General features: G+C 67.0%; 49 protein-coding genes and 3 tRNA genes (2 of these 52 running past the window's edge). 33 read left to right on the top strand and 19 right to left on the bottom strand.

Going from position 1 to position 57,671, the window contains the following annotated elements:
- From dnaA to LQ566_RS09215, 7 genes are all read left to right on the top strand, one after another.
- A protein-coding gene (gene dnaA / locus LQ566_RS09245) for a chromosomal replication initiator protein DnaA (protein WP_231091323.1) crosses the window boundary here: on the top strand, positions 1-372 show its end. 1,032 nt of this gene lie to the left of the window's left edge; the window shows 372 of its 1,404 coding nt (coding positions 1,033-1,404); its start codon lies off the left edge, out of view; it ends in the stop codon at positions 370-372.
- 605 nt (positions 373-977) lie between these two features.
- Positions 978-2,120 carry a DNA polymerase III subunit beta gene (gene dnaN, locus LQ566_RS09240; protein WP_231091322.1) on the top strand — a complete coding sequence of 381 codons (1,143 nt, stop codon included), beginning with the start codon at positions 978-980 and terminating at the stop codon, positions 2,118-2,120.
- Between the two features lie 84 nt (positions 2,121-2,204).
- A complete protein-coding gene (gene recF, locus LQ566_RS09235; protein WP_231091321.1) occupies positions 2,205-3,380 on the top strand; it encodes a DNA replication/repair protein RecF in 1,176 nt (391 codons plus the stop codon).
- Entirely contained in the window at positions 3,373-3,855 is a 483-nt protein-coding gene (locus tag LQ566_RS09230) for a DciA family protein (RefSeq protein WP_231091320.1), read from the top strand. The genes recF and LQ566_RS09230 overlap by 8 nt, the downstream gene beginning before the upstream one ends.
- A gap of 119 nt (positions 3,856-3,974) precedes the next feature.
- Positions 3,975-6,026 (top strand): DNA topoisomerase (ATP-hydrolyzing) subunit B, encoded by a 2,052-nt coding sequence (gene gyrB, locus LQ566_RS09225; RefSeq protein ID WP_231091319.1) that lies wholly within the window; start codon positions 3,975-3,977, stop codon positions 6,024-6,026.
- Positions 6,027-6,084: 58 nt separating this feature from the next.
- The gene (gene gyrA, locus LQ566_RS09220) at positions 6,085-8,625 is read left to right on the top strand and encodes a DNA gyrase subunit A (RefSeq protein ID WP_231091318.1); all 2,541 of its coding nucleotides are present in this window, start codon (positions 6,085-6,087) and stop codon (positions 8,623-8,625) included.
- On the top strand, positions 8,622-9,023 hold the full coding sequence (locus LQ566_RS09215; protein WP_231091317.1) for a DUF3566 domain-containing protein: 402 nt from the start codon (positions 8,622-8,624) through the stop codon (positions 9,021-9,023). Before gyrA ends, LQ566_RS09215 begins: the two co-directional genes overlap by 4 nt.
- Before the next feature lie 68 nt (positions 9,024-9,091).
- Here the strand turns inward: LQ566_RS09215 and LQ566_RS09210 are convergent, their stop codons facing one another.
- Entirely contained in the window at positions 9,092-9,811 is a 720-nt protein-coding gene (locus LQ566_RS09210; protein ID WP_231091316.1) for a VIT1/CCC1 transporter family protein, read from the bottom strand.
- 119 nt (positions 9,812-9,930) lie between these two features.
- Between LQ566_RS09210 and LQ566_RS09205 the strand changes: the two genes are divergently transcribed.
- Positions 9,931-10,004: transfer RNA gene (locus LQ566_RS09205), tRNA-Ile, on the top strand.
- 12 nt (positions 10,005-10,016) lie between these two features.
- Positions 10,017-10,089, top strand: a tRNA-Ala gene (locus LQ566_RS09200).
- Positions 10,090-10,204: 115 nt separating this feature from the next.
- On the opposite strand, the gene LQ566_RS09195 is transcribed toward LQ566_RS09200, so the two are convergent.
- Positions 10,205-11,131: an NAD-dependent epimerase/dehydratase family protein gene (locus LQ566_RS09195; protein ID WP_231091315.1), complete on the bottom strand. Its 927-nt coding sequence runs from the start codon at positions 11,129-11,131 to the stop codon at positions 10,205-10,207.
- 58 nt (positions 11,132-11,189) lie between these two features.
- Between LQ566_RS09195 and LQ566_RS09190 the strand changes: the two genes are divergently transcribed.
- From LQ566_RS09190 to LQ566_RS17655, 4 genes are all read left to right on the top strand, one after another.
- Positions 11,190-11,753 carry a TetR/AcrR family transcriptional regulator gene (locus LQ566_RS09190; RefSeq protein WP_231091314.1) on the top strand — a complete coding sequence of 188 codons (564 nt, stop codon included), beginning with the start codon at positions 11,190-11,192 and terminating at the stop codon, positions 11,751-11,753.
- Between the two features lie 33 nt (positions 11,754-11,786).
- Positions 11,787-12,470, top strand: coding sequence for a type 1 glutamine amidotransferase domain-containing protein (locus LQ566_RS09185; protein ID WP_231091313.1), 684 nt, complete (start codon positions 11,787-11,789; stop codon positions 12,468-12,470).
- 78 nt (positions 12,471-12,548) lie between these two features.
- A complete protein-coding gene (locus LQ566_RS09180; protein ID WP_231091312.1) occupies positions 12,549-13,220 on the top strand; it encodes a HEAT repeat domain-containing protein in 672 nt (223 codons plus the stop codon).
- The gene (locus LQ566_RS17655; RefSeq protein WP_231091311.1) at positions 13,217-14,233 is read left to right on the top strand and encodes a HEAT repeat domain-containing protein; all 1,017 of its coding nucleotides are present in this window, start codon (positions 13,217-13,219) and stop codon (positions 14,231-14,233) included. The genes LQ566_RS09180 and LQ566_RS17655 overlap by 4 nt, the downstream gene beginning before the upstream one ends.
- Before the next feature lie 2 nt (positions 14,234-14,235).
- On the opposite strand, the gene LQ566_RS09170 is transcribed toward LQ566_RS17655, so the two are convergent.
- Entirely contained in the window at positions 14,236-15,480 is a 1,245-nt protein-coding gene (locus tag LQ566_RS09170; RefSeq protein ID WP_231091310.1) for an ROK family transcriptional regulator, read from the bottom strand.
- A gap of 179 nt (positions 15,481-15,659) precedes the next feature.
- On the opposite strand from LQ566_RS09170, the gene LQ566_RS09165 reads away from it, so the two are divergent.
- The 6 genes from LQ566_RS09165 to LQ566_RS09140 all read left to right on the top strand — a co-directional run bounded on the left by LQ566_RS09165 (position 15,660) and on the right by LQ566_RS09140 (position 27,924).
- Entirely contained in the window at positions 15,660-18,956 is a 3,297-nt protein-coding gene (locus LQ566_RS09165) for a DOMON domain-containing protein (RefSeq protein ID WP_231091309.1), read from the top strand.
- Between the two features lie 114 nt (positions 18,957-19,070).
- A complete protein-coding gene (locus LQ566_RS09160) occupies positions 19,071-21,293 on the top strand; it encodes an FAD-dependent oxidoreductase (protein ID WP_231091308.1) in 2,223 nt (740 codons plus the stop codon).
- Positions 21,294-21,421: 128 nt separating this feature from the next.
- Complete coding sequence (locus LQ566_RS09155) at positions 21,422-24,475, top strand: alpha-mannosidase (RefSeq protein ID WP_231091307.1); 3,054 nt, start codon at positions 21,422-21,424, stop codon at positions 24,473-24,475.
- 64 nt (positions 24,476-24,539) lie between these two features.
- Complete coding sequence (locus LQ566_RS09150; RefSeq protein WP_231091306.1) at positions 24,540-25,928, top strand: ABC transporter substrate-binding protein; 1,389 nt, start codon at positions 24,540-24,542, stop codon at positions 25,926-25,928.
- 80 nt (positions 25,929-26,008) lie between these two features.
- A complete protein-coding gene (locus LQ566_RS09145) occupies positions 26,009-26,944 on the top strand; it encodes a carbohydrate ABC transporter permease (RefSeq protein ID WP_231091305.1) in 936 nt (311 codons plus the stop codon).
- Complete coding sequence (locus LQ566_RS09140) at positions 26,941-27,924, top strand: carbohydrate ABC transporter permease (protein WP_231091304.1); 984 nt, start codon at positions 26,941-26,943, stop codon at positions 27,922-27,924. Before LQ566_RS09145 ends, LQ566_RS09140 begins: the two co-directional genes overlap by 4 nt.
- 58 nt (positions 27,925-27,982) lie before the next feature.
- Here the strand turns inward: LQ566_RS09140 and LQ566_RS09135 are convergent, their stop codons facing one another.
- From LQ566_RS09135 to LQ566_RS09120, 4 genes are read right to left on the bottom strand one after another with little or no spacing between them, the layout of a single operon-like run.
- Complete coding sequence (locus LQ566_RS09135) at positions 27,983-28,945, bottom strand: acetylxylan esterase (protein WP_231091303.1); 963 nt, start codon at positions 28,943-28,945, stop codon at positions 27,983-27,985.
- A 51-nt stretch (positions 28,946-28,996) separates the two neighbouring features.
- Complete coding sequence (locus LQ566_RS09130) at positions 28,997-30,859, bottom strand: DUF8769 domain-containing protein (RefSeq protein WP_231091302.1); 1,863 nt, start codon at positions 30,857-30,859, stop codon at positions 28,997-28,999.
- Positions 30,856-31,563 carry a polysaccharide deacetylase family protein gene (locus LQ566_RS09125; protein ID WP_231091301.1) on the bottom strand — a complete coding sequence of 236 codons (708 nt, stop codon included), beginning with the start codon at positions 31,561-31,563 and terminating at the stop codon, positions 30,856-30,858. The genes LQ566_RS09130 and LQ566_RS09125 overlap by 4 nt, the downstream gene beginning before the upstream one ends.
- Positions 31,563-32,597, bottom strand: a complete 1,035-nt coding sequence (locus LQ566_RS09120; protein WP_231091300.1) for a beta-propeller domain-containing protein — start codon at positions 32,595-32,597, stop codon at positions 31,563-31,565. The genes LQ566_RS09125 and LQ566_RS09120 overlap by 1 nt, the downstream gene beginning before the upstream one ends.
- Before the next feature lie 99 nt (positions 32,598-32,696).
- Between LQ566_RS09120 and LQ566_RS09115 the strand changes: the two genes are divergently transcribed.
- The gene (locus LQ566_RS09115; protein ID WP_231091299.1) at positions 32,697-33,539 is read left to right on the top strand and encodes a hypothetical protein; all 843 of its coding nucleotides are present in this window, start codon (positions 32,697-32,699) and stop codon (positions 33,537-33,539) included.
- A gap of 59 nt (positions 33,540-33,598) precedes the next feature.
- Positions 33,599-33,934: a hypothetical protein gene (locus LQ566_RS09110; protein WP_231091298.1), complete on the top strand. Its 336-nt coding sequence runs from the start codon at positions 33,599-33,601 to the stop codon at positions 33,932-33,934.
- Between the two features lies 1 nt (position 33,935).
- On the opposite strand, the gene LQ566_RS09105 is transcribed toward LQ566_RS09110, so the two are convergent.
- Both LQ566_RS09105 and LQ566_RS09100 read right to left on the bottom strand, forming a co-directional pair.
- Entirely contained in the window at positions 33,936-34,418 is a 483-nt protein-coding gene (locus LQ566_RS09105) for an aminoacyl-tRNA deacylase (protein WP_231091297.1), read from the bottom strand.
- Positions 34,415-34,939: a DNA helicase gene (locus tag LQ566_RS09100; protein ID WP_231091296.1), complete on the bottom strand. Its 525-nt coding sequence runs from the start codon at positions 34,937-34,939 to the stop codon at positions 34,415-34,417. Before LQ566_RS09100 ends, LQ566_RS09105 begins: the two co-directional genes overlap by 4 nt.
- A gap of 114 nt (positions 34,940-35,053) precedes the next feature.
- Between LQ566_RS09100 and LQ566_RS09095 the strand changes: the two genes are divergently transcribed.
- The 8 genes from LQ566_RS09095 to LQ566_RS09060 all read left to right on the top strand — a co-directional run bounded on the left by LQ566_RS09095 (position 35,054) and on the right by LQ566_RS09060 (position 42,756).
- Positions 35,054-35,611, top strand: a complete 558-nt coding sequence (locus tag LQ566_RS09095) for a peptidylprolyl isomerase (protein WP_231091295.1) — start codon at positions 35,054-35,056, stop codon at positions 35,609-35,611.
- Positions 35,612-35,616: 5 nt separating this feature from the next.
- A complete protein-coding gene (locus LQ566_RS09090) occupies positions 35,617-36,516 on the top strand; it encodes a rhomboid family intramembrane serine protease (RefSeq protein WP_231091294.1) in 900 nt (299 codons plus the stop codon).
- A 160-nt stretch (positions 36,517-36,676) separates the two neighbouring features.
- Positions 36,677-36,910: a cell division protein CrgA gene (locus LQ566_RS09085; protein WP_231091293.1), complete on the top strand. Its 234-nt coding sequence runs from the start codon at positions 36,677-36,679 to the stop codon at positions 36,908-36,910.
- A gap of 48 nt (positions 36,911-36,958) precedes the next feature.
- Positions 36,959-37,741 (top strand): class E sortase, encoded by a 783-nt coding sequence (locus LQ566_RS09080; protein ID WP_231091292.1) that lies wholly within the window; start codon positions 36,959-36,961, stop codon positions 37,739-37,741.
- A complete protein-coding gene (locus LQ566_RS09075) occupies positions 37,741-37,905 on the top strand; it encodes a hypothetical protein (protein ID WP_231091291.1) in 165 nt (54 codons plus the stop codon). Before LQ566_RS09080 ends, LQ566_RS09075 begins: the two co-directional genes overlap by 1 nt.
- Positions 37,883-38,527, top strand: a complete 645-nt coding sequence (locus tag LQ566_RS09070; RefSeq protein WP_231091290.1) for an anthranilate synthase component II — start codon at positions 37,883-37,885, stop codon at positions 38,525-38,527. Before LQ566_RS09075 ends, LQ566_RS09070 begins: the two co-directional genes overlap by 23 nt.
- A 72-nt stretch (positions 38,528-38,599) precedes the next feature.
- Positions 38,600-39,883: an MFS transporter gene (locus LQ566_RS09065; protein ID WP_231091289.1), complete on the top strand. Its 1,284-nt coding sequence runs from the start codon at positions 38,600-38,602 to the stop codon at positions 39,881-39,883.
- A complete protein-coding gene (locus LQ566_RS09060) occupies positions 39,880-42,756 on the top strand; it encodes an alpha-L-rhamnosidase (protein WP_231091288.1) in 2,877 nt (958 codons plus the stop codon). The genes LQ566_RS09065 and LQ566_RS09060 overlap by 4 nt, the downstream gene beginning before the upstream one ends.
- Here LQ566_RS09060 and LQ566_RS09055 read toward each other — a convergent pair.
- Genes LQ566_RS09055 through LQ566_RS09020 form a run of 8 tightly spaced genes read right to left on the bottom strand, consistent with a single transcriptional unit; the run spans position 42,657 to position 52,197 of the window.
- Positions 42,657-43,259 carry a MarR family winged helix-turn-helix transcriptional regulator gene (locus tag LQ566_RS09055; RefSeq protein ID WP_231091287.1) on the bottom strand — a complete coding sequence of 201 codons (603 nt, stop codon included), beginning with the start codon at positions 43,257-43,259 and terminating at the stop codon, positions 42,657-42,659. The genes LQ566_RS09060 and LQ566_RS09055 overlap by 100 nt on opposite strands.
- A gap of 36 nt (positions 43,260-43,295) precedes the next feature.
- Positions 43,296-44,963 (bottom strand): Stk1 family PASTA domain-containing Ser/Thr kinase, encoded by a 1,668-nt coding sequence (gene pknB, locus LQ566_RS09050; protein WP_308070730.1) that lies wholly within the window; start codon positions 44,961-44,963, stop codon positions 43,296-43,298.
- 33 nt (positions 44,964-44,996) lie between these two features.
- Positions 44,997-46,793, bottom strand: coding sequence for a protein kinase domain-containing protein (locus LQ566_RS09045; RefSeq protein ID WP_231091286.1), 1,797 nt, complete (start codon positions 46,791-46,793; stop codon positions 44,997-44,999).
- Positions 46,790-48,247, bottom strand: a complete 1,458-nt coding sequence (locus LQ566_RS09040; protein ID WP_231091285.1) for a peptidoglycan D,D-transpeptidase FtsI family protein — start codon at positions 48,245-48,247, stop codon at positions 46,790-46,792. Before LQ566_RS09040 ends, LQ566_RS09045 begins: the two co-directional genes overlap by 4 nt.
- Positions 48,244-49,659: an FtsW/RodA/SpoVE family cell cycle protein gene (locus tag LQ566_RS09035; protein WP_231091284.1), complete on the bottom strand. Its 1,416-nt coding sequence runs from the start codon at positions 49,657-49,659 to the stop codon at positions 48,244-48,246. The genes LQ566_RS09040 and LQ566_RS09035 overlap by 4 nt, the downstream gene beginning before the upstream one ends.
- Positions 49,659-50,894: a Stp1/IreP family PP2C-type Ser/Thr phosphatase gene (locus LQ566_RS09030; RefSeq protein ID WP_231091283.1), complete on the bottom strand. Its 1,236-nt coding sequence runs from the start codon at positions 50,892-50,894 to the stop codon at positions 49,659-49,661. The genes LQ566_RS09035 and LQ566_RS09030 overlap by 1 nt, the downstream gene beginning before the upstream one ends.
- Before the next feature lie 5 nt (positions 50,895-50,899).
- Entirely contained in the window at positions 50,900-51,463 is a 564-nt protein-coding gene (locus LQ566_RS09025; RefSeq protein WP_231091282.1) for an FHA domain-containing protein FhaB/FipA, read from the bottom strand.
- Positions 51,463-52,197, bottom strand: coding sequence for an FHA domain-containing protein (locus tag LQ566_RS09020; RefSeq protein ID WP_231091281.1), 735 nt, complete (start codon positions 52,195-52,197; stop codon positions 51,463-51,465). Before LQ566_RS09020 ends, LQ566_RS09025 begins: the two co-directional genes overlap by 1 nt.
- A 152-nt stretch (positions 52,198-52,349) precedes the next feature.
- On the opposite strand from LQ566_RS09020, the gene LQ566_RS09015 reads away from it, so the two are divergent.
- Positions 52,350-52,433 (top strand) — tRNA-Leu (locus LQ566_RS09015).
- A gap of 581 nt (positions 52,434-53,014) precedes the next feature.
- Here LQ566_RS09015 and LQ566_RS17780 read toward each other — a convergent pair.
- Positions 53,015-53,299, bottom strand: coding sequence for a helix-turn-helix domain-containing protein (locus tag LQ566_RS17780; RefSeq protein WP_372459784.1), 285 nt, complete (start codon positions 53,297-53,299; stop codon positions 53,015-53,017).
- Between the two features lie 145 nt (positions 53,300-53,444).
- Here LQ566_RS17780 and LQ566_RS09010 point away from each other — a divergent pair, with 145 nt between their 5' ends.
- Genes LQ566_RS09010 through LQ566_RS09000 form a run of 3 tightly spaced genes read left to right on the top strand, consistent with a single transcriptional unit; the run spans position 53,445 to position 55,586 of the window.
- Entirely contained in the window at positions 53,445-53,855 is a 411-nt protein-coding gene (locus tag LQ566_RS09010; RefSeq protein ID WP_231091280.1) for a hypothetical protein, read from the top strand.
- Positions 53,855-54,535: a hypothetical protein gene (locus tag LQ566_RS09005; protein ID WP_231091279.1), complete on the top strand. Its 681-nt coding sequence runs from the start codon at positions 53,855-53,857 to the stop codon at positions 54,533-54,535. Before LQ566_RS09010 ends, LQ566_RS09005 begins: the two co-directional genes overlap by 1 nt.
- Positions 54,536-54,539: 4 nt before the next feature.
- Positions 54,540-55,586: a hypothetical protein gene (locus LQ566_RS09000; RefSeq protein ID WP_231091278.1), complete on the top strand. Its 1,047-nt coding sequence runs from the start codon at positions 54,540-54,542 to the stop codon at positions 55,584-55,586.
- 70 nt (positions 55,587-55,656) lie between these two features.
- Here LQ566_RS09000 and LQ566_RS08995 read toward each other — a convergent pair whose 3' ends face one another.
- Positions 55,657-57,671 carry the final stretch of a bifunctional RecB family nuclease/DEAD/DEAH box helicase gene (locus LQ566_RS08995; RefSeq protein WP_231091277.1) on the bottom strand. 2,197 nt of this gene lie beyond the right edge of the window, so the window shows 2,015 of its 4,212 coding nt (coding positions 2,198-4,212); its start codon lies beyond the right edge, outside the window — the gene reads right to left on this strand; its stop codon occupies positions 55,657-55,659.

Here is a 57,671-nt window from a genome sequence, read left to right as displayed (position 1 = left end):
GCGAGCCTCAACCGTTCCAGCCTGGACATTACGCTCGCCCAGACGGTGCTGCGTGACATCATCGATCAGACCGAGACCAATGTGATCTCGCCGACCGACATCATCAACGCGACGGCGGCGTACTTCAAGCTCAGCGTCGATGACCTCTACGGCTCGAGCCGCTCGCAGGCCGTTGCCACGGCGCGGCAGATCGCGATGTACCTGTGCCGTGAGCGGACCAGCCTCTCGCTGCCCAAGATCGGCCAGCTCTTCGGCGGCCGCGACCACACGACGGTGATGTACGCGTACAAGAAGATCAGCGACCTGATGAAGGAGCGCCGTTCGATCTTCAACCAGGTGAGCGAGATCACCACCCAGCTCGGACGCCGCTGAAACGACGCTCACCCAGCACGCGACTCCGCCACGGGGCGACTGGGTTAACCGCGACGCAGTTAACCGCTGAGTTAACAGGTCCATCCACAGCGCTCACCCCCTCTCACCCCTCACCAACGGGCACACGCGGACGCTCAGCGCCCCCTCGTTCGCGACCTCGAAAACCGCGCCAGGGTGCGAGAAACCGCGGCACGCGGACACCTCGGGCCGCGACGACACGCCTGCGACACGCCATGAAATCCCCATGTGGATAACCTGTGGACAACTCGAACGATACGGTGGGTGATTGTGAGCGATTCGGAGCAGCCTGTGGACAACTTCCGCGTTAACGCGTTCGCGCCGATCGTTGATTTCTCGGGGCTTTCCACCGCTCTCAACAGGAGTCCCGCGTCGCAATCCCTTGTCTCGACTGGAAAGCACTGAGTTATCCACAGTCTCCACAAGCGTTAACACTGTTAACCAGATCTCTCTCAATGAAGCCCGGTTCGATCACCTTGGGGATGGAGGGGGAGGGTGCGTGGCCGGGTCGAGGTCGGTCATGGACTCCGCAGACACGGGCACTACCATGGGAAACCCGGGAACCGGGATGAGCAGAGGGAGCGGTCGTGAAGTTCCACGTCAATCGTGATGTCTTCAGCGAAGCTGTGTCGTTCGTGGTGAAGCTGCTGCCGCAGCGCAACCCGCAGCCGATCCTTGCGGGCGTGCTGATCGAGGCCACCGAGTCGGGTCTGTCGCTGTCGGCGTTCGACTACGAGGCTTCCGCACGCACCACGATCGAGGCCACGGTGGACGAGCCCGGCACGATCCTCGTGCACGGTCGCCTGCTCTCGGACATCGCCAGCCGTCTCCCGAACGCCCCGATCCAGATCGCGGTGGAGGACGACGGGACCATCGTGCTCACGTGCGGTTCGGCTCGGTTCACCCTGGCTGCGATGCCCGTCGCCGAGTACCCCGCGATCCCCGAGGTCACCGGCGAGTCCGGTCTGGTCCCTGCGGAGGACTTCGCCACCGCCATCGCACAGGTCGGTTTCGCCGCATCGCGTGATGACGTCACCCCGGTCCTCACCGGTGTGCTGCTCGAGGTGAGCGGCACACAGCTCAGCCTGGTCGCCACCGACCGCTATCGCGTCGCCGTCCGTGACATCGCGTGGGACGGACAGGCCGCCGACACCAGCGCTCTCGTCCCGGCTCGGACACTGCAGGAGGTCGGTAAGACCTTCTCCCACGGCGACACCATCTCGGTCGCCTTCTCCGGATCGTCGGACCGCGAGATCATCGCCTTCACCGCCGGCAACAAGACCGTCACCTCGCTGCTCATCAAGGGCAACTTCCCGCCGGTTCGTCGCCTGTTCCCCGAGCAGACCGAGCACTACGCGGTGGTCAACACCGCCGACCTCATGGAGGCCGTGCGTCGCGTGGCGCTGGTGCTCGACCGCTCCGCCCCGCTGCGCTTCACGTTCTCCGCCGACGGCGTCACGATGGACGCCTCCGGCAATGAGCAGGCTCGCGCATCCGAGACCGTCGACGCGACCCTCACCGGCGGCGACGACGTCACTCTCGGCCTCAACCCGCAGTACCTGCAGGACGCCCTGTCGGCGGTGCGCAGCGAGTTCACCCGCATCACGTTCACCTCCAGCGACAACGCGAACAAGCTGAGCCCCGTGCTCATCACCGCGCAGACGTCGGTGGAGGGCGCGAGCGGCGACAACTTCAAGTACCTGCTGCAGCCGAACCTGCTGCTGCGCTGAGCCGCGATGCTGACGCGCCGGCTCGCAGCGAACGGCGTGAGCTGCTCACGCCGTTCTGCGATGGCGCACGGAGATCGTTGACGTATGTTCGTGGAGCACCTCAGCCTCACCGACTTCCGCAACTATGAGCACGCGGATGTCCCGCTGGCTCCCGGCTCGAACGTCTTCGTCGGCCGCAACGGCCAGGGAAAGACGAATCTCGCCGAGTCGATCGCCTATCTGGCCACCCTCGGCTCACATCGCGTCTCCGCCGACGCCCCGATGGTGCGAAACGGCAAGGACGCGGCGTTTGTGCGCGCCCGCCTCGCGCACGGTGAGCGTCGCGTGCAGCTCGAGCTGCAGCTGAACAAACAGGGATCCAACCGCGCGCGGATCAATGGCTCGCCGGTCAAGCCGGCTGAACTGCCGAGATACGCGCACGTCGTGCTCTTCGCGCCGGAGGATCTGCAGATCGTCCGGGGGGAGCCGTCATCGCGTCGGCGCTTCACCGATCAGCTCCTCATCCAGCGCCGCCCGCGGATGGCCTCGATCATCGCCGACTACGAGCGGGTCGTCCGTCAGCGCAATGCTCTGCTGAAGTCGGCGCGTGCACGTGGTGTCCGGGGCGAAGGGCTGTCGACACTGGATGTCTGGGACGAGAAGCTGGTGACACTCGGCTCGCAGCTGATCGACGCGCGCACGGCGCTGGCACAGGAGCTGGCCGCTCCGCTCGCCGCGGCGTACACGGCCATTGCCGGTGAGGATCATCATCCCGGCCTCGGGTGGGCGCTCTCGGTGACCGGTGCTCAGCCCGAGGACGACGAGACCACCGCCGAATCGGCGGCCGACGGCAGCACCGCCGATCTCTTCCGCACCGCTCTCGCCGCGAAACGACCGGCCGAGCTCGAACGCGGACTCACGCTCGTGGGCCCGCACCGGGACGATCTTCTTCTTCAGGTTCGCGGACTGCCCGTGAAGGGATACGCGTCGCACGGCGAGTCCTGGTCGGTGGCGCTCGCTCTCCGTCTCGCCTCGGCCGAGCTCCTGCGCGAGGAGACCGGAGTGGGCGACCCCGTCCTGATCCTCGATGACGTCTTCGCCGAGCTGGACGCCGACCGCCGCCGCCGGCTGGCCGACCTCGTCGCCGACTACGAACAGGTGATCATCACCTCAGCCGTGGAGGAGGACGTGCCGATCGGGCTGCGCGCCCGGACGGTGCGGGTGCAGCACGGCACCATCATCGGCATCGATGAATCGGCACCGGAAGACGCCGATGAGTGACGACGAGGTCCCGGAGACGCTGGCCACCTATCTGCGGTTGCGCGGACTGAAGGCCCCGCAGCGGCGCAAGCGCCGCACCCGCGTGGATCCGGATGATGCGAATGCGCCGTTCATGCCCGGGCGCGATCCGCAGGGACTGGGCGATGCCCTGGCCGCGCTCACCAAGCAGGCGGGCTGGAACCCGCAACTGGCCCAGGAGGACCTCCTCCTGCAGTGGCCGGAGGTGGCCGGTCCCGACACCGCCGCCCACACGGAGGCGGTGTCGTACGTCAACGGCGTCCTCACCGTCCGCTGCGACACCACGGCATGGACGAAGCAGCTCCAGCTGATGCGCTCGCACATCCTGACGCAGATCCAGTTGCGTCACCCGGAGGCCGGCGTGCAGAGCATCCGTTTTCTCGGACCGGACGTCCCCTCGTGGAATTGGGGCCCCAGAACGGCTCCAGGGCGGGGCCCGCGCGATACCTACGGCTGACCCACGTACGATCCCCTGCGCAACGATTCTGTGCGCGTACAGGCGCGTTCAGGGCGCTGGCGGACCGCTTTCTTGATAGGATGGAGGTTGCCTTTGGAAGATCTGGAGCAACCTGAGCGATGACGTCTGACACCCCTGAAAACCAGCCGGAGAACACGACCGACGCACAGGGGACGAACTCAACCCCCCGCGGCGACTACGGGGCCGACGCGATCCAGATCCTCGAGGGCCTGGAGGCGGTCCGCAAGCGCCCCGGCATGTACATCGGCTCCACGGGCCCGCGCGGTCTGCACCACCTGGTCTACGAGATCGTGGACAACTCGGTGGACGAGGCGCTCGCCGGCTACGCCGACAACATCGATGTGACGATCCTGGCAGACGGCGGCATCCGCGTCATCGACAACGGCCGTGGCATCCCGGTGGATCCGCATGCGTCGGATCCCACGAAGTCCACCGTCGAGGTGGTCCTCACCATCCTGCACGCCGGAGGCAAGTTCGGCGGCGGCGGGTACGCCGTCTCGGGCGGTCTGCACGGCGTCGGCTCGTCCGTGGTGAACGCGCTGTCGACGCGCTTCGAGGTGGAGGTGCGCCGGCAGGGGTACGCGTGGCGTCAGACCTTCAGCAAGGGCGGGGTGCCCGAGGGGCCGCTGGAGCAGGGTGAAGAGACCGAGGACACCGGAACGCACATCACGTTCTGGCCGGACGCGGAGATCTTCACGGAGACTACGGACTTCGATTACGACACGCTGCGCACCCGCTTCCAGCAGATGGCCTTCCTCAACAAGGGCCTGCGCATCGCGCTGCGCGACGAGCGCGAGGCGAGCGCCTACGAGAAGGACCTCGGCGAGGGCAAGATCGAGATCGTCCAGCCGAGCGACGTCTTCCACTACGAGCGCGGGCTCACCGACTACGTCGAGTACCTCAACCGGGTGCGCAAGGCCGATGTCGTCAACGACGAGATCATCGACTTCGAGTCGGAGAACAGCGAACGGAAGATCTCGCTCGAGGTGGCCATGCAGTGGACCACCTCCTACACCGAGAACGTCTTCACCTACGCGAACACCATCAACACGCACGAGGGCGGGACGCACGAGGAGGGCTTCCGCGCTGCGCTCACCACGCTGGTGAACCGGTACGCGCGCGCGAACAACCTCCTCAAGGAGAAGGACGACAACCTCACCGGTGAGGACATCCGCGAAGGACTCACCGCGGTCATCTCGGTGAAGCTCTCGGAGCCCCAGTTCGAGGGACAGACCAAGACCAAGCTCGGCAACACCGAGGCCAAGGCGTTCGTGCAGAAGGTTGTCGGCGACGAGCTGGGCGACTGGTTCGAGCGCAACCCGGTGCAGGCGAAGAACGTGGTCCGCAAGGCCATCGACGCCGCATCCGCCCGCATGGCGGCGCGTCGGGCCCGCGAGACCGCGCGCCGCAAGAGCGTGTTCGAGTCGGCCGCGATGCCCGACAAGCTCAAGGACTGCACCAGCAAGGATCCCTCGATCTCCGAGATCTTCCTCGTAGAGGGTGACTCCGCAGGCGGTTCCGCGGTGCAGGGGCGCGACCCGCACACGCAGGCGATCCTCTCCCTACGCGGGAAGATCCTCAACGTGGAGCGCGCGCGTCTCGACAAGGCGCTCGCCAACCGCGAGGTCCAGGCGATGATCCAGGCGTTTGGCACGGGCATCGGCGAAGAGTTCGACATCGACAAGGCCCGGTACCACAAGATCGTGCTGATGGCGGATGCCGACGTCGACGGCCAGCACATCACCACCCTGCTGCTGACCATGCTGTTCCGCTTCATGCGCGGACTCATCGAGGCCGGCTTCGTGTACCTCGCGATGCCGCCGCTGTACCGCCTGAAGTGGACCCAGGGCGAGCACGAGTACGTGTTCAGCGACGAGGAGCGCGACGCGCGCATGGCCGCGGGCCAGGCGGATGGTCGCAAGCTCCCGAAGGACGCCGGCATCCAGCGCTACAAGGGTCTGGGCGAGATGAACCCCAGTGAGCTGTGGGACACCACGATGAACCACGCCACCCGTACGCTCCGCCAGGTGACCATCGAGGATGCGGCTGCCGCCGACGAGATCTTCTCGGTGCTGATGGGCGAGGACGTCGAGTCCCGCCGAGACTTCATCCAGCGAAACGCCAAGGACGTCCGCTTCCTGGACATCTGATCCGGAAGCCCACGACGCCCTGCCCACGACGCAGAACTGACGAACGAAGAGAACGAACATGACGGACGAGAACGGCGAGAACATCGTCGACGGGCACGACCACGGCAAGATCGACCAGGTCGACCTGCAGCTGGAGATGCAGCGCAGCTACCTGGACTACGCGATGGCGGTCATCATCGGCCGAGCGCTGCCGGATGTCCGTGACGGCCTGAAGCCGGTGCACCGCCGCGTCATCTACGCGATGTACGACGGCGGCTACCGTCCCGACAAGAAGTTCTCCAAGTGCGCCCGCGTCGTCGGCGAGGTGATGGGTCAGTACCACCCGCACGGTGACTCGGCGATCTATGACACCCTCGTGCGCCTCGTCCAGCCGTGGTCGTTGCGCTACCCGCTGGCACTCGGCCAGGGCAACTTCGGCTCACCCGGAAACATGGGGGCGGCTGCTCCGCGATACACCGAGACCAAGATGGCGCCTCTCGCGCTGGAGATGGTCCGGGACATCGAGGAAGACACCGTCGACTTCACCGACAACTACGACGGTGAGACCCAGGAGCCCACGGTCCTGCCGGCGCGGTTCCCGAACCTGCTGGTCAACGGATCCGTCGGAATCGCGGTCGGCATGGCCACGAACATCCCGCCGCACAACCTCCGCGAGGTCGCGGCCGGTGCGCAGTGGGTGCTCGCCAATCCGACGGCCAGCCGTGAGGAGACTCTGGACGCGCTCATGGAGCGCATCCCCGGCCCGGACTTCCCCACCGGCGCGCAGATTCTGGGCACGAAGGGGATCCGGGAGGCGTACCGCACCGGTCGCGGCTCGATCACGATGCGAGCGGTGGTCAACATCGAGGAGATCCAGGGTCGCACCTGCCTCGTGATCACCGAGCTGCCGTACCAGGTGAACCCCGACAACCTCGCGGTGAAGATCGGCGATCTGGCTCGTGAAGGCAAGATCACCGGCATCGCGGACATCCGCGACGAGACCTCGGACCGCACCGGTCAGCGCCTCGTGATCGTGCTGAAGCGCGATGCCGTGGCGAAGGTCGTGCTGAACAACCTCTACAAGCACACCTCGCTGCAGGAGAACTTCGGCGCCAACATGCTGGCGATCGTCGACGGTGTACCGCGCACGCTGCCGCTGGACGGCTTCATCACGCTGTGGGTGGCGCACCAGGTCGACGTGATCCGTCGTCGTACGGCCTTCCGCCTGGCTCAGGCCGAGAAGCGCATGCACATCCTCGACGGCCTTCTCAAGGCGCTGGACGCCCTGGACGAGGTCATCGCGCTCATCCGCCGTTCGTCCACCACCGCCGAGGCCAATGAAGGACTCCAGGCGCTCCTGGACATCGACGAGCTCCAGGCCGACGCCATCCTGCAGCTGCAGCTGCGTCGTCTCGCCGCTCTCGAGCGCCAGAAGATCATCGATGAGGCCAACGAGCTGCGTGCGAAGATCGCGGACTACAAGGACATCCTCGCCTCCGACGCCCGCCAGCGCACGATCGTCTCGGAAGAGCTGTCCGGAATCGTCGACAAGTTCGGCGACGAGCGACGCACCCACATCCTCCACGGATACGACGGCGACATGAGCGTCGAGGACCTCATCCCCGAGGAGGAGATGGTCATCACCGTCACCCGCGGTGGATACATCAAGCGCACGCGGAGCGACAACTACCGTCAGCAGCACCGCGGTGGCAAGGGTGTGAAGGGTGCGCAGCTGCGCGCTGACGATGTCGTGGAGCACTTCTTCGTCACCACCACGCACCACTGGCTGCTCATCTTCACCGACAAGGGCCGGGTCTACCGCACCAAGGCGTACGAGATCCCCGAGGCCGGGCGCGATGCGAAGGGCTCGCACATCGCGAACCTCCTCGCGATGCAGCCGGACGAGCAGATCCGTCAGATCCTCGATCTGCGTGACTACACCTCCGCGGAGTACCTGGTGCTGGCCACTCGTCAGGGTCGCATCAAGAAGACGGCGCTCAGCGACTACGACACCAACCGTCAGGCCGGCGTCATCGCCATCCGCTTGCGTGAGGATGATGAGGTGGTCTCCGCGCTCGCGGTCAACGGCGATGACGACATCCTGCTGATCTCGCGGCACGGCATGTCGGTCCGCTTCACCGCGGATGATGACACGCTGCGCCCCATGGGCCGCACCACCGAAGGCGTCGGCGGAATGAAGTTCCGCGGCGATGACAGCCTGCTGTCGGCATCCGTCGTGGCGCCGGAGAGCTTCGTGTTCGTGGTCACCGAGGGCGGCTACGCCAAGCGCACGGCGGTGAGCGAGTACCGGGTCCAGGGACGCAACGGTCTGGGCATCAAGGTGGCCAAGCTGAACGATGACCGTGGAGATCTTGCGGGCGGCCTGATCGTGGCCGAGGACGACGAGGTTCTCGTGGTTCTTGCCAGTGGCAAGGTGGTACGCTCTGCCGTGGCCGAGGTCCCGGCGAAGGGCCGTGACACCATGGGTGTGGTCTTCGCCCGGCTGGGCAAGGACGATCGGATTCTCGCCATCGCTCGCAACAGTGAGCGGGGTCTCGGCGATGAAGAGGACGAGTCGAACACCGAGTCGTCCGAGACGTCCGGAGAGGGTGCTGAATGAGCACGGTAGCTGACAAGCTCGCCAAGAAGTCGAGCAACAAGTCCAGCACGAAGCAGGTGCGCCTGCGGCTGGTCTACATCGACTTCTGGTCTGCGGTGAAGCTGTCTTTCCTGGCAGCCGTCGCTGTCGCGGTCGTCACTGTCGTGATGTTCTTCCTCATCTACACGGTGGTCTCCACCACCGGTGTGGTGGACACGGTCTCCTCGCTGATCTCGAGCCTGAGCCCGTCGTTCGTCCTGAAGAGCTACCTGGGCCTGCCGCAGGTGATGGCCTTCGGTGCGGTCGTGGCGATCATCAACCTGATCGTGGTGACAGTGCTGGGCGCGATCGCCGCCGCTGTCTACAACCTCGCGGTCAAGGTGACCGGCGGCCTGCTGGTCGGCTTCACCTCCAACTGACCGAAAGAAGCGCCCCTTCCGCCGATGCGGAAGGGGCGCTTCTTCGTTTCCGGACCAGTCGGTCGTCCTCAGAACAGCCCCGTCGTCCCCAGCAGGGTGCCGATGAGCCATGTTGCGAGCAGTGCCAGCGCTCCACCGAAAACCAGTCGCAGCACGGACCGTCCAGGCGAGCTGCCGCCGATGCGCGCCGCGATGGTCCCCGTACTCGCGAGCGCGAGAAGCACCACGGCGAATGTCACCGGGATGCGCCACCCGATCGGGGTCAGCAGGATGGCGAGCAGCGGCAATAGTGCGCCGATGGTGAAGGCCAAGGCGGACGAGAGTGCCGCGTGCCACGGATTGACCAGATCATCCTGATCGATGTGCAGTTCCACCTCGAGGTGTGCAGCGAGCGCATCGTGCGCGGTCAGCTCCGTGGCCACCTGGTGCGCGGTCTGCTCCGTGAGCCCCCGGTCGCGGTAGAGCTGAACCAGCTCCGCGAATTCCTCGTCGGGCATGGTGGCCAGCTCCCGGCGTTCTTTCGCGATGAGAGCTCGCTCGCTGTCGCGCTGGCTGCTGACCGAGACGTATTCGCCGAGCGCCATGGAGATCGCACCGCCGACGAGACCGGCGACACCGGCCGTGACCAATGCGCCCACCTCCGCCGTCGCCCCAGCGACGCCCACCACGAGGGTGGCAACCGAGACGATGCCGTCATTGGCGCCGAGGACGCCGGCGCGCAGCCAGTTCAATCGCTGGCTGAGGCGGGTGTCGTGGGCTTCTCCGGGATGGGATGTAGGGGTGCTCATGTGTTCAGTGAACCGCACTGCGCCACGCCCGGGCAACGCGAAACAGCCGTGCAAACCCGACCGATTTCGCGTTGCGTCGATCTGTGGGCTAAACTCGTATGGTTGCCGAGCGCAAGCTCGGGGGTATAGCTCAGGCGGTTAGAGCGCTTCACTGATAATGAAGAGGTCCCAGGTTCAAGTCCTGGTACCCCCACTCCCTCATCTCGGGGCCTTAGCTCAGTTGGTAGAGCGCTTGCTTTGCAAGCAAGATGTCAGGAGTTCGAATCTCCTAGGCTCCACAGTTACAGACAGAAGCCGAACCCCTCAGGGTTCGGCTTCTGTCGTTTCCCGCGGGAAGGATCGAGAACACACCCCCGATCCGCTTCAGAAGTGCGCTCCTATCTTTCGCGCGGCTCAGGCGACGGCCGCTCGGATGATCTCGAGTCCGGATCGGTGATCGGTGACGGCGAAGTTGGCGAAGCGGGTACGGAACTTTGCCGAGTCGAAGAGGTTGTCCTGGGCGTAGCGGGGGAGCAGCTCGCGGATCTCCCGCGCCCCGAGGGAGAACGCCCCGACAGCGCTCAGCGCCCAGCGAGGCACCACCGTGTGCCTCGGGGGGCGGCCGAAGACGCTCGCGGCGCGGGCGACGAACTCCCGATAGGTGGGGTGTTCCTCCGGCGTGGGAAGGTGCCAGGTCTGGCCGAAAGCGTCGGCGGTGTTGCCCAGGAGCGCCAGCGCGCGACTGGCATCGGGAGTCCAGATGAGCGTGCGGCGACGGTCGTCGCGCACGGGTACGAGTGCCCTCTTGCCGGCCGCGATCCGGTCGATGACGAGCGTGTTCGTGAAGCTCTGGGTGCGCCCCGGTCCGTAGAACTCCGGCGCGCGGGCGATGAGGACGGGAATGTCGCCGCGGTTCATCTCCTCCAGGACCATCTCCGCCATGTCGGCGCGGACTCGGCCCTTCGGCCCGACGGGGGCGAAGGAGGTGTCCTCCGTCTGCACCCGTGCGTCCTGCGGATACATGTAGGTGTTGTCGAAGTACACGAAACCGGCCCCGGCCGCGCGCGCTGCGTCGAGCGCGCTACGCAGCATCGTGGGGAACTGGCGTTGCCAGAGTTCGGTGTCGGCGGGCAGCCCCGCAGTGAAGTACACGATGTCGCTGCCCCGAACGGCCTGCGCCGTACGGGCGGGATCGAGCAGATCGGCGCTCACGAGATGGTCGGTGGGATTGACCGCGCGCGGGTTGCGGCTCACGAGCCGGATGTCGTCCGTTGCCCGGTGATGCAGTTCCCGAGCGAGCTCGATGGCGATCTGCCCGTTCGCTCCGAGTATGGTCTGCACGATTCCCCTTCATGCGGTATGTTAACGGTGTTCACATCATAAGGAGGGGAAGTTAGCGGTGTCAACATCATCAGCGGGTCCGTACCACCACGGGGATCTTCGCGCCGCGCTGGTGGCGGCGGCGCGCCGGTCACTGGAGTCCGGTGAGGCATTCTCGCTGCGTGCTGTGGCGCGAGAGGTCGGTGTCTCATCGACCGCGCCGTATCGGCACTTCCCCCATCGCGACGCCCTGGAGTCCGCCGTGGCTGCGGAGGGATTCCGGGACCTGTGGGACCTCCTCGCCCCGGACGGTGCTCTGCCGGAGTCGCCGCAGGAGTTCCTGGAGTTCGCGGTCGTGTACGTCGACTTCGCCGCCGATCATCCCGCACTGTTCCGCGTGATGTTCGGCAAGGAGTGCGATGACGCCAACGATGAGCGCGTGCTGGCTGCGGAACGGCTGCACGACCTTCTGGCGCGCGCGACCGCGGCGCTCTTCCCCGATCGAGACCCGGTCGCGCTCGCCACCGGGCTGTGGGGCGCGGCACACGGCCTGGCGTTCCTCTTCCTTGACGGCAAACTGCGCGCCGCCTCACGTGAGGAGCGCGCTGACCGGGTGCGCGCCGCCCTCGCGGCACTCATCTGACAACAGCCCTTACTCGCAGAAGGAAGGTGCACCATGACCCGACGCATCCTGAACGTCGTGACGAACGTCGGACACTACGACGATCCATCACACCCAACGGGACTCTGGCTCTCCGAGCTCACTCACGCCCGGCAGGTGTTCGAGGAGCGAGGCTTCGAACAGACGATCGTGAGTCCTGCCGGCGGTGCGGTGCCGCTGGAGCCGAGGTCGCTCACGTTTCCCAATAATGATCGCTCCGCGCGGGCATGGCGGGAGGATCCCGCTCGCATGGCACTCCTGGAGGACACGCTCGCGCCTGCCGACGTGAACGCCGGCGACTACGACGCGATCTTCTTCACCGGAGGTCACGCGGTCATGTACGACTTCCCCGACAGTGCAGGGCTGCAACGGATCACCCGCGAGATCTGGCAGGGCGGCGGCATCGTTTCCGCCGTCTGTCACGGATATTGCGGTCTGCTGAACACCCGGCTCTCGGATGGGTCGCTGCTCGTCGCGGGGCGCAGACTCACCGGGTTCGCCTGGCGTGAGGAGGTGCTGGCGCGCGTGGACAAGCTCGTGCCATACAACGCCGAAGAGGAGATGATCGCCCGCGGTGCGCAGTACGAGAAGGGCCTGCTGCCGTTCGCTTCTCACACCGTCGTGGACGGTCGTCTGGTCACCGGACAGAACCCGGGATCCGCGAAAGCCACGGCACGGCTCGTCGCCGGGATGCTCTGACGACCTCGAACCGATGTCATCTGCTGGCTTGACCTTGTCACGGTGACAAGGTGGATGGTGGTGAGCGGAGGTCAGAAGATGACAGAGAACACAAACGTGAGCCCCGGGGAACGGCTCCGGGAGGCGCTGTGGGGACCGGACGCATCCGCCCGGCTTCAGGCGGCTCTCGCCGCGGGCACCAGCCCGCATCCCGCGTACGTCGCGGTGCTCGTGGAACGTTGCCAGCACGAGGCGGACTTCTTCGTCCGTGACATGCTCACCTGGGCGTTGACCCGCCAGGATCGCGACCTGACCGTGACGCGACTGCTGCCGGAACTCTCCTCGCCATCCGCCCGGGCGCGGAGCCAGGCTCTGCACACGATGTCGAAGATCGGTGACCGGCGAACCTGGCCGGCCCTCCGGGACGACCTGCTGACGGACGCGGACGTCGAGGTGGCCCGTGCCGCGTGGCGCACCGCGGCGGGACTCGTACCGTCGGGGGAGGAAGCGGATCTCGCCCGGAAGCTGGTCACCCAGCTCGGCCGGGGTGATGCCGACACCCAGCGAAGCCTTAGCCGCGCCTTCGCCGTGCTCGGTGACCTCGTCGAGCCGATCGTTGAGGCGGAGATCGAGAACGCCGATCCAGCCGTGGGCGCGCACGCCGCTGCCACGCTGGCCATCATGGCCGATCCCGAAACCGGGTTCGAGTCCGCGATCGCCGAGGCGAAACGCGTCGTGGCGCTTCGGTCGGCTCCGGCTCCGGGGGAGTGAGCGTCGTGCTCATCGGCGACGTGGCGCGGCATTCGGGCATCTCCGCTCGTATGCTGCGCCACTACGACCGAATCGGGCTGGTCTCTGCGTCTGGTCGCACGACGGGCGGTTACCGGGAGTACTCCGATGAGGACATGCGCCGGCTTCTGCACGTCGAAAGCCTGCGGTCGCTCGGGCTGAGCCTCGCAGAGATCAGTGAGGTGATCGATGATCGTGAGTTCGATCCGGCCATCGTGGTGACGAGAGTGGTGGAGCAGACCCGTCGCCAGATCGTGCAGGCACAGGAACTCGTGCATCGCCTGGAGGGGATCACCGCGACCGAGCCGCGGAGCTGGGATGACGTGCTGCGAACGATCCACCTCATGCACCGGCTGGAGAAGTCGGACGCCTCTGCACGCCAGCGACTCGCCTTGCGGACGCAGGATGCGGACCAGCGCGACCTCCCGGTGCTGATCGATGCGATGCTCCGTGAGGAGGGGGAAGACGCCGCCGGTGCTCTGCAATGGGCGATTGCGCGTACCGGCGACGCCGCGGTTCCCGCGCTGGCCGATGCCCTCGGGTCAGATGACCCCGGCCGACGGCGCCGTGCGTTCGACGCGCTGGTGAAGATCGACAGCCCAGCCGCGCGTCAGGTGATCAGAGAATCGGCGAGCCATCCGGATGAGCGGGTCCGGCGACGGGCGATCATCGCCCGCGCCGAAGACGACGAGGCGGATTCGATGGCCGCACTGGTGGAGCTGATCCGAAGCGGACAGGGCGACGTCGACGCATCGGATGCTCTCGCGGCGCTGGCCGATCGCACCGGGCTCATCGATGTTGCGGCGAACGTCGTCGCGCAGGCGCTGTCGTCGGCGGAGGCCCCGGCTCGGCGGCGGCTGGCCGCCGCGCTCGTCCCCTACCCGCCCGCGGTCACCCGTCCGGTCCTGGAAAGCCTGCTCGATGACGAAGACCGTGCGACCGCGCTGACCGCGCAGTATGTCCTCGACTCCCACGGCGCGGGGGAGTCGCTGTGATCTCAGCGCCCGAGTTGCAGCGTGGCGGGGCTCGGGGAGAACTTGTCGTCCAGCACCAGGCACGCCGCGCCGATGGCGGCAACATCGGCACCGAGCGCCGTGCCCTCGATCGTGACCTCGTGGAGCTGACGGGCGATGGAGTGCTGCGCGACCAGAGGGCGGATCGTGGCGAGGAAGCGTTCCGAGACGTGCTCCCACATCGCACCGCCGACGACGATCGAGTCGATGTCCAGCAGATTGGTGATCGTGAGAATCGCCGACGCGGTGGAGCGTGCGGCGGATTCGAGGAGACCCTGGGCGCCGGCGTCGCCGGCGTCGGCTCGCGCGCACAGCTCGCGGAAGGCCGCTTCGGCGAGAACGGGCGTGGACATGTCGGTGCCAGCGGGGAGGATACCGGCTGCCACCGCCTGCTCCGCCAGGCTCTGCGGTGAGCCGGACTGCCAGAACGCGCGGAAGTTGCCGGTGTAGCGATCGCCGAACTCCTCGGAGGACACCGGAAGGAGCCCGACATCGCCCGCGTTGCCGGAGATGCCGCGCACGACCTGATCGTTGATGACGATTCCGAGGCCGACACCCGTCCCCAGATAGAGGAAGGCGAAGTCTCGCGGACCGACGGACGCTCCGGCCCACTGCTCAGCGACGGCGCCCGCCGTCACATCCTTGTCCAGCAGGACGGGCAGGCCCGTGGCCTCGCGGATCTCGTCCCGCAGGGCCACGCGTTGCCAGCCGGGGAGGTGCGGCGGATCGAGCACGAGGCCGCGGGCCACATCCACCGGACCGGGGGATGCGATGCCGATGCCGATGATGCGCTCACGATCGATCGGCGCCTCCGCGATCAGGGCGGTGATCTGCGTGGTGATCTGCGACACGACGGCGCCGGGGTCCTGGACGGCGGGGGTCTCATGGCTGGCGTCCACCACCACGCGACCCGTGAAGTCGAGGAGGACGTACGTGATCACGGCCGGATCGATGTGCACGCCCACCGTGTAGCAGCCGGAGGGGTTCAGCTCGAGCATCGTGCGGGGTTTGCCGTACGCGACCGCCTGCTTGCCGGTCTCCACGATCAGATCCTGGTCGAGCAGCCGCCGGCAGATGTTCGACACGGTCTGGGCGGACAGGCCGGTCTCCTCCGTCAGCTCCACCCGGCTGCGTCCCGAGGGAGAGCGACGGATCGAACTCAGGACGATGCCCTCGTTGAAGTCTGCGACCCGCGGCATGTTGGTGCCGCGACTGTGGTTCTGCGTCACTGGAGCTCCTCGAATCGAACAAAGACAGCCGCGTCTGCGTTCCCCCACCTTATTCCAGCGGGTTGAAGAAGGGTCGGAGGGGCTTGCGGTCGACGCGGATCGGTGGCTAGCCTTCAGTCTCACGTTAGTCCATACATTTGATGAAGTAAGTCTGGATCGTCCCAAACGAAGGAGTTTGCATGATTGACGTGGGCAAGTTGAGATCGATCAGGGCCGGCGCAGTGGCGCTCGCCCTGGTCACAGCGGGGTTCGTGGCGATGTCGCCCACCCCGGCCATGGCGACCACGGCGGATGCCACCGCGGTCTTCACGGCCACACCGCAGCTGACCGGTATCAACGGCGTCCGGCCGGGGGACAACTCCGCCACGGCGGGGATGGTGGCCACCGCGGTGGATGGCCGCGAGTGCTGGCAGATGCGCAATGACCCCGCCGTCCGGTACCTCTACGTCGACGTCGCGGATTCGGTGATCCCCAGTGGGGCGAAGCGCGCCATCGTCACGATGGACTACTACGACGCCGGCACCTCGAACATGCTGGTCAACTACAACTCGACCACCAACGCCTGGGCGAACTCGAGTCTGTACCGGTTGACCGACACCGGCACCTGGCGCACGCACTCGTTCGAGCTGAGCGACATCAAGTTCACCAACCGGGCGAACGGATCCGACTTCCGGCTCCAGGTGCAGGCAGCGGACGGTGCCATTCCACCCGTGTGCATCTCCCGCATCGACGTGCGGTTCAGCGATCTGCCGGTCGCCGCGCTCGACTCGCTCGCGATCATGAACTCCTCCCTGATCTTCCACACGGGAGAGGCCTCCGTGCAGGTGGCGACTCCCGCGGATGAAGTGACGTGGCGACTCGGCGACGCGGACGATGTGCAACTGCGCACCGGGACGACGACGGTCACCGATGGTGATGGGGCGATTGATCTCACCGACCTGCCGTTCGGCTACTACACACTCAGCGTCACCGCGGACGTCGGATATCCGGTGACGCGGACCACCTCCCTGGCCGTGCTCGATGACCCGCCGCCAGGCTGGAATGGCGAGGACGCCTTCTTCGGAACGCAGATCCATCGCGGACACCAGCCGCGCGCGCACACCGACGCGCTCATCGACGCCATGGTCCTCGCCGGATATGGCATGAGCCGCATCGAGACCACCTGGAGTGAGGTGGAGAAGACCGCCGGGAACTACTCCTTCGACAGCGAGGGCGTGCGCGTCGTGGGCGCGCTCGCGGATCGTGGCCAGCAGGTGATGTGGAACGCCGGTCTCACCAGCCCGCTCTACGACAACAACCGGACGCCCGCGAGCCCGCAGGCCATCGCCGCCTTCGCCGCGTATGTGGGCGCAACCGCCGCGCACTACAGTGCAGCGGGCGACTCGCACGACATCGGCATCCTCAACGAGTACAACTCCACCGGCTTCAACAACGGCACCTGCGGGCTGACCGCCGCGTGCTACCTGCAGATCCTGAAGCCGGCACGCGCCGCAGCTCATGCCGCCGACCCGGACGCGAACGTGATCGCCCCGATCACGGCGGGCATCCAGCTCGCCTGGGCGCAGGACTTCATCGCTCAGGGCGGTCTCGACCATCTCGACACCTACGCCACCAACTTCTACGGCTATGCGCAGAATGGCGCCGGCACGGCGCCGGAGGCAACCACGGAACTTGCGAACCTGCAACAACTGACCGCAATGATCGATGCCGCTGACGGAGATCGCAACATCCCGGTGCGCATCACGGAGAACGGCTGGCCGACGCACAACGCGGGTTCCACTCAGGCCCAGCAGGCGGACTACGCCATTCGCGGTCCGCTGCTCGCGCAGCTCGCCGGGGCGGACGAGTACCTCTGGTACGACCTCTACGACGACGGATTCAACGCGGGTGAACGCGAGGATCGCTTCGGCCTCATCAACCGCGCCGATGACACGGCGTGCTTCCAGTGGAAGTGCCCGGGTGACAACTACACCTACGGCGGTGTCCACGGGATCAGCCCCAAGCCCGGTTTCGTGTCCCAGGCGGTGGCCATCCGTCAGACGGTGGGCAAGCACCTCACCGGTCGCGAGGATCTCGGTTCGGCGTCGGCGTACAGCCTGCGTTACGACACCGCGAACGCCACGGAGACGACGCGCGCGATGTGGAGCACCGGCACCGACGCGGTCAGCGTGGATGCGCAGAACGGCTTCACGCTGATCGATCAGTTCGGGCGCGCCACGACCTACCCGAAGGGCGTGTCGACGCTCGTGCTGACCGGATCGCCCGTGTTCGTGAAGGGTGAGGTGACGGTGGCGCCCGCGACGAGTCCGGTCACCCTGGATGTGCCTGAGACGTGGGTGCAGGGCGCCGATCTGCCGATCACCGTCACCGCCGGTGACGACATCACAGGAGGTCCGCTGACCATCGAGAGCTCTGGCGTGGTGCAGGAGGTGAACCTCGCCTCTGAGAAGTCGGCGTCCTTCACCCTCCCCGGCACCCTGCGTCTGGGTGAGCGGGAGGTGGCGGTCACGCTCACCGACAAGAAGGGCCGTCTCGTGGCACAGACACGTCGCGCGACGACCGTGGTCGATCCGTATGTCGTCTCGGCACGGCCCTCGATCCAGACCAGCGCGGAGGGCTACACGTATGGGCTGGATGTCAGCATCGTGAACAACGCCGCTGGTACCGACGTCACCATCGATGACATCGACTGGAAGATCGGCACGCAGTCGGGCACGGTGTCCGATGCGGTCACCGTGCCCGCGGGCGAGACCGTCACCGTCTCCGTACCGATCGCGGACCCGAAGCTGTTCGCGACCCAGACGTACTCCGTCGCGGCGCACTCCGGCGCTCTGACCCGCTCGGACACGGGCCCGCTCAGCTTCTCGCCGATCGAGAAGGACGACGCGCCGACGCTGAACCCGATCGATCTGAACACCCTCGGCAAGTGGAATGCGATCCGCACCGGAACGCGCACCGGAACCGCGGACCTGGGCGGTTCGCTGCGCTTCACGGCGACGGATGACGCGCTCGTGCTGCACGCGGTGATCACGGATGACGTGCACCAGGCTGATCGCACCGATCCCGCGCTGAGCTGGCAGGCGGATTCCATCCAGTTCAACACGTACGACCTGTTCCCGACGACGCTGGGTGGAGAGCGTGTGGAGATCGCCGCGGCACTGTACGCGAGCGGTCCGGTGGTCTACACGTTCACCGCTCCCACCGGCCAGGCGGCGGGTCTCACCCCGGGCGCCGTGGCGGACATCGTTCGTGACGACGCGGCAGGCACGACGACCTACGACGTGTCGGTGCCGTGGTCCGCGCTCGGATTCGATGCGCCTCCGACGGGTGCGTGGGGTCTGTCGTTCCTCGTGAATGACGCCGATGGCAATGTGCCCGGGACTGACGCACGCTCCGGATGGCTCGAATGGGGTGCGGGTGTCGGCGCCGCCCCGAAGAACCCGGCGCTGTTCAAGTCGGTGCAGTTGGTCGGCTGACGCCGAACCGTGGGGGGGCCGGGCCCCCCCCGCCCCCCCCCGCCCACCCGGGCGGGGCCCGGGACCCCCGGGCCCCGCACGGTCCCCTTCTTCCACCCACTACCCTGGAGAGCCATGCAGCGCCTGACGCATGACGCCGATGTCACCGTGATCGGCGGCGGCCCCGCGGCCGTCGCGGCCGCCATCGCTGCGGCGCGCAACGGTGCGCGCGTCGCGCTGATCAACAACCGGCCGGTCCTGGGCGGCAACTCCTCCAGTGAGGTCCGCGTGTGGATCGTGGGTGCCGCCGCGCACGGCGCTCAGAAGTTCGCACGGGAGACCGGGATCATGGGCGAGCTGTTCCTGGAGAACCAATGGCGCAACCCGGAGGGGAACCCGATCCTGTGGGATCACGTGCTGCTGGACGCTGTGCGCGCCGAGGAGCGCATCACGCTCTTCCTGAACACCGATGTGCACGAGGTGGACGCGGACGGTCCCGAGGATCGCCGCATGATCCGCTCGGTCACCGGATGGCAGAGCGGATCGGAGAAGCTCATCCGCTTCGAGTCGCCCGTGTTCATCGACTGCACCGGTGACGGCCTGGTCGGCTATCTGGCCGGGGCTCGCTTCATGAGCGGGCGGGAGGACCGGGCCGCGCATGGCGAGGACTGGGCGCCCGAGACCGCGGACGGCCGGATGCTCGGCAGCACCATCCTGTTCTATACGAAGGACACCGGCGCCCCCGTGCGGTTCATCCCTCCGGGCGTCGCACGCGACGTCGTGGCGGCGGGAATCCCGATCCGTCGGCACATCGACACCGCCATGAACGGGTGCGACTACTGGTGGATCGAATGGGGCGGTGAACGCAATGCCGTCGATGACAATGAGGCCATCCGAGACGAGCTCTGGGGTGTCGTCTTCGGGATCTGGGACCACATCAAGAACTCCGGTGAGTTCGACGCGGACACCCTCACGCTGGAATGGGTCGGAACGATCCCCGGGAAGCGGGAGTATCGCCGGTTCGTCGGCGACCACGTGCTCACCCAGCAGGACATCCTTGAACAGACCCGGTTCCCCGACAACGTGGGCTTCGGCGGGTGGTCCATCGACCTGCATCCGCCCGGAGGCGTGTACTCCGACGATGCGGGATCGCGGCACCTGCACGGACCGGGACTCTATGAGATCCCCTTCCGCTCGCTCTACTCGGTGAACGTGTCGAACATGCTCATGGCCGGCCGCGACATCTCGGCAACGCACGTCGCGTTCGGGACGACTCGGGTGATGGCCACTTGTGCCGTGACCGGCGAGGCTGCGGGGACCGGAGCGGCGCTCGCGGTCCGTCACGGGGTGACCCCGCGTGAACTCGTGCGATCGCACCGGGCGGAGCTGCACCGGACTCTGATCCGTCAGGACGCGTCCGTCCTCGGCATCGAATGGGACGACCCCGCCGATCTGGCACTGACGGCGGAGGTGACAGCCTCCACCACGGCGAGGGAGCTGGCCAGTGCGGGGGAGGGGGAGCGAATCCCGCTCGCCGACGTTGACTTCGCTCTGCTCCTGCCGGTGGATCCGCGGCTGGACACCGTCACGCTCGGAGTCCACGTCGAGTCGGAGACCACGGCGGTGGTCGAGCTGTGGGGGACCAGGAACGGGCTGAACCACATCCCCGTCGACCTCATCATGCGGCGGGAGGTGGTCCTCCGGGGCGGCGACGACGAGCTGCCGGTCCGGTGCGACTTCGCACCGGACCGACCCCAGGACGTGGTGGTGCTGGTGCGCCGGAATCCGTCCCTCGCCGTCGTGGTGGGTGACGAGACGCCTCCCTACGGCGTGCTGGGCCTGTTTGCCCGCGAGCCCGGGGTCGTCATGGCGGATGCACAGACGAACGAGTGGTCCGCACGCGAACTGCGTCGGCGCTCGCCGCGCTTCCGGGCGGAACCGGTGACCGCGGCATACGAAGCGCGCAGAGCAGTGGGGGGACTCGCCCGTCCTTTCGCCGGACCGCAGCTCTGGTGCTCCGAGACGCTCGGTGAGCAGGAGTGGCTGCGCCTGGATTGGCACCGCGATGTGAGCATCGCTCGCATCGAGCTGATCTTCAATGACGACGTCCATGAGGACCTCATCAATCTGCATCACCACACCACGCCGTTCCCGGTGATGCCCGAGCTGGTCCGCGACTATCGCGTCGAGATGCGAGACGCGCGCGGCTGGCGTGAGGTGGTCCGGGTCGCGGACAATCGCGTCCGTCGGCGCGTCCACGACATCCCCAGTACATCCGCCGATGCCCTCCGCCTCGTCGTCACGGCGACCAATGGTGCCTCGCGCGTGATGGTGGCATCCATCCGCGTCTTCGGCTGACCGCCGTTCCCCGGAGAGACGCACCGTCCGTACGGCGTCGCGGGGCATGATGAGCACTCGCTTGACTAACTCAATCAACTTGATTTAAGGTGTGGAACACCGACCACATCTCAACGAAGAGGGAAACCGTGCACGACAACCGGCTCATCGTGGAAGCTCGTCTCGAGCGTTTCATCGCCGAGTTCCTCACCCCTGCGATCTATCGCCGCGCCCACCCGCTTGAGGTGGCGGCCTTCGAGGTCGCGGACGAGCCCATCCCGGCGGCCGACGCACTGAGCGGCGCGTACGAGCCGATCTCGTTGCCGTACCGCTGGGGCCGTCCCTGGTCCACCGTCTGGTTCCGCGCGCGGGGAGAGGTTCCCGCCGACTGGTTCGACGCGAACGGCGAGCTGCCGGCAGGAACGACCGTCGAGCTGCTGGTGGACCTCGGCTTCATCGGCGATCGTCCGGGCTTCCAGGCAGAAGGGCTGGGCTACCGCGCCGACGGGTCGATCATCAAGGCGGTCTCCCCCCGAGCCTCCTACCTTCCCTGGGACGGCCGGCGTGAGGTCGAGTTCTATGTGGAGGCGGCCGGCAACCCCGACGTCGCCGGTGAGTACGATTTCCTCCCCACCCCGCTGGGAAGCAAGGCCACGGCTGGTGCGGAGCCGCTGTACACCGCGAAGCAGTTCGCGGTCGGCCTGCTCGATCTGAACGTGTGGGAGCTCTCGCGCGACGTGTGGACGCTCGACGGACTCATGCGTGAGCTCAGTCCGGAGGCTCCGCGCCGCCACCTCATCCTGCGCGCCCTGGAGCGGATGATGGACACCGCCGATCCTCGCGACATCGCGGGAACCGCCGCCGCCGCACGCGCGGAGCTGGCGGACGTGCTGGCCAGCCCCGCCCACGCCAGCGCGCACGAGATCGTGGCCATCGGTCACGCGCACATCGACTCCGCCTGGCTGTGGCCCTTCCGCGAGACCATCCGCAAGTGCGCGCGCACCTTCTCCAACGTGCTCACCCTCATGGACGAGCACCCCGAGTTCCGCTTCGCGTGCTCCTCAGCGCAGCAGCTGAAGTGGATGAAGGACTCCTATCCGCAGCTCTTCGAGCGCATCCGGGAGAAGGTCGCCACCGGCCAGTTCATCCCGGTCGGCGGGATGTGGGTGGAACCCGACATCAACATGCCCGGCGGTGAGGCGATGGCGCGCCAGTTCGTCGCGGGCAAGCGCTTCTTCCTGGAGGAGTTCGGCATCGACACCCGGGAGGTCTGGGTCCCGGACACGTTCGGCTACTCCGCCGCCTTCCCGCAGATCATGGCCGCATCGGGATCGTCCTGGTTCGTCACGCAGAAGATCTCCTGGAATCAGACCAACCAGATGCCGCACCACACGTTCCTCTGGGAGGGCATCGACGGCACCCGGGTGCTCACGCACTTCCCCTCTGCCGACACCTACATCTCCGAGCTCTCCGGCGCCGAGCTCGCACACGCCGAGCGCAGCTTCCGTGAGGCCGGAGCCTCGTCGCTCTCGCTCATCCCCTTCGGATGGGGCGACGGCGGCGGCGGACCGACCCGCGAGATGATCGCCGCCGCTGCACGACTCGGTTCGCTGGAGGGGTCACCGAAGGTCAGCATCGACTCGCCGCAGCGCTTCTTCGAACGCGTGGAGCAGGAGTACCCCGACCCGCCGGTCTGGTCCGGGGAGCTGTACCTGGAGCTTCATCGCGGCACGCTCACCTCACAGCACCACACCAAGCAGGGAAACCGACGCAGTGAGCATCTGCTGCGGGAAGCGGAGCTGTGGGCCGCCACTGCCGCCGTTCGCGAGGGCACCGCGTACCCGTACGACGAGCTGGAGCGTGCATGGCACGATGTGCTGCTGAACCAGTTCCACGACGTCCTGCCCGGATGCTCCATCGCGTGGGTGTACGAGGACGTCGCCCGGATGTACGCCGGCGTGGCGGAGGTCGCCGAGCGCACCATCGCCGATTCCGTGCGCGCCCTCGTGGGCGAGGGGGAGCGCGAGCTCGTCCTCAACGCCCGTCCGCAGGTGCACGATGCCGTTGCCGCGCTCGCGATCGGTGAGGCGGAGCCGGCCGCCGCGGGCGCGACGGTCACGGCCGTCGATGATCGGTTCGTTCTCGACAACGGCGTGGTGCGTGCGGAGATCGATGGACGGGGGCTCCTCGTCTCCCTCTTCGACGCCGCGTCCGGACGTGAGGCGATCGCACCCGGCGACGCCGGAAACCTGCTGCGTCTCTTCCGCGACATCCCGAACAAGTGGGACGCCTGGGACATCGATGAGCACTATCGCAGCGTGAGCACCGACCTCACCTCGCCGATCTCCGTGCGGGCCGTACAGGAGGACGGCGTTGCGTCGGTCGTCATCGAGCACCGCACCGGCGACTCGCACCTCACCCAGACCCTTCGGCTGGAGACCGGCGCCGCCGCCGTCGAGATCCACCACGACATCGACTGGCACGAGACCCGTCACCTGCTCAAACTGGTGTTCCCGCTGGACATCCACGCCGACCGGACGTCGGCTGAGACGCAGTTCGGGCACGTCTACCGCCCCACTCACACGAACACCTCGTGGGATGCGGCGCGGTTCGAGATCTCCATGCACCGCTGGGTCCACGTGGGTGAGCCCGGTTACGGCGTCGCCATCTCGAACGAGTCCGTGTACGGGCATGATGTCCGCCGCGACACCCGCGCGGATGGCGGCACCACCACCACGGTCAGCCTGTCGCTGCTGCGCGCCCCGGTGTTCCCGGACCCGGAAGCGGACCAGGGCCGGCAGCAGTTCACGGTCGCGATCCGTCCCGGCGCCGGAGTGCGCGACGCGGTGGACGAGGGATACCGGATCAACCTGCCCGCCAGAACCGTACGGGGCGATCACTCCGTGGCACCGCTGCTGAGCGTGTCCCACCCGGCTGTTCGCGTGGAGTCGGTCAAGCTCGCCGAGGACCGTTCCGGGGACCTCATCGTCCGCCTCTACGAGTCGGAGGGTGCCCGCGCCTCGACGGATATCCTCTTCGATGTCCCCGGCGCTTGCGGCCTGCGCGTCGTCGACCTGCTCGAGCGCGATGTCGAGGCCCCCGCAGGGACCGTGCTCGAGCAGTCCTCAGCGCGCCTCACGCTGCGTCCCTTCCAGCTTCTCACCCTCCGTCTGGCCCGGAAGGACGGGACCGCACGGCACTGAGAGGGCGACGATCATCGTCGCCGAAACCCCTGATGCACCACATGATCACTACGAAGGAGTAGCAATGCTCACATCACGCACGAGGAGTTCACTGGGGCTCGCCGCATTCGCGACGACCGCAGCGCTCGTCCTCACCGGGTGCTCCGGCGAAGCCGCCGGGGAGCCGCAGAAGCCCGCGGCCGTCGACACAGCGGCACCTGTGACGATCACCATCGGCGAGAAGCCCACCTCAGACCAGGAGGCGGCCCTGAAAGCGCTGGATGACCAGGTCGCCAAGTTCCAGGATCTCTACCCGAACATCACCGTGAAGACGGAGGAGACGCGATACGACGCTTCCACCTTCGGCCCCCTGCTGGTCGGCGGCACCGCGCCCACCACCGTCGGCATTCCGTTCACCGATATGAACGCGCTCATCGAACGCGGTCAGGCGGCGGACATCACGGACTACATCGAGAAGGGCTCGATTCTCAGCGAACTGAACCCCACGCTGCAGGATGTGGTGACCCAGGACGGTCGTCAGTACGGTGTCGTCCGTCAGGCGTACTCCATGGCGCTGATCTACAACCGCGCGCTCTACACGCAGGCGGGCCTGGACCCCGACAAGGTGCCCACCTCCTGGGAGGGCATCCTGCAGAACGCGCAGACGATCACCGAGAAGACCGGCAAGACCGGCTTCATCATCCCCACCACGGGAAACCAGGGCGGCTGGCTGCTGACCACGATGTCGTACGCGAACGGCTCGCTGGTGGAGAAGACCGAAGGGGAGAAGACCGAGGTCACCATCGACACCGACGCCATGGCGGCATCGCTGCAGTTCCTGCACGATCTGCGCTGGAAGGCCAACGCCGCCGGAGCGAACTTCCTGCTCGGCGGGGACGACATCCGCAACGAGCTGGGTGCCGGAAACATCGGTCAGACCATCAACGGCGGCTCCATCTACGGCGACCTCGTCATCAACCGCGGGATGGCCGGCGAGGATGTGGGTATCGCCCCGATGCCGCAGAGCAGCAGTGGCCTCGGCGCGCTCGGTGGCGGCACGATCCAGTGGTTCAACCCGAAGGCGACCCCGGAGGAGCTGGCCGCCGCGTTGAAGTGGACCGAGTTCCAGTGGATGAACAAGTACGTGGACGAGAAGGCCGCGGTCACGGCAGCGCAGGCGATCAAGGCCGACAACCGCCCCGTCGGCGCCCCCGAGCTGCCGCTGATCGATGACGCGGCGTACGAGGAGTACCTCGGCTGGATCAAGGACGAGATCACCGTGGACCGTGCCGCCTACGCGGCCTACCTCGACAGCACGCTGCCGGTTCTGCCGGAGCCTGCGGCGAAGGCCCAGGAGCTGTACGCGGCGCTCGACCCGATCGTGCAGGCCGTCCTGACCGACGAGAAGGCCGACATCGCGAAGCTGCTGACGGACGCGCAGTCCGCCGTGCAGGCCATCGTCGACGCCGGCTGACGCCCGCCGTCGCGGGCACCGTTCTACGGTGCGCGCGACGGCACATCTCCTCCCTCCCGAAACGACGACAGGATCGACGTATGACGCAAGTGACAACGGCTGCGATGCGACGGCGCTCGCAGCCCTGGGGCAAGCGCCTGATGGTGTGGGCGCGCGGGGGCGGCATCACGACCTTCCTGTTCTTCGTCCCGCTCCTGTTCTGCTTCGGCTATTTCGCGTGGTGGCCGATCCTGCGCAGCCTCCAGCTCGCGCTGCAGAAGACGAACCTCGTCACCGAACCGACATGGGTGGGCTTGGCGAACTTCCAGCGCGTGCTCGCCGACCCGCTGCTGGGCACCGCGGTGGGCAACACGGTGCTCTTCGCCGTGCTGGCGATGGCGATCGGATTCCCGCTTCCGGTGCTCATGGCGACCTTCATGGCGGAGATGCGCCGCACGCGCCAGCTGGCCAGTGTGCTGGCGTACCTGCCCGTGATCATCCCGCCGGTGGTGGCGGTGCTGCTGTGGAAGCAGTTCTACGATCCGTCGGCCAACGGCTTGTTCAACAGCGCTCTCGGTGCCGTGGGCATCGGCCCGCTGCCGTTCCTGCAGAGCGGTGACACGGCCATGCTGTCCATCGTGGTGATGGCCACCTGGGCCGGCTTCGGGCAGGCGACGATCATCTATCTGGCCGCGCTGATGTCCGTTCCGCCCGAGCTGTACGAGGCCGCCGAGGTCGACGGCGCCCGCGTGGTCCGGCGCTTCTGGCACATCACCTTGCCGCAGATGCGCGGCATCATGCTGCTCATGCTGCTGTTGCAGATCATCGGCACGATGCAGGTGTTCACGGAGCCGTTCGTGATGACCGGCGGCGGACCCGTCAACCGGACCACCACGGTGCTGATGCTCATCTACAACTACGCGTTCCAGCAGGGCGACTACGGCAAGGCGACGGCGCTGAGCCTGCTACTGGCGCTGGTGCTGTGCATCGTCTCCGCCGTCTACCTGCGCCTCACCCGGAGTTGGAGCAAGTCATGACCGCCACCCTTCCCGCTCCCGACACCCGCGCGGTCGTCACGGGCCGCGATCTCCTCACCGATGCCGAAACGCCTCGCCGGCGCCGCCGCCGGGCGGAGGAGCCGCAGGACCGCACGAACATCTCCGACCTGGAGCGCCAGCGCACCCGCGTGCGTGTCGGGCTCTGGATCCTGAACGCGGTGCTCATCGTGTTCCTCCTCGTCATCTCCGCTGGACCGTTGCTGTGGCTGGCGAAGGCTGCGCTGTCGACGTCGCAGGACATCCTGCGTGAACCGTTCGGCTGGTGGCCGAGCGGCATCCAGTGGCAGAACCTCGCCGATGCGTGGGTCAAGATCAACATCGGCCAGTACCTGTGGAACACGGTGCTGGTGGCGGTGGGGGTCTGGTTCTTCGGGATGCTGGTGGCCCTCACCGGTGGCTACGGGATCTCGATCCTCCGCCCCCGCTATGCCAAGGTGATCAACGCCCTCGTGCTGGCGACACTCTTCATCCCCGGCGTGGTCTCGCTGATCGCGCAGTATGTGACCGTGCTGGACATGCCGCTGCTGCACTGGAACCTGATCAACACGTTCTGGGCGGTATGGCTGCCCGGCGCGGCGAGCGCATTCAACGTGCTGCTGGTGACGCGGTTCTTCGACGCGCTGCCGAAAGACGTGTTCGAGGCGGCGAAGATCGATGGCGCCGGCCCGTTCCAGATCTTCTGGCGCATCGTTCTGCCGATGTCCAAGCCGATCATCGGCGTCACCTCGCTCATCACGGTGATCGGAGCGTGGAAGGAGTTCCTCTGGCCGTTGCTGGTGCTGCCCAGCCCCGCGCTGCAGCCGCTCTCGGTCGGCCTGTACCGGGTGACGGCCTCCGCCGAGCAGAGCCTGCTGATGGCGGGCATGTTCATCTCCGTCGTCCTGCCGGTGGTGCTGTTCCTGATCTTCCAGAAGCAGTTCCTGCGAAGCGCGGGTCAGGCCGGCGCCATCAAGGGCTGACCAACGAAGAGGACCGCCGCTCCCGGATTCGGGAGGGGCGGTCCTCTTCGTGTGCGGGTCAGAGAGCGTCGACGAGCGAGTCCAGGAACGCGAAGTGCTTGCGCACATGGGTCCACTGGCCACCCTCGTGGCCGTTGTAGGGGTAGACCTCGATCTGCTTCTCGCCGGCGTAGTGGTTGTACTGCGCATAGACCGTCGACGGCGGGCACACGGCATCGCACAGCGCCACCGAGTAGAGCGCTGGTGCGGTGGCGCGGGCGGCGAAGTTCACGCCGTCGAAGTAGCTGAGCACGCGGAAGACCTCCTCCTCCTCACCGCGGCGGGTCTGCAGGTAGCGCGTGAGCTCGCTGTACGGGGTGGAGTCGGTGATGCGCAGGGCGCGGCGGAAGTGGCTGAGGAACGGGACGTCGATCATCGCTCCGGCGAGCCCCTCGCTGAGACCCGCGGCCGCGACCGCGATCCCGCCGCCCTGACTGCCGCCCGCCACGATCACCTTGTCGGGATCGACGGCCGGGTGGGTGCGTACCGCATCCACGGCGCGAACCGCGTCGGTGAAGATGCGCCGGTAGTAGTAGGTCTCAGGCGCGTCGATACCGCGAGAGAGCTGCCCGGGCACCTGCGGTTCGCCGCCGTGGGGATCTGCCGTGTGAGATGCGTATCCGCCGCTTCCCTGTCCGCGGCTGTCCATCACGAACAGCGCGTATCCGGCGCTCGGGAGCGCAGTCCACTGCTCCGGGACGCCGCGGCCGCCGCTGTAGCCGATGTACTGCACCACGGTGGCCCGCACCAGCTCCGGGTGCCGGATGAACCAGCCCTTCACGGGCTGCCCGGCGAATCCCGGGAAGGTCACGTCCTCGACGATGAGCCCGCGCAGCGGGGAATCGATCCTGGTGAAGACGGGGTCGCCGTGCTGGCGTGCTTCGGCGATGGTCTCACGCCAGAAGGCGTCGAAATCGCTCGGCTCCTCGCGGTCGGGAAGGTACGCCTCCAACTGGTCGATGGGCAGGTCGAACTGGGCCATGGTGCTCTTTTCTGGGAGGGGGAGGGATCAGATCGTTCTCTGGGGGAGGGGTCAGATCGGGCGGAGGGCGATGCACGCGTGATCGAGGCGCGAACCGGGCCCGGTGGGCGCGACGAGGCGAAGATCGCCGGCCTCTGCACGAACGATATCGTCCCCCACGACGGCCGAGACCTCGGCGTCCGGGGCCGGGTCGGCGCTGAGGCGCAGCGCACCCACCGCGAAGGTCTCGCCCAGATCGGAGATGATCACGTCTTCCGGCTCATCGGCATCGATCCAGGCGATGTCGATGAGCACCTCATCGCCCACGCTCACGCGAGCTCGGACGTCCGCGCCACGCGCCCGCGCAGCGGCCAGCCGCCAATCCAGGTGCAGTCCCGCGGTGTCGATCTGGACCCGGTGGGCATCCGTGACGACGGCACCGGATTCCCTCAGCGTGCCGTCGACACGGACCGCGTCCGCCGGCGCACCGACGATGCGGAAGCGGATGATCAGCTCGCGCGTGGAGACAGCCGCCCCGGGGGCGATGGTGTCGAGATGGATGTGGGCATCGCCCGAGGGGGTCGCCGGCGCCACCGCCCACAGCACGGTGCCGTCCTCCTGTACCGACCGGAAGGATCCGCCCGCGAAGCCGTGGCCATCGCGCATCACCTGGATCTCGACGGAGCGAGCCGGCTGCGTGATGTCGGTGGGGTCATCGCCCGGCTCGGCCCAGAATCCGAGGATCGGGCGCCGCTGCACCCAGGTGTCGCTGAAGTTGACGCTGCCGAGGGTGACGCCGCGGTCGAACCAGGTGGTCCCGACGGTCGGCACCACCACGCTGTCCTGGCCCATCGCCCCGGCGGCGGAGATCCCCGCCACCTGCCCCGGGACATAGTGGGTCTGTGCGAACGTCTCGCTCACGGTGCGTCCCGCCTCTTCGCGATCCAGCAGGGGGCGCAGGTCCGCGGGGATGCGATAGTCCAGCACGGCATCCTGCATGAGGTTGATGTCGGGGCGGATCTCTCCGCGTGAGAGCAGCGGCCAGGTGTCGCCAGCCACCGCCTGCAACGGGGTGAGCACGCCCAGGCGGACGTGCACGTCGGTGACGTAGCAGCGGGCCATGGGCCCGCTGAGCTGGCCGGTGGCGGGATGCCAGTGGCGCAGGAAATGCTCCCACGCGAGGCGTTCGAGGTCGGCGGCCGCGGCGTGGACGCTCGGATCGTCGATGTACTGCCGAATGGCCGTCAGCGCCTGCATCACCACGTTCCAGTAGGTGGGGGAGTTGTACTCGGCGAAGCTCCCCTGTTCCAGCAGGGAGGAGTGCAGACGCTCCAGACGATGGCGGCCGTACTCGCGCAGCTCCGCGTCACCGAGCAGCTCGCCGGCGACCAGGGTGACGAATGTGCCCTTCACCGCGATGTTGGTGTAGTCCAGGTCGACGTTGCGTCGGATGATCGACCGCGCCGCATGTCCGAGTGCCGTGAGCGCCCGCGAACGGAGTCCGGCATCGAGCGCATCGCCATGGCGCCGCAACAGGATGGCGAGACACTCGCCGATGAAGTCCGCCCAGTTCCAGTCCGGCGGGTTCATCTCCGCCAGTGGCTCCTCGGCCCAGTACGACCAGATGCCGTAGGTCTCGCTGGCCGGGTCGGTGTCCTGCAGCTCGATCACCCGCGCGAGCACGCGTGCGGCGCGTGCGGTGCGTGCCTCACCATCGATCTCGGTGTCTCCGGCAGCGTCCAGCTCCAGAAGGGCGAGCGCGTACCAGAGGCTCTCGCGCACGCGGTGCGCCCGGCCGGAGACGATGCGCGTGTGGATCGGGTTGAACGTCGCCTCGGACAGCAGGAGGTCCCAGCCGGGATCGTAGTCGGCGTCGCCGGCGCGACGTGCGGAATCGAGGATGCGCTGATCGGCGGTGAACAGGGTGGCGGTCATGGGGTGCTGCCTTCGTCGGGGAGATCGTCGAGTGTGTGCATGGCCAGGCCGAGTGCGCGCGCCTCCGCGACGATCTCGGCCAGACGGGCGGGGTGGAGGTGATTCGCATCGCTTCGAGCGGCGATGTCATGTGCGTACAGCACCAGCGAGGCGTCGTGGTCGGCTACGCAGCGCAGCAGGGCTGTGAGCGTGTCCGCGTCGGCGAGGTGGGCCACGGCGCCGCGGCCGGTGTCGACCCCGCGCGAGGGCAGCACGCGCGGGGCCGGGCCGGAGGGGATCACCGCGATGCGAGCCTCGTCCAGGTCCGCGGTGCGGGGTCCGCCACCGCGCAGATACGTGAAGCGCCGTAGCAGGACGGCATCGGTGGCATCGGAGCGCCGCGAGTTCGGATAGGCGAAGCAACGCGCCGTAGCTCCCAGCTCCCGCAGCGCCATGATGCTCGGATCGATCTCGAGTGCGAGATAGCCATCGTCGCCGTGCTCGTCGATGGTGGTGTCGGCGTTGCGGTGGCGCATGCCGTGCGATCCCACTGCGTGACCGTCATGGAGGAGGGTGCCCAGACCCGCGCGCTCGCGGTCGTCGAGCTCATCCGCTTCCATCACGAAGAAGGTCGCCCGCGCGCCCGCGGCATCGAGGATCGGCCGCGCCGCCACCCAGGAGTCGATGTGACGGTCATCGAAGGTCAGAAAGAGCCGCCCGCTCATCACGGAACCTCCCGCAACACGATCCCCCGGCGCCCGTCCGCCGTGATGTGGTTGTGCACGATCTGCGTGCCGTCGGGAGTGAAGGCGGGATGGGGGTGGAACGGATGCGTGCTGAACCGCGTGTGCCCGATGACCGTGCGCTCCCCGGTGGCCATGTCGATCACCACGATCGAGCTCTCGTCGCCCGCTCGGCTCCAGCCGCGGCCGGGCCGGGTCGCGCGTCCGGTGGTGTCCACCACAGCGCGGCTGCCGTCACGGCTGATGTTGCAGTGCCAGTCGCGTGGTCCTGCGCTGATGAGGCGCGGGGGACGGTCCACGGGAAACTCCCACAGGCCGCGCGGATCGGGACCCTCGCCGTATGCCACGGCGATGGCGCCCGCGCGGTGGAACATCCAGCGTTCGTGGCCGAGCTGCAGCGCGCATGACCCATCTGCGGAGAGCGCCCGCTGATCGGTGAGGTCGTCGCCGTGCGGAGCGCGGTGCGGGTGGAAGGCGTGAAGGCGGTCAGTGACCCGGTCCGCCGGCCCCTCGTGCGAGAGACCGATCCAGTCGGGGTCGGCGAGGGAGAACTGCACGTGATTGGCGAGCCAGGGCACACGCAACTGCTCGGTCGTGCGTCCCGTTCGCGTATCGATCAGCAGCAGGCGATGCTCGTCGCGTCGGTGTTCGATGGCGGCCACGACCGTGCCGTCGGGTGTGATCGCCACCAGGTGATCCAGTGAGGCGTCCTTCGCCGCACGGTGCAGCAGGCGGGATTCGCCGTTGTCCAGGCTGACGAGAAGCAGGTGTCCGGCTCGCGCGGTCACGAGCAACGGTGCGCGCAGGGCGACGTCGAACCAGAGGATCTCCTCGTCGGCCAGATACCCGAGATCGATGAGCTCGCTCGAAGCGCCGCTCGGGAGGTCCACCAGGTGCAGCGCGGCCCGGGTCGCGTCGCCCACCACGGCCCGGCCGTCGGGGGCGAACCCGTTGCTGTGCGGATAGGCGGCGTAGACATCCATGACGAGGAGATCCTCGTCGGGGGCTATGGACACCGGTCCGCCTCCTTGCGCGTCGTCGGTGCGGACCACTCTAATTCAAATTGGTGGAGTAAGTCCAGTGTGCCGTGCCACGAGATAGGGCACGATGGTGCGATGGAGCAGCTTCATGAGTTTCGGGCGATGAACGAGCACCTCGGCGAGTTCACCGACAGGCTCAACCCCGAGTTCCTCTCCGCTCACCCGCTCGACTCGTCGCTCGACCCGGCGAGCGTATACGGCCGCCGGACGCTGGACGTCTTCGACCTGGTCGATGTGACCGGTCGCGTCCTCATCACAGCGGGCCGCCCGGCTCCGGGTTTCGAACTGCTGTACGCCGCGCACGCGGAGATGTCCGCCGTGGTCAGCATCTCCTCCTCTTTCCCCGGAGCCGCACGCACGGAGGCGTTCTGGGTGAGCCGTCACGGGGTCACGCAATCCCGCTTTGCCACTCCTCCCGCGTCCGATGACGGCGTTCTGTGGCTGCAGCCGTTCGAGAGCCTCGCCCCCGCGGTGCTCGAGATCGCGGGCCTCGCGAACTCCACGGACGTGCCCGCGGAGTTCCGCGTGCCCGTGAAGCGATCTGCGGTGCGACCCCTCGCGCCGCGGGGCGAGGTCTTCGCCGCGATCGCCGACGCCATCCGGGGCGTCAGCCCCGGCATGGCCGAGCAACTGGACGCGGGCAACGGGCGGCAGCTGAGCTTCTCCGTCGATCTGGTGGACGAGGGTGGCCTGCAGAGCATCGACCACACGTGGGTGGTCACGCCTGTCGGCGCCCTGACCGTCGTCTTCGAGAAGGAGCGCATGTTCCGCCCGGACACTTTCATCACGAGCCTGAGTCTGTTCGAGCTCCGCCGTCGCATCGAGGATCTTCTTCCCGGCGAGGCGCAGCGTCGCTTCTGGAACAGGCTGGCGGCCGAGACGGCGGAAGCGCGGGTCGATACGACGATTCCCGGCTGATGCTCGCATCTCCTCCAGGGATGCGAGCATCGCCTATGCTCAGCCGGGAGGGGGAGCATATGGATGAACCACAGCCGGGGGCCGTCGGGTCGTACGACCGGGCGCGGGCGATCAGGTTCGCATACGCATCGCTGGCGTGCGCTCTGGTCGGCCTGATCTGGATGTTCATCCGCAACGAACTCGGGGAGCCGAACCTGCTGCTGATCCTGCCGTGCGTCGCGGCGTCGGTGCTGGCGATCGTCTTCGCCGTCAGGACGCTTCGCCGGACGCACGGTCTTGCTCGTACAGCAGCGATCCTCGGACTTGTGGTGGGGGCCGTCGGAGCGGGCCTCGGCGGCATCTATCTGCTGCTGATGGGACCGTTCCTGCTGTGGGCGATGCTCGGCAGCGCCTGAGTCAGCGGATTTCGGTGATCGGCTGGGAGATGTCTGCCACCGTGGCGCCGTACGCGGTGATGAGCGCGTCGGCGTCGACGAACAGGCTGTACCCGTGTGCGCCGGCTCCCATCGCGATCCGGCGTCCGACGATGGACTCGTCTGCGTAGATGGGCCAGTCGGTCGTGCTGCCGATCGGGACGATCGTGCCGCGCTCGTAGCCCGTCGCGGCGAGGGCGAGATCGGGGGACGGGAGCTTGAGCTTGTTGACTCCGACTACGGCTCGCAGTTTCGGCCAGGAGATGGCCTTGTCGCCGGGGATCAGCGCGAACAGGTAGGTATCGTCGGCCCGCTTGACGACGAGCGTCTTGATGATGTCGGCGGGCTGGAGACCGAGGAGCGCGGCTGCTTCCTCCAAGGATCCCGCTTGCGGTCGCTCACGCACATCGACATCGAGGCCGCGCGCACGCGCGGCCTCGATGACTCGATCCGTGGACTGTGTCACGCGTCGGGCGCGGACAGCGGGTCGTCGGCGACCCAGAGCTCGTCGTCGGCGCGCAGCGTCTGCCACGCGGCGTAGAGCACGCCGATCGCCGCAGCCGCACCGAGGACGATGGCGATGACGCCACCCGCGCCGATGCCCTTCTTCTGCGGCTGGATCGGCTCGACGGCGCGAGCGAACGCGCGCTGCACGCCGGTGGTGTTGATGCGGTGGCGCGTGTTGTTGGCGGCGTCCCAGGCGGACAGCGCGGTGCCGATGGCTCCGCCCACGACCGGGACGACGCGGTGGTCGACGAATTCACGGCCGGCCTTGACGCTGCGATCCACGACCGGCGCCACACGCGACTCGTACGCGTGCTGCACGGTGGGAACGACCTGCTCACGGCCGAAGTTTCCGAGCTGGCGACTGGCCTCACGGGCGAGTTCGGCGGCGTCGCCTGCGAGGTCCTGCTGGTGGGCCCACAGCTGGTTGGCCGTGTCCTGGAGCTTGCGGAGCTCCTTCTTACGCTTGCGGCTGAGGTTCATGTGACCCCTCCCTATCAGAACGAACGTCCCCATCTTGCCAGACCACGCCTTGGAATCGACCCCCTTGACGGGCCTTTCCGCCGGTCTCACGGTCAACTCTGCGAGAATCGCCACATGGCTCTTCACTCTGCAGTCGCAACCATCCACACCAACCACGGCGACATCGTGGTCAACCTGTTCGGTGACCACGCACCCGTCACCGTCAAGAACTTCATCGGCCTCGCTGACGGCACCGGTGAGTGGACCGACCCCGCTACCGGCAAGCCGGGCGAGGGACCCCTCTACAAGGACGTCATCTTCCACCGCATCATCCCCAACTTCATGATCCAGGGCGGCGACCCCCTCGGGCAGGGCGTTGGCGGCCCGGGCTACAGCTTCAACGACGAGATCCACCCGGAGCTCGACTTCAGCAAGCCCTACCTGCTGGCCATGGCCAACGCGGGCCTGCGTCGCAATGCCATCACCGGCGCCGTCGAAGGCACCAACGGCTCGCAGTTCTTCATCACCACCGACCCCACCCCGTGGCTCACGGGCAAGCACACCATCTTCGGTGAGGTGGCCGACGACGCATCGCGCAAGGTCGTCGACGAGATCGGCGCAGTGCGCACGGGTGCCGGCGACCGTCCGGTCGAGCCCGTCGTGATCTCCTCGATCGACATCGCAGCGGTCTGACACACGTGACGTCCGCCGAGGTCACCCGCAACAGGGACAACTTCTGCTACCGCCATCCGGACCGGATGAGCTTCGTGCTGTGCCAGAAGTGCCTGCGCACGATCTGCCCGGAATGCCAGACACAGGGCGCCGTCGGCGTCGTGTGCCCGGAGTGCATGAAGCAGCAGGCCGCCCAGCGAACCGCGGCACAGAAGAAGGCGGAACGTCGATGGGGTCGCGGGAGCGGAGCGGTCGTCGCCGCCTCCGGCTCCCGCACCCCGCGTGTCACCTACGCGATCATGGCGGTGACGATCGTCGTCTCCCTGATCCAGATGATCCCCGGGCCCATCGGCGTCGCCGTCACCAGCGCGCTCTCCTTCGTGGGCTATGCCATCACCCCGGAACTCGGATCCAACGTGCAGCCCTGGCGCGCACTCAGCGTGACGCTGGTGCACGGCAGCTTCCTGCACCTGTTCTTCAACATGTTGTCCCTGTGGATGATGGGACGCATCCTGGAGCCACTGCTCGGCCGCTGGCGATTCCTCGCCCTCTACGTGATCTCCGCCCTCGCCGGTTCGGTGCTCATGGCGTTCCTTGCTTTCGACCAGTTCGTCGTCGGCGCATCCGGTGCCATCTTCGGAACGTTCGGCGCTCTCATCGTGATCACGCGGCGTCTCGGCGGTGACATCACTCAGATCCTCGTCATCGTGGGAATCAACCTGCTGATCGGGTTCATTCCGGGCTTCAACGTCGCCTGGCAGGCTCATCTCGGCGGTCTGATCGGCGGTCTTGTGGTCGGCGCGATCTACGCCGCCACACGTCAGCGGTCCCAGCGGGGACTGCAGATCGGCCTCCTCGCCGGCTTCGCGCTGTTGTTGTGCGCGTCGGTGTTCCTCCTGCCGGTGGTCCATCCGATCGTCGGCTGACACGCCCGGTCCGGGCGGGGTTGTCCACGGCTCGCCCGGGCTTCTGCACACGTTGTCCACATAGTTATCCACAGCCTGGGGATGAAAATCACATCCGTGTGATTTCCGGGTGCGGACGGCCCGGATCGTCAGATTCGGTGCGGGTCGATAGGATGTCGGCATGGCACGACGAGGAACGCCGGAAGAGCGCGAGAACGTACACCCCGACGCGACCCCGAACCCGGTGTGGTTCAAGCCGGTCATGATCGGGTTCCTGCTGATCGGTCTCGCCTGGATCCTGGTGTTCTACCTCAGCGACCAGCAGTTCCCCATCCCGGGCATCTACGGCTGGAACCTCGCCATCGGTTTCGGGATCGCACTCATCGGATTCCTGATGACGATGCGGTGGCGCTGATTCCACCGCGTGTGGATTCTTCCCAGAGTGTCTGACTAGGCTCGCGCTGTGACCACCGAGCTTCCTACGCGCCGAGCAGCGCGCGCCCGCAAACGCGGGCGCGTCACGGTGACCGGCGTTCTCGGCGAACTGCTGATCACGGGCGGTGTGCTTGTGCTGCTCTTCGTCGTCTGGCAGATGTGGGTCGGCGACATGATCCTCGGCGCCGCGGCCAACCAGCAGGCGCAGGATGTCAGCCAGACCTGGGCGGACGACGCGAAGAACAGCGGTCAGCCGTTGCCCACGTCGGACCCCTCGCAGAAGTACAACACCCTGGTCGCTGACCCGCCTCCCATCGAGGAGCCGGCCAGCGGTGAGGTGTTCGCCACCTTGCACATCCCGCGTCTGGGCCAGGAGGTCAGGATCGCGGAGGGCACCGCCACCTGGGAGAGCCTCGATCTCGGCATGGTCGGCCATTACAACGACACCGCGATGCCGGGAGACATCGGCAACTTCCCCGTTGCCGGGCACCGTGGCAGCCACGGAGCCCCGTTCATGAACCTGCCCGAGATGCAGGTGGGCGACGCGGTGGTCGTGGAAACCCCGGACGGCTGGTACACCTACCGGTACCGCAACATGGTCTACGTCACCCCGGATTCCGTGGATGTGCTCGACCCCACGCCGCAGAACACCACGGTGGAGGCGACGGGGCGCTATCTGACCATGACGACGTGCAGCCCGCGGTACGGCTTCTCGGAGCGCCTCATCGGCTACGCCGTGTTCGAGGCCTTCACCCCGCGCGTGGCAGACGGCAAGCAGCCGGCGTCGCTCTATCTCCCGAAGGAGAGCTGATGTACGGCGCTCTGTGGCGTGTCCTTCCCGGACCCTGGTTCGTGAAGCTGATCATCGTGCTCGTCGTGGTCGCCGCGATCCTGTACGGCCTGTTCTGGTACGCGTTCCCCTGGGTCAGCGCGACGTTCTTCCCGCCCGCGGATGCCAACACCATCACGCAATAGCGCTTCGCGCATCCTCGTCGTGGACAATCACGACTCCTTCGTGCACACGCTGGTGGGGTATCTCGTCGAGCTCGGCGCGGGTGTCGACTTCATCGAGGCGGATGACATCGCCGATGCCACCGCCGGTCTCCGCGGCTACGACGGCGTGCTGATCTCGCCCGGGCCCGGTCGCCCCGAGGATGCCGGCGCCTCGATCGACGTGGTGAAGGCCGCTGTGAGGGCGAATGTGCCCCTCCTCGGCGTGTGTCTGGGACACCAGGCCATCGCTGTCGCGCTCGGCGGTGTCGTGGGGGTCGCCCCCGAGCCGATGCACGGCCGGGTGTCCGCGGTCAGCCACGATGGCACCGGCGTGTTCCGCGGGGTGCGGGCGGAGGTTCCGGTCGGTCGCTATCACTCGCTCACCGTCGAGGAGAGCACACTGCCCTCTGAACTCCGGATCACGGCTCGGGCGGGGCAAGTGGTGATGGGTATCGTGCATCGATCAGCGCCGGTCCACGGCGTGCAGTTCCATCCGGAGAGCATCCTCACGACGGACGGATACCGGATGCTGGCGAACTGGCTCGAGGTGACCGGGGACGCGGGTGCGGTCGCGCGTGCGGCGACGCTCACACCGCATCGATAAACGGATGATTGTCTACACGACAATCATCCGTTAGTGTGGCGGCATACCTTCCCGTGCTTCGAAGGAGAAGCCATGTCCGCTCGTCCCCTGCACTCTCGTCCCTGGTGGGTCGCCGTCGTCTCCGGTATGGCGTCCTACATCGATTCCGCCGCCATCACCGGCTTCAGCACCTCGATCGTCATCCTGCAGCAGGACCTCGGCCTCACCCAGTGGCAGGTGGGCGTCGCGGCCGGAGCCCTCACGCTGTCGATCGCCTTCGGAGCGTTGATCGGCGGCAGGCTGGGGGATCGGCTCGGGCGTCGTCCGGTCTTCACCGCCACCATGGTGCTGATCCTCACGGCTGTGGGAGCGCTCGTCGTGGCACCGTCGTTCGAGATGGTGGTCCTCGGTGCCGTGCTGCTCGGCCTCGGCACCGGAGCAGACCTGCCGGTCTCGCTCTCGACCATCGCTGAGGCGGCGACGGAGCGGAACCGCGGGCGTCTGCTGGGCTTTTCCAACCTGTTGTGGATCATCGGGATCGTGGTCAACACGGTGCTCGCCAGCGTGGTCGGGGACTGGGGGCGTGCCGGTGCCCAGGTCCTGTTCGCGCACATCGGCGTGGTTGCCGCCCTCGTCCTGGTCGGACGGCTGACCATCCCGGAATCCGCCGCGTGGCAGGCCGCTCGCACCCGCAAGCGCGCCGGCACGTCCGGCGAGCGTGCTGATCGCGCCCGCATCAGCGACCTGCTCCGTCCGCCCTTCCTGGTGCCGTTTCTCGCTCTCGTCGCCTTCTACGCGTTCACGAACCTCGTCGCGAACACCAGCGGACAGTTCGGCACGTACATCGTGGTGACCTATGGTGGCGCCACCGTGGGACAGGCCGCGCTGATCGCACTGCCGATGGTGCCGGTCGCCGTGCTGGGATACCTCTGGTTCATGAAGATCGCCGACGGCCCGCGTCGCTTTGTGTACTTTCAGGTGGGCGCGGTCCTGATGATCGCGTCGAAGCTGCTCGTCGTGGTCGCGGGGCTCAACCTCGTCACGTACGCCGTGAGTGCGCTGCTGGCGGCCGTCGGGGGTGCGTTCGCCTTCGAGGGGATCATGAAGGTGTGGACACAGGAGTCGTTCCCCACGCTGCTGCGCTCCACCGCACAGGGCGCGATCATCGCGATCGGCCGGTTCTCGGCTGCGGGGCTCGCGGTGATCACGCCGCTGATCCTCGACACGAGCGTCACGGTGATGTACGTGCTGCTCACCGTGTTCAACGTCGTGGGCCTCGGCTGCGCGTGGCTGGCTTTCCGCCGTCGTCGTCCCGCTCCGATCCCCGATGAGGACCCCGGACGCTCGGAGACGGTCACGGCCTGGGAAAGCCGATGACCGCCGTCGCCGTCGTCACCCGGGTGGATGTGGAAGCGCCCCGTCGGGGCGATCCCACACCGGTGGCCGAGCCGCGGATCGGTTGGCGGATCACCGTGCCGTCGCCGTCATGGCGGCAGGCCGGTGCAGAGGTCGAGTGGAGCAGCGCGGGCGCGGTGGAGCGGGCCCGGCTGCCGGGTGGAGGGCGACTTCGGCGTACGTGGCCGTTCGCTCCGCTCGCGCCCCGACAGCAGGGCACGCTGCGTGTCCGGGTGTTCGGCGACGATGAGTCGGCGAGCGACTGGAGCGAACCGGTGCCGGTCGTTGCCGCATTTCTCGGGGACGGCGAATGGCATGCTGACTGGATCGGCCAGCGGACACCGGAGATCCACGCGCAGCCGGTACTGCTCCGGCACGAGTTCACGGCGCACGACGTGGTGCGCGCCACCCTGTATTCGAGTTCCGTGGGCGTGCACCAGGTGAGTGTCAACGGCGCCGACGTCACCGACCATGTCCTCGCACCCGGATGGACCCCGTACTCCGCACGCACCGTCCACGAGACCACCGACGTCACCGGCCTCCTCCGTGAGGGGGACAACTGCATCCTGATCCGCCTGGCCGGCGCCTGGGCCACGGAGCACTTCGGCTTCCGCCAGAACGCGCAGCCGCGCTACGGCGAGCAGCCGCGCGTGGCGATGCAGCTTCTCGTGGAATCGGCAGACGGTGCGCATCGGTGGATCTCGACCGACGGTGCCTGGCGCACTACCCGTGGCGCGCTGCGCACCAGCGGTCTCTACGCCGGTGAGTGCTATGACGCGCGTATGCACCTGCGGGACGCAGCGGGTCGCCCCTGTGACCAGCCGGGGTACGACGATGGCGGGTGGACACCGGCACTGATCCATCCCGCGGAGCACGTCCCCGGCCCGCGGATCTCTCCTCCCGTGCGCCGCACGGAGGAACGCCGACCCGTCGCGCTGCTGCCCGGTGCGGGCGATGCGACCATCCTCGATTTCGGGCAGAACCTGGTCGGGCGGGTGCGGCTGCGCGTGACGGGCCCGGCGGGCACGACAGTGACGGTGCGCCACGCGGAGGTGCTCGAGCACGGTGAGCTCGGCGTCCGGCCGCTGCGCCGGGCCGCCGCCACCGATCGCTACACGCTCAGCGGCGAGGGCGTCGAAGTGTGGGAGCCGGAGTTCACCTTCCACGGCTTCCGGTACGCCGAGGTGAGCGGCTGGCCGGGTGAGATCGTCACCGACGACGTGACCGCCGTGGTCATCCACAGCGACCTGGAACGCACCGGCTGGTTCCACACCTCTCATCCCTTGCTTCAGCGGCTGCATGAGAACGTCGTGTGGAGTCTGCGGGGGAATTTCCTGTCCGTGCCCACAGACTGCCCACAGCGCGATGAACGGCTCGGATGGACCGGCGACATCCAGGTCTTCGCCCCCACGGCCGCGTTCCTCTACGACGTCCGGGGATTCCTCGACTCCTGGCTGCGCGATCTTGCTCTGGAACAGGATGACGAGGGCGTGGTCCCGTTCGTGATCCCCGATGTGATCGGCCTGGCACGGCCCGCGGCCGCATGGGGGGACGCGGCCGTCATCGTGCCGGACGTGCTGGAACGGCACTTCGGCGACCGCGATGTGCTCACACGTCAGTACCCGAGTGCCCGGGCGTGGGTCGAGCTCTGCCTGCGACGGGCGGGGGCTGGCCGGGTGTGGGAGGGGGACTTCCAGTTCGGGGACTGGCTCGACCCGACGGCACCGCCCGACCGACCGGGCCAGGCGATGACCGCCACCGGGCTTGTAGCCACGGCCTATCTCGCCCACTCGACGCGTCTGTTGTCGCGAGCAGCAGAGATCCTCGGGCACACGACGGACGCGGAGCGCTATCGCGGCGTCGCGGACGAGGTGCGGCAGGCATTCGTGCGCGAGTACGTGACCGGGGCCGGGCGTCTGCTCTCCGACACTCCGACCGCCTACGCGCTGGCGCTGACGTTCGATCTGCTCCCCCCGGCGCTGCGTGACCCCGCGGGACGGCGGCTGGCCGCTCTCGTGCGGGAGAACGGCTATCGCATCGCGACAGGGTTCGTGGGCACGCCGATCGTGCTCGATGCCCTCACGTCCACCGGGCACGATGCCGCGGCAGGGCGCCTGCTGCTGCAGACGGCCTGTCCATCCTGGCTCTACCCGGTCACCATGGGTGCCACGACCATCTGGGAACGGTGGGACTCGATGCTTCCCGACGGCTCCATCAACCCCGGCGACATGACCAGCTTCAACCACTACGCACTGGGGGCGGTGGCCGACTGGATGCATCGCGAGCTCGCGGGCCTGGCCCTGACCCGACCGGGTCATCGCAGCGTCCGCATCGCACCGCACCCGCTGCCCGGTGTCGACGACGCCTCCGCGTCCTACGAGGGTCCGTTCGGCCGGATCGAGGCGGGATGGCGACGAGAGGACGCGCAGATCGTGGTCCACGCCGCCCTTCCCGCGGGCGTCACGGCCCAGGTGCGTCTTCCCGACGGGCGTGAGTTCTCCGTCGGCGCCGGCAACCATCGCTGGGTGTGCCCGGCGGAGGGTGGATCATCGCCGGGCGCAGTGGGAATGGACACCGCGCTCGCGGATGTCATCGACGATCCGGAAGCGCTGCGGCTGGTCGAGCAGCTGCTGGAGCAGCACCGCCCGGGATCGGTGGCGGCGATGCACGCGGGCACGCGCTGGACAGCACGGCAGACCCTGGCCGAAGTGGTGTTCCAGTACGCCAGCCCGATGATTCAGGCCGAGATCGCGCGTCAGCTGGCAGAACTGTCTGCGGAGCGGGTCGGATCCCATCGGGCTGCCGAAGGCTTCCAGCTGACGCCTGCCACACGCCGCACCCCGCCGTCCATCTGATCGTCGAGGTCTCGCACCAGACGGACGAGCAGTTCCTCGAACCGGGTCAGATCCTCATCGCTCCAGTGGGCGACCGCGGCGCCGAGATCATCGTCGCTGGCCGCGACGATGCGGCTCGCCACGGACCGCCCCTGCAGGGTCATCCCGATCATCGTCTCGCGGCCGTCCTCGGGGTTCGGCATGCGACCGACGAGACCGGCCTCTTCCAGACGACGGATCACCTTGCTGAGGTTGGATCGTCCCGTGTGCACGGCGTCGGCGAGCTCGGTGGGGCGGGCGAGGCCGCGATAGGCGAGCTGATTCATGACCAGGAACGCCAGCATGTCGTCGGCGAGCGGGAAGTCGCTGCGCCGCAGCAGATCCTCGCGGCGGGTCATCGACGACGCCCACGTGATCATCGCCTGCATCGCCGCCCGCGCGTTCAGTCCTCCGTCCCCGATGACCGATCGATCAGCGCCGGGAACGGATTCCAGATTGACGGACGCGGAGGGCGGACGGGGCATGCGCTCATTCTCTCGCAGGGCGTCACGAGGACGCGGTCAGCCCGCGCAGTAGGTCAGATCGACGGTGGAGTGAATGTCGACGTCGCCGATCTGCACCTGCGACTGAACGGTTCCGCCGGTGCATGAGGGATCGGGCGTGGCGTTCACGGTGAGCTCGAACTCGGGCCCCTCGAGCGTCTCCCGGGCGGCCTCGAGCGACCAGCCCTTGTAGTTGACGACGGTCACCTTGCCGGAGGCCACGAGAAGTCGCACGGTGGTTCCGGGCGCCACCTTCTCACCCGCGGCCGGCTCCGAGGAAATGACGGTCCCCTTCGCACGCGAGGGGTCGTTCTGCGCGTTCACGGCTCCGAGCTGCAGCCCCGCCGCCTGTAGCGCCTGGGCCGCGGACGTCTGATCCACCAGCGCCGGCACCTCCACGGTGGCTGCACCGGTGGACACCACCAGCGTGACCGACGACGCCGGCTCGATGGGAGTTCCGGGTGCGGGATCTGTTCGTATGACCGAACCCGCGGCCACATCCTCGCTGGCTTCTTCGGTCTTCTTGAAGCGCAGGCCCTTCTCGGTGAGTTCGTGCGTGGCCTGGTCGAACTCCATCGTCACCACATTGGGGACGGTGAGGCCGGTGGGAGTCGCCGTGGGAGAAGGCTTGCCGAAACTCACGGCCCAGAACACGACGGAGACGACGAGAACCGCGACGACCGCCACGCCCGCCCAGATCCACGCCACGGGCGGACCCTGCTGAGTGCGGGTCATTGTGGTGTCGGTGGAGAGCTGACGCAGTGATCGTGCCGTCTCGGCTGCGGCGCGCGGGTTGGCGCCGTAGAGCTCGTTGGTGAGGTTCTCCAGGTGTCGCTTGGACGGCGTGCGTCCGTCGGCGGCACCGGCCAGCGCAGCGCGGAAGGTGGCCGCATCGGGGTAGCGGTTGTAGGGGTCCTTGGCGAGCGCGCGCAGCACGACCTCATCGAGCGCCCGGGGCACGGCCTGATCCACCTCGGAGGGGGGTACGGGTGTCTCGCTGACGTGCTGATAGGCGACGGCGACGGGGGAGTCGCCGCGGAACGGCTGGCGCCCCGTGAGCAGCTCGTACAGCACGATGCCGGTGGAGTAGAGGTCGGTGCGGGCATCGACCGGCTCGCCCTTCGCCTGCTCCGGCGAGAAGTAGGCCGCCGTGCCGATGATGGACGTGGTCTCGGCGACGGTGGACGAGGAGTCGGAGACCGCGCGTGCGATCCCGAAGTCCATCACCTTGACGCGGCCGTCCTCGGTGATCATCACGTTTCCGGGCTTGATGTCTCGGTGGATGACCCCGGCTCGGTGCGAGTACTCCAGCGCCTCCAGGATGCCGTCGACGTAGCGCAGGGCGTCCGACGTGGTGAGTCGTCCCTCCGCGGCGTGCTGCTTGAGGGTGCGCCCCGTCACCAGCTCCATGATGATGTAGGGGACCGCGACGTCGTTCTCCGTGTCCTCGCCCGCATCGAAGACGCGGACGATGGACTGGTTCGCCATGCGGGAGGCGGCCTGCGCTTCCATCCGGAAGCGGGTGCGGAAGGTGCTGTCGCGTGCCAGGTCCTTGTTCAGGATCTTGACGGCGACGGTGCGTCCGAGCTTGAGGTCGTACCCGCGGTACACGGTGGCCATGCCACCGGTGCCGATGACGTCATCGACGCGGTATCGTCCCGACAGGACACGTGACGGTTCCGACACGGACTACGCCCCCCATATCTGTGTGGGACAAGCTTACTGGCTGCTGCCGCCGTTGCCCGACGTGTCGCCCCCTGCACCAGCGGTGGGTGTCGCGGTGGGGCCGGTCGGCGTCGGCTCGGGCTCCGGTGCCGGAGTGATCTGGACCTTCACTTCGGCAGACGCCGGGCTCGGTCGTTCACCGCACGTCACCGTGTAGCTGGCGATGGCGGCCTGCGGAGCCATGTCGCCGATCACCACGAGCAGGCGCTCGGGGCTGGAGACCTGCTTGGAGGTGGACTGGTCGTCCTGGAACACCGCGTTCGTCAGTGTGATCGTGTAGCCGGTGAGTGCCTCGTCCGCCGGGCATGCCTGGTAGGCGGGCCAGGTGAGCTCCACGGTGGAGCCCGCCTCCGCCTGCTGCACCGCGTTGCCGTTGACGGCGAACGTCGCCGCTGCGGGTGCCACCAGCTCGGACTGCGCACCGTAGAGCGTGAGCGTCACGGTGGAACCCTCCTCGACGTTGCCGCCGGCGGGCGCCATGGAGGCCACCGCGCCGACCAGGTCGGCGCTCGGCGCGGGCGTGGTGCCGTCCACGCACTCGCCGACGAGGTTGTGGGCGGCCAGCGTGGCCTTCGCGGCGTCGCACGGCTGGTTGAGGAGGTTGAGGTCCCCGAGCGGCACCAGCTTCGTCGTGGGAGTCGGCGTGGACGAGGGGGTCTTGGAGGGCGCGGCCGAGCTCGGCGGCGCCGATGTGGTGACCTTGTCCGCGCCGTTGCTGCTCGGGTTCAGCAGAGCGAACAGCGTCCCGGCCAGCACGATGAGCAGGAGCGCGATGAGCGCGACCAGCGGCCACGTCCACGGGCTGCGCTTGCCCTTCGTCGCGGTGGCGGCGGGCTGCTGCTCGGTGGCGTCCAGCATGCGGGTGGCTGCGGCGGTGTCTCCGAAGAGCAGCTGGGTCGCGTCGTCCTCAGCACCGGCCAGCGCACCCATTCCGGTCGCGATGGCGGGTACGGCCTGTACTGCAGCTGCCATGTCTCCGCGTCGGAGAGCGGTGGCGGCACGTGCCACTGCGGCCGAGGACGCGGGGCGATCCTCCGGCTTCTTCGCGATCATCGCCATCACGAGGTTCTGCACCGGCTGCGCCACGGTTGCGGGCAGGGGCGGCGGGGTGTCGTTGATCTGCGCCATGGCGATCGCGACCTGCGACTCGCCGGTGAAGGGGCGCTTGCCGGCCAGGCATTCGTAGGCCACGATTCCCAGCGAGTACGTGTCCGTGGCCGGGGATGCAGGATGACCGGACGCCTGCTCCGGCGACAGGTACTGCACCGTTCCCATCACCTGTCCGGTGGCCGTGAGCGGCACCTGATCGGCGATGCGGGCGATACCGAAGTCCGTGATCTTGACGCGGCCGTCGGGGGTGATCAGCAGGTTTCCCGGCTTGATGTCGCGGTGCACCAGCCCGGCGGCGTGCGCTGCCTGGAGCGCTGCGGCCGTCTGCGCCACGTAGTCGAGCGTCTTGTCGCTGCTGAGCGCACCATCGCGCTCCAGGATGGAGGAGAGGGCCTCGCCGGGAACGAGCTCCATGACGAGGAAGGCCGAGCCGTTCTCCTCGCCGTAGTCGAAGACGCTCGCGATGCCCTCGTGGTTCACGAGGGCGGCGTGGCGCGCCTCGGCGCGGAACCGCTCGAGGAACCCGGGGTCCCCCATGTACTCGTCCTTGAGGATCTTGATCGCGACGGTTCGCCCGATGACGTGATCGGTCGCTTCCCAGACCTCGCCCATGCCGCCGATGGCGATGCGGGACACCAGCTCATACCGTCCACCGAAGGTGACGCCCTGTGTCGGCCTCATTTGTTCAGCACCGCCTCCATGACCTGCTTCGCGATGGGAGCTGCGATGGCATCTCCCGATCCTGACTGCCCCTGACCGCCGCCGTTCTCCACGACGACCGCAACGGCCACTTCGGGGTTCTCCGCCGGAGCGAAGCCCGTGAACCAGAGCGTGTAGGGTTCGTCGGAATCGTTCTCGGCGGTACCGGTCTTACCGCCCACGTCGACTCCGTCTATTCTTGCACCGCCCGCGACGCCATTACTGACATCGGCGACCATCATGCTCTTCAGCGCATCCGCCACTTTCGAGGTCACGGGCTGAGACAGCTGCTGGGGTTCAGTTGCATTATGCACACTCAGGTCCGGCGCCACGACCCCGTCCACCATGGTGGGGGTCATCACCACGCCGCCATTGGCGATTCCGGCGGCCACGAGCGCCATCTGCAGCGGGGTGGCGCGCAGGTCGCTCTGGCCGAATCCCGCCATGCCGGTCTGCGGCACATCGAGCTTCTGCGGGAACACGGAGGCGGGTGCCTTGAGGGGCAGTTCGAACGAGTGGTTGAAGCCGAACGACTCGGCCATCTGGCGCAGGGCGTCATCGCCCAGCTCGATGGCCAGTTCGGCCATCGGCACGTTGCAGCTGAGGCGCAGGGCGTCGGCGATGGTCACGGTGTCACCGGGGCCACACGTGCCGCCGCTCGCGTTCATGACCTGGTGATTGGTCTGCGGCAGCGTGAAGCTCGCGGGGTTGGGCAGCGTGGATGAGGCGGTGTACTTGCCCGAATCCAGGGCGGCCGCGGCCACCACCAGCTTGAACGTGGAGCCCGGAGGGTTCATGTCGCCGCCGATGGCGCGGTTGATCAGCGGGTCGGGGTCGGCGGCGTCTAGGGCGTCGTACGCCGCATTGGCGGCGTCGGTGTCGTGCGTGGCGAGACTGTTCGTGTCGAACGTGGGCGAGCTCACCATCGCGAGGATGCGGCCGGTCTTCGGCTCGATGGCGACCACGGCGCCCTGCTGGTCGCCGAGCGCCTCGAACGCAGCCTTCTGCACCACCGGGTCCAGGGAGAGCGCCACGCTGGAGCCGCGCGGCGCCTGACCCGAGATCAGCTGGTCGAGCCGCTCGAAGAACTGCGAACCGCCGCGGCCGGAGAGTTCGCTGTTCATCGCCGCTTCGATGCCGGTCCACGACCCCAGGGCGGGGTTGTAATAGCCGGTGACCGGCGCCCACATCGCGGCGTCGGTGTAGACGCGCTGGAACGAGTAGAGATCGCTCGTCGGCACGGACGATGCGATCACCGAACCGCTGGCGATGATCGATCCACGCTGCACCTCGTAGCTGTCGTACTGCGCGCGCTTGTTGTTCGGGTTCTCCGCGAGCGAGTCGCTCTGCACACCCTGGATCACGGTCACCGAGCAGAACAGGGTGAGGAACATCGCGAGGATGAGAATCGCCAGTCGACGAACTTCCTTGGTCATCCGATCACCACCCGGGGCTGGCTGCGTACCGCGTCGGAGACCCGCAGCAGGAGGCCGACGATGATCCAGTTGGCCACCAGCGAGGAACCACCCGAAGCCAGGAAGGGCGTGGTCAGACCCGTGAGCGGGATCACGCGCGTCACGCCGCCCACCATGATGAACACCTGCAGCGCCAGGGTGAACGCGAGGCCCGTGGCCAGCAGCTTGCCGAAGTCGTCCTGGCCGGTGAGGCCGATGCGCAGGCCGCGGCTGATGAACACCATGTAGAGGCAGAGCAGAGCGAACAGGCCGACGAGTCCGAGTTCTTCACCGAGGCTCGGGATGATGTAGTCGCTCTGCGCCAGCGGGGTGAGGTACGGCCGGCCCTGGCCGAGACCGGTGCCCACCAGGCCGCCCTGGCCCAGCCCGAAGATGCCCTGCACCAGCTGGAAGCTGCCGTTCTCCTGGTCGATGACGCCCTGGTCGAAGGCGTTCAGCCAGTTGTTGAAGCGGTGTCCGACGTAGGGGAGCACCCGAGAGGCGAGGAAGGCGCCGCCGCCGGCGAGCAGCAGACCGATCACCACCCAGCTGGTCTTGCCGGTGGCCACGTAGAGCATCGCGACGAACATGCCGAACATCAGCAGACCGGTGCCGAGGTCGCGCTGAATGACGATGATGCCCATCGAGACGAACCACAGCACCAGCAGCGGGCCCAGCTCCCGTGCGCGCGGCCAGGTGAGGCCGAGGAAGCGATGGCCCACCGACACCAGGCTCTCGCGGGTGCGCACCAGGTAGCCGGCGAAGAAGATCGCCAGGCAGATCTTCGCGATCTCACCCGGCTGGAACGAGAACACGCCGGCGATCGACACCCACACCTGCGCGTTCCCGTCGGCGCTCAGGAACGGAATGAACGGCAGCAGCAGCAGGAGGATGCCCGCCAGTCCGAAGATGTACGTGTAGCGGTACAGCAGGCGGTAGTTGCGAAGCAGCAGGACCACGGCGAGTGTCGCCACCAGCGAGATGATCAGCCAGACGATCTGCTTGATCGAGTTCTGGTCCCAGCCCGGGCTCATCTCGCCCACGCTCAGCCAGTGCAAGTCGATGCGGTAGATCTCCGCGATGCCGATACCGGTGAGCAGAGTGGCGATGGGGACCACGAAGGGATCGGCGTTGGGCGCGCGCCACCGCAGGACGACGTGCAGGACGATCACGAGCAGGGCGGTGCCGCCGAGCAGGCCGAAGTACTCCGCGTCGAGGGTGCCGCTGGTGGCCATCTGGACGATGTAGACGGCGGCGGCGCTGATCAGCAGGGCGAACAGCAGAAGCACCAGTTCCCGGTTGCGCTGCTTCTTGGGCATGCGGATCTTGCGCAGCGCCTTGATGACGGCGGTGTCGCCGGATGCGGGAGCGTCTCGCGTGAGCGCGTCGGACATCAGTTCACCCCCGCATCTTTGCGCAGGCGTTCCACGATGGCCTGGGCGTCGGCGAGCGAGCGTGCGCTGATCGTCTTCTCGACGTTGGCGCGCTGGAACTCGGTGAGCTCGGCGAGCAGGATGTTGCTGTCCTCGTACGTATGGGACAACGCGATCGGGCCGATGCCTTGCTGGATGCCCTGGTAGATGACCACGGAGTCGTCATCAGCGCCCACGTAGTAGCGGGTCTGCGTCCACTCGTACGCCACGAACAGGGCACCCGCGATGGCGATCAGCACGACCACGAGCCCTGCGAACCAGGCGATCCGGCGCCGTTTGGCGCGGCGGCGGTCCTCTTCGATGAGCTCTTCGAGGAACTCGGCTGCGGGTTCGAAGTGCGTGGGCTCGTTTGCGGCCTGGCGAGCGGTGTGCAGCCATCCGGGGCGGGCGGTGCGCGCTGCCGGGATCTCGATGCCGATCGGGTTGGCCGCGGACCCGACGATGGTGCCTGCCGTCGCGAACGCCGGATGCGGGCCGCCGACGTCGGCGATGACGATGGTGACGTTGTCCGGGGCCCCGCCGTCGAGGGCCTGCTTCAGCAGCAGGTCCGCCGTGCGACCCGGCGCGTAGCCGTGGTCCAGGACCTTCTGCATGTGGATCTCATCCACGACGCCCGAGAGACCGTCGGAGCACAGCAGCCACCGATCGCCCTCCTGCGTCTGCATGATGAAGGTGTCGATCTCGGGGTGCGGGTCCTGATCTCCGAGCACGCGCATCAGCACCGAACGACGCGGGTGGTAGCGCGCTTCCTCGGGGGTGATGCGGCCGGAGTCCACGAGCCGCTGCACGAAGGTGTGGTCCGTGGTGATCTGGGTCAGCACGCCCTCGCGGTAGAGGTAGATGCGCGAGTCGCCGATGTGCGCGATGACGGCGTTGTCGTCGACCATCAGGATCGCATCGACCGTGGTGCCCATGCCGGTGAGCTCCGGGCGTCGCCGGGTCATGTCGATGAGGTCGCCGGCGGCCTCGGTGATGGCGTCGCGCAGATCGTTCTCGGCGTCGCGGGTGCTGGCGTGGGCGGTGTCGAGCGCCTGCAGCCGGCTGATCGCGAGAGCCGAGGCCACATCGCCACCGGCGTGACCGCCCATGCCGTCGGCCACGACGAAGAGATTGGATCCGGCGTAGCCGGAGTCCTGGTTGTTCGATCGGACCTTCCCCGTGTGGGAGATCGCGACGGCGGAGCCCTGGAAGACCATCGCCCTTACTTCCTCAATTCGAACGTCGTCGCGCCCACCTTGACGGGTGCGCCGACGCGGATCGGGACGGGCGAGGCGACGCGATCGCCGTCGTGCCACGTTCCGTTGGTCGAATCGAGGTCTTGGATCATCCACTGATCGCCCCAGAGGACGAGGCGAGCGTGGTGGGAGGAGGTGTAGTCGTCGCGGATCACGAGTCCGGACTCACGCGATCGCCCGATCGTGAGCGGCTGGTTTCCGAGCGGAATCTCCAGACCGGCCTTCGGTCCGGAGGTGATGACGATGCGCGAGACGGTCGATGTGGTGGCCGGCCCGGTCGCGGCGGAGGCGGATGCCCGAGGCGTGCGCACCGGCTCGACGGGGGCGGTGCGATCGTTGGACGGAGCCACGGGCGCCGCAACGGCCTGTGCCGGCCGCGGCGGAGTGTCGACTCCTTCAGGGCCATCGGGGAGCTTGCGCGCCCTCACGCCGAAGAGGTCCGAGCGCAGCGAGTACACCACACCGAAGACGAAGAACCACAGCAGCACCAGGAATCCGATGCGCAGCAGCAGGAGAGTGAGGTCGGTCATCAGCTGAGCTCCCTCGCGTCGAAGATGCGCGTGGCGTCATCACGCGCTGCAGAGCGCGCGGGACGAGCCTGCTGCGCGACGACGCGGAACACGATGCGGGTCTTGCCGATCGTGATGGTCGAATCGGGCTCCAGCGCGCTGGAGGAGAATTTCACGCCGTTGAGCTTGGAGCCGTTTGTGGATCCGAGGTCGCGCACCATGCCTCTTGTGCCGTCCCAGAGGATCTCCACGTGCTTGCGTGACGTGTTGGGGTCGGCGATGGTGATGTCCGCGTCGCTCCCGCGCCCGATCACCGTGCGCGCCTTGGTGAGCGCATGACGCTGGCCGTCGATGTCCACGACCGCACGCCAGGAGACGGAGGCGGCCTGCGCCGACTCGGATTCCACGCTGACCGTACCCGTGGGGGTGGTCGTGTCGGCCACGATCGTGATCGACAGTGGGCCTGCGAACGAGTACCCCTGCTGCTTCGCGTGCTTGCGCACGATCTGCTCCAGCTCGGTGGTGAGCGTGCCGCCGTAGTTCGACATCTTCGATTCGTCGGCGGGCGACAGCAGCACCGTGAAGGCGTTGGGGGCGAGGATGCGATCCCGGCTCACGACGGCCGCGTTCGTGTCCATCTCACGCCGCAGCGCCGAGGCGATCTCGACCGGCTGGATGCCGCTGCGGAAGGTGCGCGCGAACGCACCGTTGACGGCGCGCTCCAAGCCCTTCTCGAAGCTGTCCAGTAGTCCCACGTCTCTCCTCCGGCCAGGTGACGGCAGGCGTGCCGTACTGGGCCATGCTAGACGGTGAGGCTGGGACCGGCTGGGAATTCGGGTCACGATGGTCATGAGCACCGTCCAAACCGTGCTAATCTCATCAGGTGCTTCCGGAGCTATCCGGATGCGCGCGAGTGGCGGAATAGGCAGACGCGCTGGCTTCAGGTGCCAGTGCCCGAAAGGGCGTGGGGGTTCAACTCCCCCCTCGCGCACAGACGGTGTGTTTGGGAAACTGAGCGCATCTATTTGGCAAACTGGCCCCGTGTTTCTTGGGAAACTCGGGGCCAGAGTTGTTCTTACCCGTGGTTGGTGCTGACGCCATGGGCTCCGCAGCTGCTGCCACCGCCGCGCCGTAGAGGGTCGCCTAGAGCAACATCTCGGGGTACAAGCCCGCACGGTGGGTTGGAGCCGCCTATGCCAACGGTTTCGTCGATCAGCTTTATGAGTCAGTCCCTCGTTCAACGCGTCGCCGATGAGCCGGGACACCTGGGGGTTGCTTCCTGGGGAGACGGCGAGGCGCTAGCGGAGTGACGCGTTGGTGAGAGACTCATGGTCCACGAGCTGCAAGCGCGCGTGGGCGTCGACCTTCCAAAGTCGGTCTTTACGATGCGTGTGACGAGCTCGCGCGGGCCAGCAGATTCACCCGCATGGGCCGTCATCTGCCTGGACATGCGGCGAGGGAGCTCGGCAGAGTCCGTCTCGATACGCGATTCGATCTCAACCTGTGCTGTGACTTCACCGAGTCACGTCTGAAGCATGAGTTGCGCTAGTGCGATGTTGCGGGAGGCCCACTTCACGGTTGGAAGAATGCGTGCACGTCCGCTTGGAGCGCAGATCGCTTCGGCGCTGACAACGAGTGGCTTAGTGCCGACACTACCCGCGCCACCAAAAAGAAACCGGGCTCGGGATTTCGCCCCGCTTCGAGTTTCGCTATGGATCCGATGGAGACGCCGGCTTGTTCCGCCAGGCGCTGCTGGCTGAGGCCGACCGAACGGCGGGCGGTTCCAAGAACGCCGCCGAGGCGGGCTGCCTTCTGAGCGCTCTGAGGATCCGTGACGGAGGCTGGTGGACGTGGCATCTTCCCTCTATAATAGTAGCGATATAATAATAGTAAGCCCGCCGCAGGGGATAGATCGAGTATCGTCACCAGTGAGGAGGTGTCTGAGATGGCTTGGCAGGCTAAGCAGCTAGTGCGAGACGCAGAGCGTACAAAGCTCTGGTACGTGAGCAACGATTCCCACCTTGCTCCTCGCACCTTCGACGACAAAGCGCACGGGAACTTCGTCCCAAGGTGGGGCTCCACGGCTCTACTGCACCTCGCCATCCAGGCGCGAGCGGTTCACCTCGACCCAATGCGGGTTGAACTTCGCGACGTAGCGCTCATGCCGATGGACCATGAGATCGCGGAACAAGCCAGCGAAAGAATAGTGGAGGCCTTGCGCTCGGGCGACCTTGATGCCGCCGAAGACCTCCTCGATGGACCAGGTGGCCCATATGTCGTGATGTCCGTAGAGCTTGAGTCAGCGGATGGGGCGCGGGTCGTCGTTGAGCGATACGGAGGGTTCGAGGTGACCGAGGACGAACCGATCCCGGCCTTTGTCTCTGCCGCGCGAACGCTCCTCAGCATCAGCTGATGCCGGAGGACTATAAGGGTGCATTTTTCGATGCGCTCAAGATCGCCGGAGTGGGTGCACTGACGTTCTTCTTCGCTCCTTGGGTGGACGCGACGTTCCCGGATGTGTGGCCATGGGTGCGTTTTGCTGTGCCTGCGTTCCTCGGCGTCCTCGTTCTTCTTCTGCTCTACGTGTTCGCGGCAGGGAAAGCGGAGCTTGAAGTGGTCTGGCGGATAATCGGCGAGCCCGAGGTCGACGTTGACAAGGTGATCGCGAAGTTCTTGACGGCCAACTCGGGCGACGGTGGTGATCTTTTCGAGGTATCCGTCCGGCACAAGTATGGACGTGGCCTCGGAAAGGTCGCTTTGAAGCAGGCCGTGAAGTCAGGTTGTGGTCTCAGAGTGAGCGTTCCTCACTCCGACATCATTGTGGTTTCGGAGGGCGAACAGACAAGGGTCAACTCCGGCGAGATCATCATAGGTAACGACTTTTCCATCGCCTTCACCCTAAAGCCTGATGTTCCCTTGCCTGGGCACACTTGGACTCATCTGCCATTCCGGCTTAACGCGGTGACTCCAAGCTCGCAGACACACTGGACGGTGCGTCACGAGTTGGAGCCCCGCGGCAAGTTGGCGAGGGTCTATGCCAAGCTCATTAAGGTAGACGCGACAGTCGTGTCGCTCGTTGAAACATGGAGGTGAGCGGATGCCTACGTTCGCCAACACGCAGGTGCACATGACACCGCAAACGCTGACCACGACCCTTCAGCTCAACGAGATTCTCGACCTGCTCGTGGCGTGGTTCCCAGCTGGAACGACACACACACCCGGGTGGCGAGGGATAACGGACGATCTCCAGCGCCCTGTCATCAGCGATGATGGGGGAGATGTAGAGCCGCAGCTGTTGGCGGCTGATCCTGCCTATCAAGTTCCGGAACGCGTCGCTGCCCGTTTGGTCTGGTGGGAGAAGCGTCCCGTCGAGAACCTCACGTCTGGACCGACCGAGGCATGGTTCAAGGATGGTGTCGACGTCCTCATTAGCAAGGCGTCGGCCGGTTACCTACTTCTCTGGTCCACGGATGACCCGCGACTCATTAAGGATTCGACAGGCCAGAAGGTCGGATCCGCGGTTGATGCGCTACTTACGGCACTCCGGCGACGCGATAGCGGAGCGAACGTCTCCTCCTCTTCCGTCCTGTCGTTCGACCGTGAGGCCTACCTCTGGCTGACGAACGCGGCGGAAACAAAGAAAGACATCGGTCACTCTGTGACGGTCACGAAGATCGCCAGCATGGGAACCAATGAGCTGAACGGTCGAAGGCTTTTCACGAACAGGCTTAACGGTGAGGTAGACCTGGTTCGGACCTCCTTCCTAAGTGCGCTCGGGTCAGGAGCGGAGCTTGGGCCCGCAGACGTCGTGTTCACCGAGCGTGGACCGAACGGTCGAATCGAGCACACGACTGCTCGCATCAACGTCTCGGGCGGCGCAAAGCTTCTGGCCGGAGAGTCAAGGTACGAAGCATTCCTCACCGGCGTGTTCAAGAGGCTTCGAGTGGCCGAACGGATGGCGTATCGCTATCTTCCCCTGGTTCGTGATGGCCACATCAACGACACGAACTGGGGCATCGCTGAACGGGATCTACTGATCCTCGAGAAGCAGGTGCTGCTCGTCAAAGAGTTCCGTCGACGGGCCAAGCAGAATGCGCAGTATCCCGCGTGGGTGGCCGCGGGCGGAGACATCGACTCCGACTGAGATGAATGTGGAGGTCGGCCCGAGCCGCACCATCGCATGTTTTCGCGCGGCAGAGACTCATCGAGGACGACTACGTCCGCCACCTCAGCTCTGTCGTTACGTCTCCGTCCGGCGAAGGCAGTTCTACGACGAGCTCGTTCGAGCAGAATACGTCCACGAAGTCCTTCAGCATTTCGCTGGTGCGGATGGTCTCCAAGTCGTTGCTGGTGTGCTGGATGATCTCCCGGCTCGCCATGACGATGAGCTTCGCGCGGGCGCGGGTCGCGAGGACGTTGAACCGGTTGAGGTTATGGAGGAAGTCTTCCTCTTCGGCAACCGTGTCGGGGTCTCCCACTGCGTAAGTGGCAAGGATGATGTCTCGCTCTTGACCTTGGAAACGTTCGACGGTGTCGACGGCGCCTTCGATCCACCCGGGGAGCCGCGGGTCCGAGGTGGGGGCCACGAACGCCGATCTCAGCAGTTCGATGATGCGGGAACGCTGAGCGCGGTGAAGGCTCACCACTCCGAGGGCTTCAGTCCAGAAGTACTCGTCGGTCATGGGGGTTGTGTCCGCGGCATTCAGGCCGCAGACGAGTGTGCTGTGGTACCAACGGACGAGGCTCGCGATGGTCACGGCTTCAAAGTCGTTCCACTGCCCAGAAACACCTTCGAGGTAGGTGACGGCCACAGCCACACGGTCTGGATCCGCGACGGCCACGAGGTTCTCGCTGAGACCAAGCTCGATGCGAACGTCTTCGAGGGAGATATCGTCTCGATACTGGATGCGTAGGTCTGGGCGCTCCGCGCGTAGCGCGTCCGGGTAGCCGGCGAGTTTTCCTAGCTCCACCAGCGTGGTGTTCGACCGGTAGTTGACCAAGAGCTGCTCCTGGTGAACGCCTTGGTCGTGGAGGAGGTAGTTGTAGATCGAACCGACTTTGTTCTCCAGGCCCAGAGGAGGTTCAGCCGCGTGAATAGGTGCCAGCTGCAGGTGGTCGCCCGCGACGATGAGCTGAGCGCCGGCGCTGGCACCGGAAAGGAGAAGGGTCGCGTGAGCGACATCGAGCTGCCCGGCCTCATCGATGATGATGACGTCAAAGGTCTCCCGCACCCCACGAGCGCCCCGGGCGAGGATAGCGGAGTGTAACTGAGCAGCAGTCCCGAACACAAACATCGGCTGGCCGGAGCCGAGCTCGTCGATGAGGCCATCGAACTCGGGCGTGCTTCTCCTGACGTCCATGGCGGGCGGGAGCCAGTCCGGGGTCTCCCGTGATCCTGAGCTCAGGCGCCTCACCAGTACGGTGGGCGGGATCAGAGGGATTAGCCCTTGCAGCACCGTGTCGATAGCGGTGTATGTGAAGGCAGCGATAGCCACCCGCAGCGGCTGCCCAGTAGCGGCGAACCCTTGGAGAATAGAGCGGACCGTGGCCGTCTTGCCCGTTCCGGGCGGACCCCAGATGAGCGTCACGCGTCGTGAAAGTGCGCTTTCCCACGCGCTGTCCTGAGATGCATTCAGGCCCGCAAGCGTGTCGGGCATCACGCCTCGCAGACCCTGCGTGTCGCGGGTCACAATCGTCGCATTCAACGCCGCCGCGTTCCAGAGCAGGTCTCCCGCGGGATGAGCTGGCCCCGTGCGAGGGCGTACCGCTCGGCCCAGCGCCGAGTCGACAAGAGGATCTCGACCTGAGGCAGGAGGGTTGCCGATAGCTTTGGTCGCCTCCTCGAGCCGCTTGACGAAGAAGTCCCTGTTCACGGCCTCGAGGGTAAGCGGTCCATGACCAGCCAGGGCGCGAGCCTGTCCCAAGCGACGTCGGATCTCCGGACGAATACCCCAGGTATCGAGGTCAGTCACGAGCGTTGCGTTGTGCCTGTCGATATTGACGATGGTCGCGCCAAGGACGTCGCCGAGAGTAGTGCGGAAGTCACCGACCCCGTCCCACCACGCAGACAGCTGCGCATCGTTGACGCGGCGGACGAAGCTGTTGATCGTGGTGTCCAGTTCCATCGCAAGCATCTCTGGAACGACCGCCCACAAGAATTCCCCGGGCTTGACCCTTACATCGACACTCCCCGGACGAAGCCTAAACACCATCCGATTGGGCAGCGGAG

It is taken from the genome of Microbacterium nymphoidis, assembly GCF_021044885.1.
Classification (GTDB): domain Bacteria; phylum Actinomycetota; class Actinomycetes; order Actinomycetales; family Microbacteriaceae; genus Microbacterium; species Microbacterium nymphoidis.
The sequence above is the reverse complement of the archived record's forward strand: the minus strand, read 5'-3'. Positions and strand labels throughout refer to the sequence as shown.

Bases quoted from the DNA above. Each gene is read 5' to 3' on its own strand.
- LQ566_RS09145 (WP_231091305.1), top strand. From the start codon at position 26,009: ATGACGCAAGTGACAACGGCTGCGATGCGACGGCGCTCGCAGCCCTGG.
- LQ566_RS09100 (WP_231091296.1), bottom strand. From the start codon at position 34,939: ATGAACCTCAGCCGCAAGCGTAAGAAGGAGCTCCGCAAGCTCCAGGAC.
- LQ566_RS09005 (WP_231091279.1), top strand. From the start codon at position 53,855: ATGCCGGAGGACTATAAGGGTGCATTTTTCGATGCGCTCAAGATCGCC.
- gyrB (WP_231091319.1), top strand. From the start codon at position 3,975: ATGACGTCTGACACCCCTGAAAACCAGCCGGAGAACACGACCGACGCA.
- LQ566_RS09075 (WP_231091291.1), top strand. From the start codon at position 37,741: ATGTACGGCGCTCTGTGGCGTGTCCTTCCCGGACCCTGGTTCGTGAAG.
- LQ566_RS09130 (WP_231091302.1), bottom strand. From the start codon at position 30,859: ATGACCGCCACCCTGTTCACCGCCGATCAGCGCATCCTCGATTCCGCA.
- LQ566_RS09070 (WP_231091290.1), top strand. From the start codon at position 37,883: ATGCCAACACCATCACGCAATAGCGCTTCGCGCATCCTCGTCGTGGAC.
- LQ566_RS09065 (WP_231091289.1), top strand. From the start codon at position 38,600: ATGTCCGCTCGTCCCCTGCACTCTCGTCCCTGGTGGGTCGCCGTCGTC.
- recF (WP_231091321.1), top strand. From the start codon at position 2,205: ATGTTCGTGGAGCACCTCAGCCTCACCGACTTCCGCAACTATGAGCAC.
- LQ566_RS09030 (WP_231091283.1), bottom strand. From the start codon at position 50,894: ATGGTCTTCCAGGGCTCCGCCGTCGCGATCTCCCACACGGGGAAGGTC.
- LQ566_RS09060 (WP_231091288.1), top strand. From the start codon at position 39,880: ATGACCGCCGTCGCCGTCGTCACCCGGGTGGATGTGGAAGCGCCCCGT.
- LQ566_RS09085 (WP_231091293.1), top strand. From the start codon at position 36,677: ATGGCACGACGAGGAACGCCGGAAGAGCGCGAGAACGTACACCCCGAC.
- LQ566_RS09210 (WP_231091316.1), bottom strand. From the start codon at position 9,811: ATGAGCACCCCTACATCCCATCCCGGAGAAGCCCACGACACCCGCCTC.
- LQ566_RS09165 (WP_231091309.1), top strand. From the start codon at position 15,660: ATGATTGACGTGGGCAAGTTGAGATCGATCAGGGCCGGCGCAGTGGCG.
- LQ566_RS09215 (WP_231091317.1), top strand. From the start codon at position 8,622: ATGAGCACGGTAGCTGACAAGCTCGCCAAGAAGTCGAGCAACAAGTCC.
- LQ566_RS09000 (WP_231091278.1), top strand. From the start codon at position 54,540: ATGCCTACGTTCGCCAACACGCAGGTGCACATGACACCGCAAACGCTG.
- LQ566_RS09140 (WP_231091304.1), top strand. From the start codon at position 26,941: ATGACCGCCACCCTTCCCGCTCCCGACACCCGCGCGGTCGTCACGGGC.
- LQ566_RS09035 (WP_231091284.1), bottom strand. From the start codon at position 49,659: ATGTCCGACGCGCTCACGCGAGACGCTCCCGCATCCGGCGACACCGCC.
- LQ566_RS09150 (WP_231091306.1), top strand. From the start codon at position 24,540: ATGCTCACATCACGCACGAGGAGTTCACTGGGGCTCGCCGCATTCGCG.
- LQ566_RS09160 (WP_231091308.1), top strand. From the start codon at position 19,071: ATGCAGCGCCTGACGCATGACGCCGATGTCACCGTGATCGGCGGCGGC.
- LQ566_RS09185 (WP_231091313.1), top strand. From the start codon at position 11,787: ATGACCCGACGCATCCTGAACGTCGTGACGAACGTCGGACACTACGAC.
- LQ566_RS09040 (WP_231091285.1), bottom strand. From the start codon at position 48,247: ATGACCAAGGAAGTTCGTCGACTGGCGATTCTCATCCTCGCGATGTTC.
- LQ566_RS17780 (WP_372459784.1), bottom strand. From the start codon at position 53,299: ATGCCACGTCCACCAGCCTCCGTCACGGATCCTCAGAGCGCTCAGAAG.
- gyrA (WP_231091318.1), top strand. From the start codon at position 6,085: ATGACGGACGAGAACGGCGAGAACATCGTCGACGGGCACGACCACGGC.
- LQ566_RS09180 (WP_231091312.1), top strand. From the start codon at position 12,549: ATGACAGAGAACACAAACGTGAGCCCCGGGGAACGGCTCCGGGAGGCG.
- LQ566_RS09135 (WP_231091303.1), bottom strand. From the start codon at position 28,945: ATGGCCCAGTTCGACCTGCCCATCGACCAGTTGGAGGCGTACCTTCCC.
- LQ566_RS09025 (WP_231091282.1), bottom strand. From the start codon at position 51,463: ATGACCGACCTCACTCTCCTGCTGCTGCGCATCGGATTCCTGGTGCTG.
- LQ566_RS09115 (WP_231091299.1), top strand. From the start codon at position 32,697: ATGGAGCAGCTTCATGAGTTTCGGGCGATGAACGAGCACCTCGGCGAG.
- LQ566_RS09230 (WP_231091320.1), top strand. From the start codon at position 3,373: ATGAGTGACGACGAGGTCCCGGAGACGCTGGCCACCTATCTGCGGTTG.
- LQ566_RS09110 (WP_231091298.1), top strand. From the start codon at position 33,599: ATGGATGAACCACAGCCGGGGGCCGTCGGGTCGTACGACCGGGCGCGG.
- LQ566_RS09055 (WP_231091287.1), bottom strand. From the start codon at position 43,259: ATGCCCCGTCCGCCCTCCGCGTCCGTCAATCTGGAATCCGTTCCCGGC.
- LQ566_RS09095 (WP_231091295.1), top strand. From the start codon at position 35,054: ATGGCTCTTCACTCTGCAGTCGCAACCATCCACACCAACCACGGCGAC.
- LQ566_RS09125 (WP_231091301.1), bottom strand. From the start codon at position 31,563: ATGAGCGGGCGGCTCTTTCTGACCTTCGATGACCGTCACATCGACTCC.
- LQ566_RS09045 (WP_231091286.1), bottom strand. From the start codon at position 46,793: ATGAGGCCGACACAGGGCGTCACCTTCGGTGGACGGTATGAGCTGGTG.